Origin of the sequence: Microbacterium sp. OR21 (assembly GCF_047306785.1) — a bacterium.
In the GTDB taxonomy this organism is placed as follows: Bacteria; Actinomycetota; Actinomycetes; order Actinomycetales; family Microbacteriaceae; genus Microbacterium; species Microbacterium esteraromaticum_E.
This window is the reverse complement of sequence record NZ_JAZEXJ010000001.1, coordinates 731,306-784,791: the sequence shown is the minus strand read 5'-3', so window position 1 is coordinate 784,791 and position 53,486 is coordinate 731,306. Positions and strand designations below refer to the sequence as shown.

The following is a 53,486-nucleotide window of genomic DNA, read 5'->3' as shown; positions in this document are numbered from 1 at the left end:
CCGAGGCCTGCCAGGCCGATCAGGATGAGGATCGGAAGAGGAAGCATCTCTGGATCTCTTCTTTCAGCTAAGGCGCGACGGCGCGCTCAGGACAGTCGTTCGGGTGCGACGACGCGGATGACGGCGGAGTCGTCGAGGGCGCCGAGGCCCTGCGCTTCGCCGAGGAGGAACAGCTGCTCGGCGGCAGCTGCGACCGGGGTGGAGAGGTGGGCGCGGCGCGCGGCGTCGCCGACGATGCCCATGTCCTTCACGAAGATGTCGAGACGGCTGAGCACCTCGGCGCCGCCCTCGTCGTAGGCCTGCAGGGCACGCGGCCCGCGGTTGCCGAGCATGAACGAGTTCGCCGCGCCGGCGGTGAGCGCCGCGAGCGTCTTCTCGCGGTCGAGGCCGAGCGCGTCGGCGAGGGCGAGGGCCTCGCCCGCGGCGGCGATGTGCACGCCGCACAGCAGCTGGTTGACGGTCTTCAGCGCCTGTCCGTCGCCGGGCTTGTCGCCCACGATGGTCAGGGCGGAAGCGAGCTGCTCGAGCACCGGACGGGCGATCGCGAGAGCATCCGGCGTGGCGCCGACGACGATGAGCAGGTCGCCCTCGCCCGCGCGCACCGGGCCGCCCGACAGCGGGGCGTCGACGAGCTGCGCGCCGTGCGCGGCGAGGCGCTCGGCGATCTCGCCGATGCCGCCGGTACCCACCGTGCTGGTGAGGATGACGACGGCGCCGTCGGCGAGGTGCTGCGCGAGGCCGCCCTCACCGAACAGCAGGTCGTTCAGCTGGCCACCGGTGCGGACGGCGACGAGCACGGCCTCAGCATCCGCCACGGCCTCTGCGGCCGAGGATGCGGCGGTGACGCCCGACTCGGCGGCGAGCGCGACGCGCTCGGCGGCGATGTCGAAGCCGCGCACCTCGAAGCGCTCGGCGAGTCGGGTGGCCATCGGCAGCCCCATGGCGCCGAGACCGATGACAGCGACGGTGGATGTCATGGTGTTCCTTCCAGAGGGAGTCAGTCGGCCAGGGTCGCGACGACAGTGGCCAGGGAGTCCGCGTCGCCGACGTTGCCGGCGAAGACGATGTAGGGGATGCCGACCGCGGGGCCGGTCTCGGGCTGCCAGAGCGAGACGAGACCTGGCAGCATCGGGCCGAGCACGGTGGCCCTGCGGATCTCGAGCGCCTCGCTGGCGACGTCGCTCGAGGTGATGCCGCCCTTCGCGATCACGAAGCGCGGCGGGGCGATCGCGAGCACGCGGCGCACGAGGTCGACGACGCCGCTGGAGACGCGGCGGGCGATGTCGAGGCTCTCGTCGCCGTCGGCGCCCGTGATGAGCTCGCGGGTGGTGTGCACGATGACGGTTCCGTCGGCGAGCGCGGCGGCGGCCGCCTTCGCCTGCGCGTCGAGGTGCGTCTCGCGCTCGGCCCCGATCAGCGCCCGCACGTCGAGCTCGATGGTCACCGTCTGCGGACGGGCCGCCTTCAGCGCCTCGAGCTGCGCGGTGGTCAGCGGCACGTGGCTGCCGACCACGACGAGCCCGCCGCGGTCGTGCGCGAAGGCGATGTCGGCGGCGCGCACCGGTTCGGCGATCTCCTGGCCGATGTGGGCGCGCACGTATGGCGGGCCCACGCGCAGCAGCACGTCGAGGTCGCGCATCCGGTGCAGGGCGAGCGCGACGACTCGCATGTCGCTCTCGTCCACGACGTCGACCGGCACGACGGTGCCGGCGGGCAGCGACCGCAGGAACTCCTCGACGGCCTCGACGCCGGAGCGGATGGTGCGGATGTTCAGGCTCGCGACATCGGATGCCGGGACGCGGCCGCCAGTCTTCTCCTCGACCCACTCGCGCAGGTCGGAGGCGGCGTAGCCGAAGGTGGCGTCCTGGGCGAAGGGAGTCTCGCCCACCGGGGTCGCCTCGCCGTCGGTGACCCAGTAGTGCACGGAGTCGACGGTGATGCGCCCGGCGTCGGGGAAGGCCGGCACGAGCAGTGTGAGCGCGGGGGTGCGGCCGCCGCGGGCGGCGATCTCGGCCGAGAGCACGTCGGTCTCGAGCGGGAAGTGCCCGCGCAGGGTGGAGTCGCCGCGCGAGACGAAGGTGACCCGGCGGCCGGCGTCGGATGCGGCGGCGAGGGCGACCTCGACGATCTCGCGGTTGCGGGCGGCGGCGGCTTCCTCGTCGAGCGAACGGGTGTTGGTGAGCACGTAGACGGCGGCGGCGCCGGTGGCGAACGCGCCGTCGAGGTCGGTGCGCTCCCAGCGGGTCAGCACGGGGAGTCCGGCGACGGACTGCGTGCCGGTCGGGTCGTCGTCGAGGACGACGAGCACGTCGGCGGGGTCGACCTGCGCGCGCACGGCGGCGGCCGAGAGGTCGACGGCCTCAGGGAGCGGCGAGAGCAGTGCGTCGATGTGCACACGAACTCCTTCGTTCAACGGATCGCGGGGTGAGCTATCTGATATCAGATACCTATCGAGAGTACCTCATGCGTGCCGATCCGCCAAGAGGGGATCGTCAGTGCCCGTGCACGAAGTGCAGCAGGTCGTCGCGCGTCTGGCCCATGTGACTCACCATCGCTTCGCGCGATGCCTCCGCCGAACCGCTGCGCAGGGCCGCGAGCACCGCCTCGTGCTCGACGATCGCGTGGTCCCGAACGGCCGGCACCGCGCTCGTCTCGCTGCGCGTCTCCTGCAGCATCGTCGTCAGCGGACGCATCGACGCGACGAGGAAGCGATTGCCCGCGGCGCGGAAGATCACGTCGTGGAAGGCCAGGTCGGCCGTGACGAACGCGTCGAGATCGGATGCCGCGTGCGCCGCCCGCATCCGCTCCACGAGCGCGGCGAGTTCGCCGAGGTCGGCATCCGTCCGCCGGGTCGCCGCGAGTTCGGCCGCCGCCGTCTCGAACATGATGCGCATCTCGAGCAGCTCGAGCGAGGAGCGCTCACGGGCGCCGGCGCTGCGCGCCTGCCGCACGACCGCCTCGAGCCCGGTCCACTCCTCGGTCGGGGCGATGCGGTGCCTGCTGCCGGGCACCTGCACGATCACGCCCTGCGCCTGCAGCAGCTTCACGCCCTCGCGCATCGTCAGCCGCGAGACGCCGAACTGCGCGGCGAGGTCTCCCTCGGGCGGCAGCTGCTCTCCGGCGACGAGGCGGCCGGCGATGATCGCATCGAGCAGGCCGTCGACCACCGACTGTGTGCGAGAGACCCGCTCGGTCACGTCACAGCTCCACGCCCACGAGCACCGGCTCCGGCTGCAGCAGCAGTCCGAACTCGGCGTGCACCCTGCTCTGGATGAAGCGGGCCAGCTCGCTCAGCTCGGCGGCGGTCGCGCCGCCGCGGTTGGTGAGGGCCAGCGCGTGCTTGGTCGACACCCCCGCGCGCGACTGCGGCAGCGAGAAGCCCTTGCGGATGCCGGAGTTCTCGATGAGCCACGCGGCGCTCACCTTGACCATCCCGACCGGCTTGTCCTCGCGCGGCGCGAGCCCGTAGTACGACTCGAGGGGAATAACCGTGACGGAGTCGAGGTCGGGCTCCACGGGCCAGCGAGGGCACTCCTGCGGAAGCGTGCGGGCTACCGGCTCGGGGACGATCGCGTTCTGGAAGAACGAGCCGGCGCTCCAGGTGTCGGCGTCGTCCGCGTCGAGCAGCATCCCCTTCGCGGCGCGGGTCTCGAGGATCCGCGAGCGCACCCACGCGAGCGGCACGGCCTCGTAGTCGTCCAGACCCAGCGCGCGACGCAGCTGCTCGCCGCGCACGACCCGGCCCGCCCCGCCGGTGACGGCGAGGTCGAGGGTCACCGAGAGGATGACGGCCCTGCGCCCCTGCGCCTCGCCGTAGTGGTGCTTGAGCACCGAGGTGCGAAATCCCAGCCCGAGCTCGGCCGCCGGTACGACGACGGGCGCGTCGTCGTGCTCGTCGATCAGCTCGACCTCGACCAGGGTCTCCTGGATCTCCTGCCCGTAGGCGCCCACGTTCTGCACGGGCGCGGCGCCAACCGTGCCGGGGATGCCGCTCATGGCCTCGATGCCGGCGTAGCCGCGTTCGACGGTGTAGGCGACCAGCGCGTCCCAGTTGTGCCCGGCCTGCACCCGCAGGCGGATCCGTCCCTCGTGCGGCGACGGCAGTTCGTCGATGCCCTCGGTGAGCACCCGGATCACGGTGCCGTCGAACGGCTGGTCGCCCACGAACAGGTTCGACCCGCCGCCCAGCACGAACCAGTCCTCGCCGTCCGCCCAGACCGTCTGCAGCGCCGCGAGCAGCTGCTCGCGGGTCGACGCATCGAGCATGCGTCGCGGTGCGGCGCCGGTGCGCAGCGTGGTCAGCTCGCGCAGGGCGATCGGTGCGGTCTCGGGGATGCCGACGGATGCCATGTCAGAGCGCGATCCGCAGCTGAGCCTTCACGAGAACGGTCGCCTCGGCCGCCTTGACGGTGAGATCGATCCGGGCCGCGCCCTCTTCGACCGCGCCGACCTTGGCGACCACGTGCACGTCCGCGCCGCTCTCCGCGTCGACGACGACCGGCTTGGTGAAGCGTACGCCGTAGTCGATCACGCGGGTGTCGGCGGGCAGAGCCGACAGCACGACCGACGAGGCGAGGCCCATGGTCAGCATCCCGTGCGCGAGCACGCCGGGCAGGCCGACCGCTGCGGCGACGTCGTCGCGGTAGTGGATGGGGTTGAAGTCGCCGGATGCCCCGGCGTAGCGCACGAGGGACTCGCGAGTCAGGTGCAGCGTGCGCTCGGCGATCACGTCGCCGACGGTGAACGGCGCCATCACGCGGCCTCTCCTTCGGCGTCGGAGCCGACCAGCAGCACGCTCACCGCGGTGACGACGTGGTCGCCCGCGGCGTCGGTGATGTTCGCCTCGCTGGTGATCATCGCGTTGCCTCCCAGAGACCGGATGCCCGTGACCGCCAGCTGCGCCGTCAGCTCGTCGCCGGCCACGATCGGGCGGGTGTACTGGAAGCGCTGCTCGGCGTGGATCGTGCGAGCCAGCACGATGCCGGAGTCGGGCTCGGACAGCAGCTGCTGCAGGGTGAGGTCCTGGATGACCATCGGGAAGGTGGGAGGTGCGACGAGGTCGGCGAAGCCGACGGCGCGCGCCGCGTCGACGTCGATGTGCTGCGGGGCGTCGGCGAAGACAGCGCGCGCGAACTCGCGCACCTTCTCTCGTCCGACGAGGTACGGGGCCGTCGGCGGGAACTCCCTGCCGACCAGTTCACTGTTCACGGGCACCCATCGATCCTACCGGGGAGCGCTGAACGCGCCCTGCGGAGCGAGCCGTGCAAACGCCTCAGCGGGCGCGCGAGCGGATCGCCTTCAGCGCCATCTGCACGGCGATCACGACGAGGTACGCGGAGAACAGGATGTTGCCGGTCAGCGGGTCGATCAGGGTCGCCAGCCATGCGCCGAGAGCCGTGGTCGTGCAGGCCGCGACGCCGATCAGCGCCGCGGCCACCAGGTCGACGTTGAGGTGGCGCAGGTTGCCGATGGTGCCCGAGACCGCCGTGGGGATCATCATCAGCAGCGACGTGCCCTTGGCGACGAGGTCGCTCGTGCCGAAGCCGAGCATCAGCACCGGCACGATGATCACTCCGCCACCGACGCCGATCAGCCCGGCGACGACGCCGGTGACCACGCCCACGGCCACCAGAGCGATGCCGTTGATCCAGCCGAGCTCGAACTCCGCCGCGCGAGAGGGGATCACGAGGAACAGGCTGACGATGACGACCGCCAGGAACACCACGAAGCCCCAGCGCAGCGCGGTCTGCGACACCCGCGGCAGCAGTCGAGATCCGATCTGCGCGCCCACCACCGAGCCCGCGGCCAGGATCAGCGCCGGGATCCATGCCACCGCGCCCGACATGGCGTACGAGATCACCCCGACGCTCGCGGTCGGCACGATCGCGGCGAGCGAGGTCCCCGCCGAGATGCGCTGGTCGAAGCTGAGCAGCAGCACCAGCAGCGGCACGATCACGGTGCCACCGCCGACGCCGAAGAGCCCCGACAGCAGCCCGGCGAGGAGTCCGATGGCGATGAAGGACAGGTAGGCGCGAGGCCCTCGGGTGATGGCCTGGTGCTCTGCGTTCACGCAGTTCAGACTATCGCCGGTGGCCTCGCGCCCCTCGCCTCTCCCCGGCGTCAGACCTCCTGGTCGGCCTTGATCGGCACGGCGATCGACTCGGTCAGCGCCTGCTCGTAGCGCCGCTGACGCCGTCGCAGCCAGAGACCGCCGGCGACGAGCGCGGCGAGCACGATGTATGCGGTGGCCGCGAACGGCTGCGCGACCAGCGTCGACAGGTCGCCCTGGCTCAGCTGCAGCGCCTTGCGCAGGTACTCCTCACCCATCGGTCCCAGGATCATGCCCACGACGAGCGGGGCGACCGGGTATCCGTAACGACGCATGAAGTATCCGAGCACGCCGATGATGACGAGGATCAGGATGTCGACCACGGCGAAGTTGAGCGCGTAGGCGCCGAAGGCGGCGAACAGCAGGATGCCCGCATACAGATACGGCCGCGGGATCTGCAGCAGCTTCACCCACATACCCACCAGCGGCAGGTTGAGCACGATGAGGATGACGTTGCCCAGGTACAGGCTGGCCACCAGCGCCCACACCAGCGCGGGCTGGTTCTGGAACAGCTGCGGGCCGGGCTGCAGACCGTAGGCCTGGAACGCGACGAGGATGATCGCCGCGGTGGCGGTCGTCGGAAGGCCGAGAGTCAGCAGCGGCACGAGCACTCCGGCCGCCGCCGCGTTATTCGCCGCCTCCGGTCCCGCGACGCCCTCGATGGCACCCCGGCCGAATTCCTTCTTGTGCTTCGACAGCTTGCGCTCCGTCGCGTACGAGAGGAAGGTCGCGACGTCCGCGCCGCCGGCCGGGATCGTCCCGATCGGGAAGCCGATCGCCGTCCCGCGCAGCCACGGCTTCCACGAGCGCTTCCAGTCGTCTCTCGTCATCCAGCTGCGCCAGCCGCCGGTGACCGGGATCACGTCGATGCCGCCGTGGCGCAGCCGGGCCGCGATGTAGAGGGTCTCGCCGACCGCGAACAGACCGACCGCGACGAGCACGATGTCGATGCCGTCCGACAGAGGCAGCAGTCCCAGCGTGTAGCGCTGCTGCGCAGTGAGGGTGTCGGTGCCCACGAGCCCGAGGAACAGTCCGACGCCCAGCGACGTCATGCCCCGCGGCACCGAGCTGCCGATCAGCGCGCCGACGGTGACGAACGCGATGACGATGAGCGCGACGTAGTCGGCGGGGCCGAGGTTCACCGCGAACTGGGCGAGCACGGGGGCGAGCAGGGTGAGGCCGACGGTCGCGATGGTGCCAGCGATGAAGGAGCCGATCGCGGCCGTCGCCAGCGCGGCGGCACCGCGCCCGAGCTTGGCCATCCGGTTGCCCTCGATCGCGGTCACGATGGAGGCCGATTCGCCCGGAGTGTTGAGCAGGATGCTCGTGGTCGAGCCCCCGTACATCCCGCCGTAGTAGATGCCGGCGAACGTGATCAGCGCCGCCGTCGGGTCGAGCGTGTAGGTCAGCGGCAGCAGCAGCGCCACCGTCATCGCCGGGCCGATGCCCGGCAGCACGCCCACCGCGGTGCCGATCAGCACGCCGAAGAACGCGAACACGAGATACTGCGGCTGCAGAGCCGTCCCGAAGCCCTCGAGAAGAAGCGTCCAGCTGTCCATCAGAACATCCCTCCCAGCCATCCGAGTGCAGGACCCCACGGCAGCGACAGGCCCATCAGCCCGCCGAACACGACCTGCACGACGATGCCGAGCGCGAGTCCGATCACGAACGCGAGCCACCAGCGCTTCGCGCCCAGCGACCAGGCGACGACGCCGAACAGCACGGCGGCCGCCGGCGCCCAGCCGATCACGTCGATGAGCAGCAGGTGAGCGACGACCGCTCCGACGATCTTCGCGAGCGTCAGCCAGTCGGTTCCGGCGTCAGGATCGATGTCCTCGCCCTCCTCGACCTCCGCGCGGTTGCCGCGAAGCACCGAGACGAGCACAGCGGCAGCCGAGCCGAGCAGGACGATCGACACGAAGATCGGGAAGACGGTCGGTCCGACCTTGACTCCCACCGGAACGTGGATGGTGAAGGCGCCGACGAGCGCGAAGACGCCGAGGCCGAGCATGAGGAGGGCGAAGACGAGTTCGCCGACGGGAACCCGCGGGGCGGGCCGAGTCGCCTCGGCCCGCCCGCTCGCCCCGAGGACCGGAGCATCCATGTCAGATCAGTCCGATGTTCTTCAGGGTCCCAGTCACGTCCGTGATGCTCTCGTCGAGGAAGGAGTCGAACTCGTCTCCGGTGAGGAAGGCATCCGCCCATCCCTTCGTCTCCAGCTCCGACGCCCACGCGTCGGAGTCGTGCATCTCGGTGACGATGCGCTCGAGCTCGTCGCGGTCGGCCTCGGAGATGTCACCGGGTGCGACGACACCGCGCCAGTTGGTCAGCACGACGTCGTACCCGGCATCCGTGATCGTCGGCACGTCCGCCAGCGACTCGACCGGCTCAGCGGAGGAGACGGCGAGGGCGCGCATCGAGCCGTCCTCGATGTACTGCAGGAACTCGCCGACGCCCGAGATGCCCGCCGCGACCTTGTTGCCGACGAGCAGCGAGACCGCCTCGCCACCTCCCGAGTTGGGTGTGTAGTTCAGCTTCGACGGGATCTCGGCGCCGTCGACGCCCGCAGCCTCGAGCAGCAGGCCCGCGAGGATGTGGTCCGCGCCGCCCGCGGAACCCCCGGTGACGGTGACGTCCTGCCCCTTGTCGACGATGTCCTCGACGAGGTCCTCGAGGGTGTCGTATTTCGAGTTCTCGGGAACGACGACCACCAGCGGCTCGTCGGTCAGGCGTGCGATCGGAGTGGTGTCCTCGAGGCGAGCGGCAGACGCGTTCGTCTCGATCGCGCCGACCATCACGAGCCCCATGACCATGAGGGTCGCCGGGTCCTTCTCGTTCGCCAACTGCGCCAGTCCGATGGTGCCGCCTGCGCCGCCCACGTTCGTGACCGCGGCGGATCCGACGATGTCACCACCGGTGAGCACCTGCGACATGGCGCGCCCGGTCTGATCCCACCCGCCACCGGGATCGGCGGGCACGATGATCGAGACGTCGGTGAAGGAGGACGCCTCGCCCTTCCCCTCCGAGCCTGTCGATGTGGCGGTGTTCGATGACGAGCATCCGGCGAGTGCGAGGGCCGCCACCGCGGCGACGGCGATCAGTGCAGTGCGTGTCTTCTTCATGCGCTCCTCCTTGAGCGGTGTGGGGATGCTGGTAACCGTATGCACCGGACCGAGGCCGGATCTGCTTCCGAAATCATTGGTCGGGCTTTCGAAACTATTGGTCTCGGATGCCCCGCCGGCGGTGCTTCCGCTGCTCGCGCGGGCGGGGAGAATGGCTGAGTGGCCTCGAGGATGATGCGCGCGTCGCAGATGACGCACAGCGGGATGACGTTGCGCGTGCAGCTGATCCTGCTGCAGGCTCTCATCGTCTCGGTGGTGACGCTGATCGCCGGAGTGACGGCCGGGATCATCCAGGCGCACACGATTCGCGATGCCTACGAGGACCGCATGCTCGCGGTGGCCCAGTCGATCGCGTCGATGCCGGTCGTGCTCGACGCGTTCGACGACGCTGACCCATCGGCGACAGTGCAGCCCCTCGCCGAGACCATCCGCCGGGCATCCGATCTCACGTACGTCGTGGTCGCCGACGTGAACGGCATCCGCTTCTCGCACCCGAATCCGGAGCGGATCGGGCAGAAGGTCTCGACCGACGCCTCGGTGCCGCTCTCGGGCGAGATCTACATGGGAACGCAGACAGGCACGCTCGGTCCGTCGTGGCGGGTGAAGGTGCCGGTGTTCGACGGCTCCGAGGTGATCGGCACGGTCTCGGTCGGCATCCTCGAATCGCAGGGCACAGGTGAATTCGTCGGCACTCTCGCGTGGATCATCGGCGCGATGCTGGCGGCGGTCGTGCTCGGGATCTTCGGCTCAGCGTGGGTGACATCGGTGATCAGACGGCGCATCCACCTGCTCGAGCCGCACCAGATCACCGCCCTCGTGCGCAACCAGGAGACGACGCTGCACGGCCTCAGCGAGGGCGTGATCACGGTCGACGCGTCGGGCACAATCACCCTCGCGAACGACGCGGCAGCTCGTCTGCTGGGGGCGGATGCCGGTGAGCTGACCGGCGCGAGGGCTGCGGACGTGCTCGACGACGAGCTGCTCGCCGTGCTGCGCGACGGCGAGGACGCCGGCCGTCCGGTGATCGTGGGCAGTCACGTGCTGGTGGCCCGCGGCACCGGCGCGCGTCTCGACGGCGAAGCGGTCGATGCCACCCTGCTGCTGCGCGATCACACCGAGCTGCACGATGTCGTGCGCCGCGTCGAGGCCGCGGACGCCATCATCGCCTTCCGTCGCCGTGCCGGCCTTCCCAAGGGGCTCAGCTCGGAGACCCTCGACCGCGTCGTCGCCGCGCTGGACGAGCACCCCGACGCGTCAGCCGCCGAGCTCGGCGAGGCGCTCGGGATGTCGAGGGTGAGCGCCCGACGCTACCTCGAGCACCTGGCCAGCACCGGACGCGCCGTGCGCACGCTGGATTACTCGACCAAGGGCCGGCCGGGTACGCGTTATCGGATCATCGAGGCGGCCCAGGGCGTGCGGGACTGACCGACGGGCACCGCCGGTGCTCTGATGCGAAGAAGCCCGCCACCCTTCCGGGTGGCGGGCTTCCTCATGCAGAGCGAAGGCTTACTCCGACTTCTCCTCGGCGGGAGCCTCGGTGGTCTCCTCAGCCGACTCGACCGGAGCCTCGGTGGTCTCCTCGACGGGAGCCTCCTCGGCCTTCTCGGCCTTGGGGGCCTCGGTCTTGGCTGCGGGCTTCGCGGCCTTCTTCTTCGGGGTGACGGGCTCGAGGACGAGCTCGATCACGGCCATGGGCGCGTTGTCGCCCTTGCGGTTGCCGACCTTCGTGATGCGGGTGTAGCCACCCTGACGGTCGGCGACCAGCGGTGCGATCTCGTTGAACAGCACGTGCGCGGCGTCCTTGTTGGAACGCAGCACGGTGAGCGCACGACGACGCGCGTGCAGGTCGCCGCGCTTGCCGAGCGTGATCAGGCGCTCGGCGAGCGGACGCAGGCGCTTCGCCTTGGTCTCGGTCGTCTTGATCGACTTGTGGGTGAAGAGCGCGGCCGCGAGGTTCGCGAGAAGAAGGCGCTCGTGTGCGGGGCCGCCTCCGAGGCGGGGACCCTTGGTGGGCTTGGGCATAATCGTCTAGCTCCTGGTCAGAAAGATGTCGGGTTTCAGAAGGACTCGTCTTCGCCTGCGCTGTAGAAGTGGGCGCCGTCGAAACCGGGCACCGAATCCTTCAGCGACAGACCGAGCGAGACGAGCTTGTCGCGCACCTCGTCGACCGACTTCTGTCCGAAATTGCGGATGTTCATCAGCTGCGTCTCGGAGAGGGCCACCAGCTCCGAGACGGTGTTGATGCCCTCGCGCTTGAGGCAGTTGTACGAGCGCACCGACAGATCGAGGTCCTCGATCGGCATGGAGAGCTCGCTGGAGAGCGCAGCCTCGACCGGCGCGGGGCCGATCTCGATGCCCTCGGCCTCGACGTTCAGCTCGCGGGCGAGGCCGAACAGCTCGGTGAGGGTCTTCGCTGCGGATGCGACGGCGTCACGCGGGAGGATCGAGGACTTGGTCTCGACATCCAGCACGAGCTTGTCGAAGTCGGTGCGCTCACCGGCACGGGTGGCGTCGACGCGGTAGCTGACCTTCAGCACCGGCGAGTAGATCGAGTCGACCGGGATCTGGCCGGCCTCGGCGTACTCGTTGCGGTTCTGAGCTGCCGAGACGTAGCCGCGGCCGCGCTCGATGGTCAGCTCGAGCTCGAAGCGAGCGGTGTCGTTGAGCGTCGCGATGACCAGGTCGGGGTTGTGCACCTCGACACCCGCCGGAGCGGAGATGTCGGCCGCGGTGACCTCGCCGGCGCCCGTCTTGCGCAGGTACGCGGTGATGGGCTCGTCGCGCTCGCTGGAGACGACCAGCTGCTTGATGTTGAGGATGATCTCGGTGACGTCCTCCTTCACACCGGGGATCGTGCTGAACTCGTGCAGCACGCCGTCGATGCGAATGGTGGTGACCGATGCGCCGGGGATCGACGAGAGCAGGCTGCGACGCAGCGCGTTGCCGATCGTGTATCCGAATCCGGGCTCCAGCGGCTCGATGACGAACCGGCTGCGGTTCTCGGAGATCTTCTCCTCGGTGAGAGTGGGACGCTGTGCGATGAGCACTATGTGTTCCTTTCGATCACATGCCCGCTATATGACATGTGTGGGGTGAGGTCTGAAGTTGTGGGGAATCTGGGGGCGAGTCTGCCCTTCCCGGGCCCGTGCGGGCTCAGGAAGGGCAGACTGCGAGATCAGACGCGGCGGCGCTTCGGCGGACGGCAGCCGTTGTGCGCCTGAGGCGTGACGTCCTGGATGGACCCCACCTCGAGGCCGGCGGCCTGCAGCGAGCGGATCGCGGTCTCGCGGCCCGAGCCCGGACCCTTCACGAAGACGTCGACCTTCTTGACGCCGTGCTCCGCTGCCTGGCGCGCAGCGGACTCCGCTGCCATGCCGGCGGCGTACGGCGTCGACTTGCGGGAGCCCTTGAAGCCCACGCCACCCGACGAGGCCCAGCTGATGACAGCGCCGGACGGGTCGGTGATCGAGACGATGGTGTTGTTGAACGTCGACTTGATGTGGGCCTGGCCCAGCGCGATGTTCTTCTTTTCCTTGCGGCGCGGCTTGCGCGCGGCGGCCTTGGGTGCAGCCATGAAAGTGTTCTCCTATTCCCTGGCCGCTTAGCGGGCCTTCTTCTTGCCGGCGACGGTGCGCTTCGGGCCCTTGCGGGTACGCGCGTTGGTCTTGGTGCGCTGACCGCGGACCGGAAGGCCGCGACGGTGGCGCAGACCCTCGTAGGAGCCGATCTCGACCTTGCGGCGGATGTCGGCGGCGACCTCGCGGCGCAGGTCACCCTCCACCTTGTAGTTGCCCTCGATGTGGTCGCGCAGTGCGACGAGCTGCTCGTCGGTGAGGTCCTTGACGCGGATCGACTCGTCGATCTCGGTCGCCTTGAGGATCTCGACGGAGCGGGTGCGGCCGATGCCGTAGATGTAGGTGAGGGCGATCACCACGCGCTTGTCGCGCGGGATGTCAACGCCGGCAAGACGTGCCATGCGGTTCTCCTGGAGTGTTGTGGAGGTGTGGAGCAGCATCCGGTCCCGGGCCTCCGCCCCGAGGTGTCCCCCGCTCGCGCGGGTTCCGATGCTGCCTTATGTCTTTATTGAGTTGTGAAGCGGGGTGTGACCCTGCTCAGCCCTGGCGCTGCTTGTGACGCGGGTTCGACTTGCAGATGACCATGACGCGACCGTGACGACGGATCACGCGGCAGTGGTCGCAGATGGGCTTGACGCTGGGGTTGACCTTCATGATGTTTCCTGTTCGCTGTCTTCACCGGGCAGGCCGAAGGGCCTGAGGTGTTACTTCTCGACCGATCAGCGGTAGCGGTAGACGATGCGGCCGCGGGTCAGGTCGTAGGGCGAGAGCTCCACGACCACGCGGTCCTCGGGGATGATGCGGATGTAGTTCTGCCGCATCTTTCCGGAGATCGTCGCCAGAACCTTGTGTCCATTGCTGAGCTCAACGCGGAACATCGCGTTGGGCAGAGCCTCGGACACGACGCCCTCGATCTCGATGACACCGTCTTTCTTAGCCATAGCCTCGCTGACGCTTCTGCAGACCGGTCGATCTGCGGTGGATGGGTGATGAGTGTGATGCCGCCCGTTCGGACACGCCGGAACGAGGCGCAAGGCACCAAAGATCTATGGTAGACCCTCGACGCCCGTGCGCCAAATGGAGTGCTCCCCGATCAGGGCAGGACCTTCGGCAGCTCGGTGTTGATGTCTGCGATGTCGAGGCGCTTGCCGTTGATCTCGACCGTGGGCGTGCCCTTGATCTCGTGCGCCTGCGCCTGGGCGGCGCCGTACTTGAGGTAGGTGCCCTCGTCGATGCAGCTCGCCGCCTTGTCGGCGCCGACCTGCTCTGCGAGCTGCTTGAGCTGATCGTCGGTGAGCCCCGTCGACCCCTCCGCAGGCTGATTCGCGAACAGGGTGTTCAGGTACTCGAGCGCCTTGTCGGAGTTGTTCTCGGCGACGCAGTACATGGCCGCGGCCGAGCGCGACGAGTAGTTCGTGCCCTGCGAGAGGTGGTCGAGGATCGCGATTGGGTGGATCTCGAGCGTGAGGTCGTCGGATGCCGCGGCATCCTGAAGCTGCTGGCCGTATGCCTGCTCGAACGAGTTGCACGCGGGGCACATGAAGTCGACGTAGGTCGAGACGACGTCCTCGCCCTCGCCGAACGTGATGGCACCGGTCTCGGAGTTGATGATGTCGCCCTTCGGCGCCGGTCCCGCATCGGTCGCCTGGTTGTTCAGCCAGACGACGACCGCGCCGAGCGCGACCAGCACGACGACGACGGCGATGGAGATTCCGATGGCAAACCAGTTGGGCTTGCTCTGGGCGTGGGCCATGACAGTCCGATCTTCAGCACGAAAAGGTCGCACCCATTCTGCCCCGCGCACGCTATGCCTGCCATGTGAACCCTCGGCTCAGCATCCGGCCGCCCTTCCGGTCGCCGCCCGCCCGCGTGCCCTCCGACGCCGCCCGCGAGACTTACCCTCCAGCACGAGACAGGCGTCTATGAGCGCCGTCTGATGCTGGAGCGGAAGTCTCGCGGGTTTCCACATGGGGAGGTTCGCGACTGGCTTTCCACCGAAAGCGGGAATGCGACGGATGCTCGCATCGCGCACTGCGTTGGATGGGCGAATGCTGCTGTTGATCGAACGTGCCATCGTCACCTCCCCTATTCCGCTGATCACGCGATCGGAGGCGCGGATGCTCGGGATCACGCTGCGCGCCTCGACCCACGTGCGACTGCGGCGGGGCATATACGCCCCGAAGCAGGCGTTCCTGAGGTTGAAGCCGTGGCAGCGCTACGCGGCTCGGGTGCACGCCTTCGCCCGCAGCAGGCCGGATGCCGTACTGTGCCTCGAATCTGCAGCGGTGCTGCACGGGATGCCGGTGTTCGGGCATCCGCGCGACATTCACGTGTTCGACCCCGATCTCAGGACCTCGCAGCGCAGCGGAGACGTGTGCGTGCACACCAGCGCCGATCCGCGTGAGCTCGCCGTGGTCGCCGGCGTGCAGGTGACGTCGCTGCTCGACACTGCCGTCGACCTCGCCCGGGTGCTGCAGCCGGCGCGAGCTCTCGCCGTCGTAGACAGTGCGATCTCGCCCGCGCAGGGTGGATCGCTGTCGGTCAGCGACATCATGGCTCGCAGCAGGAGCCAGAACGGTTCGCGCGGCCGGGCCATGCTCGGCTGGGTATGTGGGCGAGCAGACCCTCGAGCAGAGTCCCCGTCGGAGAGTGTGAGCCGGGCGGTCATCGAGTGGAGCGGATTCGAGGAGCCGGAGTTGCAGCGTGAGTTCCATTACGACGGAAGCGATGACCGGGTCGACTTTCACTTCCCTTCCACCCGAGTGGTCGGAGAAGCTGACGGCTGGGGCAAGTATCACCTTGACGACGCCGACGAAGCGGCCGAGCGGCTCAAGGCCGAGAAGCGCCGCGAGAACAGGCTCCGGCGGCACGGGCATCCGGTCGCACGGTGGGAGCTGGCGGACGCCTGGAGGGTCGATCCGCTCGTTGGCGCGCTGCGCGCAGCAGGGCTGCGTCCACAGCATCCGGTGCAGCCGGAGATGCTCGCCTCGCTCTCAGACCGCCGTCGCGACCGTCTCCCGTCTCACCCGAGTTCAACCCGCGAGACTTCCGTTCGGGCACGAGACGGAGTTCAATGAACGCCGTCTCGTGCTGGAAGAGAAGTCTCGCGGAGAAGGGAGCGATACCGGCGGCCGCGCCGGCATGGCGGCGGCCGGGCCGCGGGAGCGGCGGCCGCGTCAGGCGATCGGGACGGGCGTGACGCCGAAAGGCGCCAGGCCGGCGGCACCGCCGTCGGGCGCGGTCAGCACCCAGATGCCGCCGTCGTGGCGGGCGACGCTGTGCTCCCAGTGTGCGCCGTCGGAGCCATCGGTCGTCGAAACCGTCCAGTCGTCGTCCTCGACGAACGTCGCCTCTCCGCCGGCGGTGACCATCGGCTCGATGGCGAGCACGAGTCCGGGACGCACCTCTGCGCCGGGATCGGGCGTGCGGTAGTTGAAGACGCTCGGCGCCTCGTGCATCTTGCGTCCGATGCCGTGCCCGACGTACTCGCGCAGGATGCCGTAGCTCTCCCCCGTCACGGCCGACGGGCCCTGCGCCTCGATGTAGTCCTGGATGGCCGCGCCGAGATCGCCGAGGTGCGGAGCGGATGCCATGGCGGCGATGCCCGCCCACATCGATCCCTCGGTGACCCGGGAGAGCTCCCCGCGGCGGGCGACCAGGTCGGGACGGGACTCGTCGGGCACCACGAAGGTGACCGCGCTGTCGCCGTTCCAGCCCTTGAACTGGGCCCCGCAGTCGATCGAGACGATGTCGCCGGGCTCGAGCACCCGATCCCCGGGGATCCCGTGCACGACCTGCTCGTTCACCGAGATGCACGTGGTGTGACGGTACCCGCGCACGAGCTGGAAGTTCGACTCTGCGCCGCGGCCGATGATGGTGCGCTCTGCCACGGCATCCAGTTCCGCCGTCGTCACGCCGGCGCGCACCAGGGGGCGCACCGCGTCGAGAGCCGCGGCGGTGATCAGCCCGGGCTCGATCATCGAGCGCAGCTGTGCAGGGGTCTTGTAGATCGACTTGCGGAACATCGAGGGGTCAGACCAGCTGCCCGATGCCACGTGCGGCGAGGGCGGCGGAGATGCGGCCGGTGATCTCGTCGAGCGATCCGACGCCGTCGATGCGGTCGACGATGCCACGCCCTTCGTACAGCGAGACGATCGGAGCCGTCTCGTGCTCGTAGATGTCGAGTCGGTGCGCGATGGCCTCGTCGGTGTCGTCCGAGCGCCCCTGCTCCACAGCGCGAAGGCTGAGCCGCGCGATGCTCTCATCGCGCGGCACGTCGAGCAGGATCACCGCGTCGAGCGCCGCGTCGTTCTCGCCCAGGAAGGAGTCGAGGTGGTGCACCTGCGTGGTGTTGCGGGGGTAGCCGTCGAGCAGGAAGCCGCCCTGCGCGTCGTCCTGCGACAGCCGGTCGCGGACGATCTCGCTGGTCAGCTCGTCGGGCACCAGGTCGCCCGCGTCGAGGATCGCGGTGACCTTCTGGCCGAGCTCGGTGCCCTCTTTGATGTTGGCGCGGAAGATGTCGCCGGTCGAGACGACCGGGATGCCCAGCGCCTCGGCGACGCGGATGCCCTGGGTGCCCTTGCCGGATCCCTGCGGGCCGACGATGAGAAGACGTGCGGAGGTCATCGGAGGAGCCCTTCGTAGTGGCGCTGCTGCAGCTGCGCGTCGATCTGCTTCACCGTCTCGAGACCGACACCCACGATGATGAGGATCGAGGCGCCGCCGAACGGGAAGTTCTGGTTGGCCTGCACCGTCGCCAGGGCGACCAGCGGGATGAGGGCCACGAGACCCAGGTAGAGCGAGCCGGGGAACGTGATGCGCGTGATCACGTAATCGAGGTACTCGGCCGTCGGCCGCCCGGCGCGGATGCCGGGGATGAACCCGCCGTACTTCTTCATGTTGTCGGCGACCTCGACCGGGTTGAACGTGATCGCGACGTAGAAGTAGGTGAAGCCGATAATCAGCAGGAAGTACACGAGCATGTACAGCGGTTGGTCGCCGGTTGCCATGTTCGCGAGGATCCACGCCACCCAGGCGGGCGGCTCGCTGCCGTCGGCGGGGGTGTTGAACTGCGCGATCAGCATCGGCACGTACAGCAGCGAGGAGGCGAAGATGATCGGGATGACGCCCGCCATGTTGACCTTGATCGGGATATACGTGTTGGTGCCGCCGTAGGTGCGCCGGCCGACCATGCGCTTGGCGTACTGCACCGGCACGCGTCGCTGCGACTGCTCGACGTAGACGATGAGCGACATCACGACGATGCCGATGAGCATCACCAGCAGGAAGGTCTCGAAGCCCTTGGCCTCCCAGATCGCCCACATGGAGCCGGGGAAGGTGGCGGCGATCGAGGTGAAGATGAGCAGCGACATGCCGTTGCCGATGCCGCGCTCGGTGACGAGCTCGGCCATCCACATGATCAGGCCGGTGCCTGCGGTCATGGCGATGATGATGAGCGCCTGTGCCCACCACACGTCATTGGTCAGAAGGGTGTTGCAGGCGGCGACGTCGGTCTGGCCGAACAGCTGGCCGCTGCGCGCGACGGTCACCACGGTCGCGGACTGCAGCAGTGCGAGTGCGATCGTGAGGTAGCGCGTGTACTGGGTGAGCTTGCTCTGACCCGCCTGGCCCTCCTGGTGGAGCGACTCGAAGTGCGGGATGACGACGCGCAGCAGCTGGGTGATGATCGTCGCGGTGATGTAGGGCATGACGCCGAGGGCGAAGATCGACAGCTGCAGCAGTGCACCGCCGGAGAAGAGGTTGACCAGTCCGAGCAGACCGTCGGTGCCGGCGTTGGCCGCGAGGCACTGCTCGACGTTCGGGAAGTTCACGAACGGAGCCGGCACATTCGAGCCCAGACGGTACAGAGCGATGATGCCGATGGTGAAAAGGATCTTCTGCCGCAGGTCAGGCGTGCGGAAGATTCGCGCGATGGCGCTAAACAAGGGCGTTCCTCCTGAAGGGGTTGCCGAACATCGAAGGACGGCCGAAAGTCCAGGGTAACGCACAGGAGGGGCCGGAGAATCTCCGACCCCTCCCAGCGTTCACAGCGGGTGGCTCAGTTGACCGAACCACCGGCGGCGACGATCTTCTGCTCGGCGCTGCCCGAGACCTTGTCGACCGACACGGTCAGCTTGACCGAGATGTCGCCGTCGCCGAGGACCTTGACCTTCTCGTTCTTGCGCACGGCACCCTTGGCGACCAGGTCGCTGACGGTGACGTCTCCACCCTGGGGGTAGAGCTCCGCGAGCTTGGCCAGGTTCACGACCTGGTACTCGACGCGGAACGGGTTCTTGAACCCGCGCAGCTTCGGGGTGCGCATGTGCAGCGGCATCTGCCCACCCTCGAAGCCGGCGCGCACGGTGTTGCGCGCCTTGGTGCCCTTGGTTCCACGACCGGCGGTCTTGCCCTTCGAGCCCTCACCGCGACCGACACGGGTCTTGGCGGTGTGAGCGCCCGGGACGGGACGCAGGTGGTGCACCTTCAGGACCGACGGACGCGCGGCCGGAGCCTCGGCGTCCTTCTTGGCCGGAGCCTTCTTGTCGGCGGCCTTGGCCGGCGCTGCCTTCGCCGCGGCGGGCTTCTTGGCGGCAGCCGGCTTCTTGGCGGCGGTCTTCGGGGCCTTCTCGGCCTCGACGGTTTCGTTCTTCTCAGCCATTAGTCGATCTCCTCAACCTTGACGAGGTGCGCGACGGCGCGGACGTAGCCGCGGGTCTGAGCGTCGTCGGGACGAACGACCGAGTCGCCGATCCGCTTGAGACCGAGCGAACGCAGCGTGTCGCGCTGGTTCTGCTTCTCGCTCACCTTGGACTTGATCTGCGTGACCTTGAGGCGCTCAGCCATCAGGCACCTACCTTCTGCGCGGCGGCGGCAGCAGCGGCCTTCGCCTCGTTGCGGATGATGATCTCCGGCACGACGGCGTCGTAGTCGAGACCACGACGAGCGGCGACGGCGCGCGGCTCCTCGAGACCCTGCAGGGCCTCGACCGTGGCGTGCACGATGTTGATCGTGTTCGACGAGCCGAGCGACTTCGACAGCACATCGTGGATGCCGGCGCACTCGAGCACGGCGCGTACCGGACCACCGGCGATGACACCGGTACCGGCAGCGGCCGGACGAAGCAGCACGACACCGGCTGCGGCCTCACCCTGCACGGGGTGCGGGATGGTCGAGCCGACGCGCGGGACGCGGAAGAAGTTGCGCTTGGCCTCTTCGACGCCCTTCGAGATGGCCAGGGGCACCTCGCGGGCCTTGCCGTAGCCGACGCCGACCAGACCGTTGCCGTCACCGACGACCACGAGCGCGGTGAAGCTGAAGCGACGACCACCCTTCACGACCTTCGAGACGCGGTTGATGGTGACGACGCGCTCGAGGAACTGGTTGTCACCGCGGTCGCGCGAGTTGCGGTCGCGGCTCTGGCCGCGGTCGCGGCCGCCACGGCGGTTGTCGCGCTGCTCGCGCTGCGGCTCGGCCTGAGCCTGAGCCTCGGCAGGAGCGGTTTCGGTCACTTCGTTCTCCTTGTTGTCACTCACAGTGCCAGACCCCCTTCGCGGGCGCCGTCGGCGATGGCTGCGACACGACCGGCGTAGCGGTTGCCGCCACGGTCGAACACTGCCTCGGAAACGCCGGCGGCCTTCGCGCGCTCGGCGACGAGCTCGCCGACCTTGCGGGCCTTGGCGGTCTTGTCACCGTCGAAGGAGCGCAGTTCGGTCTCGAGCGTGGAAGCGGATGCCACCGTGTGGCCCTTGGCGTCGTCGACGAGCTGCACGAACACGTGGCGCGCGGAGCGGTTGACGACGAGCCGCGGGCGGACGTCGGTGCCGACGATCTTCTTGCGAAGACGTGCGTGGCGACGCGCGCGGGCGGCGGACTTGGACTTGACAGCCATGGTTACTTACCAGCCTTTCCGGCCTTGCGACGCACGACCTCGCCGGCGTAGCGCACACCCTTGCCCTTGTACGGCTCGGGCTTGCGGATCTTGCGGATGTTGGCAGCGGCCTCGCCGACAGCCTGCTTGTCGATGCCACTCACGGTCACCTTGTTGGTGCCCTCGACCGTCAGGGTGATGCCTGCGGGCGGGTCGACCAGGACCGGGTGCGAGAAGCCGAGGGCGAACTCGATCGAGTTGCCCTTCTGCTGCACGCGGTAACCGGTGCCGACGACCTCGAGGCCCTTGGTGTAGCCCTGGGTGACGCCGATGATGTTGTTGTTGATGAGGGTGCGGGTCAGTCCGTGCAGCGAACGCGACTCGCGCTCGTCGTCGGGGCGGGTGACCAGAACCTGGTTCTCCTCGACCGTGACCTCGATGGGGTTGGCCAGGGTGAGCGACAGCTCGCCCTTGGGGCCCTTGACTGCGACCTCGCGGCCGTCGACCGAGACGGTCACGCCCGAGGGGATGTCGATGGGAAGTCGTCCGATACGCGACATGTCAGATCACCACACGTAGGCGAGAACTTCTCCGCCCACGCCCTTCTGCTCAGCCTGACGGTCGGTGAGAAGACCGGAGGAGGTGGACAGGATGGCAACGCCGAGGCCACCGAGGACCTTGGGCAGCTCGGTCGACTTCGCGTACACGCGGAGACCGGGCTTCGACACGCGCTTGATGCCGGCGATGGAGCGCTCACGGTTGGGACCGTACTTGAGCGAGAGGGTGAGGTTGCTGCCGACGCGGGCGTCGGTCACCTCGAAGCCGGCGATGTAGCCCTCCTGCTGGAGGATCTCGGCGATGTTCGTCTTGAGCTTGCTCGACGGCATGGTCACGGAGTCGTGGTGCGCCGAGTTCGCGTTGCGCAGACGGGTCAGCATGTCTGCGACCGGGTCTGTCATCGTCATATCTGGTTTCCTTCGATCATGAGGTTCCGGCTGCCGTTACACGACAGACGGCCTTCGATGAGAGTCGCGCCCGAGCGGACGCACAATCTTCAATTGTACGGGATGTGGGGAGGGACGCTGTGCAGCATCCCTCCCCACTCTCTCCGCTTACGCCGGGGCGTCGGCGGCCTTGAACGGGAAGCCGAGCGCGCGCAGGAGTGCGCGACCCTCGTCGTCCGTCTTGGCCGTGGTCACCACGGTGATGTCGAAGCCGCGGACGCGGTCGATCTTGTCCTGGTCGATCTCGTGGAACACGCTCTGCTCCTGGAGACCGAAGGTGTAGTTGCCGTTGCCGTCGAACTGGTCGGCCGACAGACCGCGGAAGTCGCGGATGCGCGGCAGAGCCAGGTTGACGAGGCGGTCGACGAACTCCCAGGCGCGGTCACCGCGGAGGGTGACGTGCGCACCGATGGCCTGGCCCTCGCGCAGCTTGAACTGCGCGATGGACTTGCGGGCCTTGGTGACGATGGGCTTCTGACCGGTGATCTTGGTGAGATCGTCGATCGCACCCTCGATCACCTTGGAGTCACGAGCCGCCTCACCGACACCGGTGTTGACGACGACCTTGACCAGGCCGGGGATCTGCATGACGTTCGCGTAGCCGAACTGCTCCTGCAGAGCCTTCTTGATCTCGGTGTTGTACTTCTGCTTCAGGCGAGGCTGGGTCTTGCCAGTCTCAGCAGCAGTTGCCGTAGCCATCAGAGGTCCTTACCTGACTTCTTCGCGTAGCGCACGCGGACCGTGCGCTTCACGCCGTCCTTGACCTGCTCCTCGACGCGGTGGCCGACGCGGGTCGGCTTCTTGGTCGAGGGGTCGACGAGAGCGACGTTGGAGATGTGGATCGGGGCCTCGACGGTCTCGATGCCACCGGTCTTGGTGCCGCGCTGGGTCTGGCCGACACGGGTGTGGCGGGAGACGTAGTTCACGCCCTCCACGACGACGCGGTTCTGCTCGACGAGGACCTCGAGGACCTTGCCCTGCTTGCCGCGGTCGCCGCCCTTGTCCTGCTTGCGGCCGCTGATGACCTGAACCAGGTCACCCTTCTTGATTTTCGCCATGATCAGATGACCTCCGGGGCGAGCGAGACGATCTTCATGAACTTCTTGTCGCGAAGCTCACGACCGACCGGTCCGAAGATGCGGGTGCCGCGGGGCTCCCCGTCGTTCTTCAGGATGACGGCGGCGTTCTCGTCGAACTTGATGTACGAACCGTCGGCACGACGCGTCGACTTGACGGTGCGGACGATGACGGCCTTGACCACATCGCCCTTCTTGACGTTGCCGCCGGGGATCGCGTCCTTGACGGTCGCGACGATGGTGTCGCCCAGGCCGGCGTAACGGCGGCTGGAACCACCGAGGACGCGGATCGTGAGCAGCTCCTTGGCGCCGGTGTTGTCGGCGACCTTGACGCGGGACTCGGTCTGGATCACTTTGCCTTCTCCAGGATCTCCACCAGGCGCCAGCGCTTCGTGGCGCTCAGCGGGCGGGTCTCGTTGATGAGAACGAGATCGCCGATGCCGGCGGTGTTGTTCTCGTCGTGCGCCTTGACCTTCGAGGTGACGCGGATGACCTTGCCGTAAAGCGGGTGCTTCACGCGGTCCTCGACCTCGACGACGATGGTCTTGTCCATCTTGTCGCTGACGACGTAGCCGCGGCGGGCCTTGCGGTAGCCACGCGCGTCCGCGTCGCGGACGTCGTGCTCGCCGTGCTCGACGGCGTCAGCAGCCTTCTTCTCAGCCATTACTCGGCCTCCTCCTTCGGCGCCTCAGCCTCGTCGGCCTTCTTCGCCTTCGCCTTGGACGCCTTCTTGGCCGGAGCCTCGACCGGAGCGGGCGTCGCACGGATGCCCAGCTCGCGCTCGCGGATCACGGTGTAAAGGCGCGCGATGTCGCGCTTGACGGCGCGGATGCGGCCGTGGCTCTCCAACTGGCCGGTGGCCGACTGGAAACGGAGGTTGAACAGCTCCTCCTTGGCCTTGCGCAGCTCCTCGACGAGGCGCTGGTCTTCGAACGTGTCGAGCTCGCTCGGTGCGAGCTCCTTGGTGCCGATCGCCATTACGCGTCGCCCTCCTCGCGCTTGATGATGCGTGCCTTGAGCGGCAGCTTGTGAATGGCCCGGGTGAGCGCCTCGCGTGCGAGCTGCTCGTTCACGCCCGCGACCTCGAAGAGGACACGGCCCGGCTTGACGTTGGCGACCCACCACTCGGGCGAGCCCTTACCCGAACCCATGCGGGTCTCAGCGGGCTTCTTGGTGAGCGGGCGGTCGGGGTAGATGTTGATCCACACCTTTCCACCACGCTTGATGTGACGGGTCATCGCGATACGAGCGGACTCGATCTGACGGTTGGTCACGTAGGCGGGGGTCAGCGCCTGGATGCCGAACTCACCGAACGACACCTTGGTGCCACCGGTCGCCTGGCCCGAGCGCTTCGGGTGGTGCTGCTTGCGGTACTTGACCTTGCGAGGGATAAGCATCAGGCAGACGCTCCTTCTGCGACGGGAGCCTCGTTGCGACGGTCACCGCGGTCGCCACGGGGGCCACGACGGTCGCCACGCTCGCGCGAAGGCTTCTGGTTGGCCTGCTCGCGGGCAAGCTCCTTGTTGGTGAGGTCGCCCTTGTAGATCCAGACCTTCACGCCGATGCGGCCGAAGGTGGTCTTCGCCTCGTAGAAGCCGTAGTCGATGTTCGCGCGCAGCGTGTGCAGCGGCACACGACCCTCGCGGTAGAACTCCGAGCGGCTCATCTCCGCGCCGCCGAGGCGGCCGGAGACCTGGATGCGGATGCCCTTGGCGCCGGCGCGCTGAGCGCCCTGCAGACCCTTGCGCATCGCACGGCGGAACGCCACGCGAGCGGAGAGCTGCTCGGCGATGCCCTGCGCGACGAGCTGAGCGTCGGCCTCGGGGTTCTTGACCTCGAGGATGTTCAGCTGGATCTGCTTGCCGGTGAGCTTCTCGAGGTCGCCGCGGATGCGCTCGGCCTCGGCGCCGCGGCGGCCGATGACGATGCCCGGACGTGCGGTGTGGATGTCCACACGCACGCGGTCACGGGTGCGCTCGATCTCGATGTTCGAGACACCGGCGCGGTCCAGCTGCGTCTGCAGCAGGCGACGGATCTTGATGTCCTCGGCGACGTAGTCGGCGTAACGCTGGCCCGGCTTCGTCGAGTCCGAGAACCAACGCGACACGTGGTCCGTGGTGATGCCGAGGCGGAAGCCGTACGGGTTGACCTTCTGGCCCATTACTTGCTCGCCTTCTTCGTCTTGGCCGCCGGTGCGGTCGCCTCAGCGACCTCCGGGGTGGCCAGCACGACCGTGATGTGGCTCGTGCGCTTCTTGATCTGCGAGGCACGACCCTGAGCACGGGGGCGGAAGCGCTTGAGCGTCGTGCCCTCGTCGACGTACGCGTTCTTCACGTACAGGTCCTGCTCGTCCAGGAATTCGCCGTCACGGTCGGCCTTGACCGACGCGTTGGCGATGGCGGAGTGCACGAGCTTGTAGATCGGCTCGCTGGCACCCTGCGGTGCGAACTTCAGAATGGCCAGTGCTTCCTGCGCCTGCTTGCCCTTGATGAGCGCGACGACACGACGAGCCTTCTGAGGGGTCACGCGGATGTGCTTGACGCGTGCGATGGATTCCACCATGGTTCTCCTCCTCTGTTTCTGTCCAGAGCGTCACCGCGTCAGCGGCGACGGCCCTTCTTGTCGTCCTTCTCGTGGCCGCGGAAGGTGCGGGTGGGCGCGAACTCGCCCAGCTTGTGGCCGACCATGGTCTCGGTCACGAACACGGGGATGTGCTTGCGACCGTCGTGCACGGCGATGGTGTGTCCCAGCATCGCCGGGATGATCATCGATCGACGCGACCAGGTCTTGATGACGTTCTTCGTACCGGACTCGTTCTGTCCGACCACCTTGCGAAGCAGGTGCTCGTCGACGAAGGGGCCCTTCTTGAGACTGCGTGGCATCTTCCTCTACTCCTACTTGCGCTTCTTGCCGGCGTTGCGGCGGCGGACGATGTACTTGTCACTTTCCTTGTTGGCGTGACGGGTACGACCCTCAGCCTGGCCCCACGGGGAGACGGGGTGACGTCCACCGGACGTCTTGCCCTCACCACCACCGTGCGGGTGGTCGACCGGGTTCATGGCGACACCGCGGACGGTCGGGCGGACGCCCTTCCAGCGCTTGCGGCCGGCCTTGCCCCAGTTGATGTTCGACTGCTCGGCGTTGCCCACCTCACCGATGGTCGCGCGGCAGCGCGCATCGACGTTGCGGATCTCGCCCGAGGGCAGACGCAGCTGTGCGTAGGGGCCGTCCTTCGCGACCAGACGCACCGAGGCGCCGGCCGAACGGGCCATCTTCGCTCCGCCGCCGGGACGCAGCTCGATCGCGTGGATCACGGTACCGGTGGGGATGTTCTTCAGCGGCAGGTTGTTGCCCGGCTTGATGTCAGCGCCGGCACCCGACTCGACCACGTCGCCCTGCTTCAGCTTGTTCGGCGCGAGGATGTAGCGCTTCTCGCCGTCGAAGTAGTGCAGCAGCGCGATGCGCGCGGTGCGGTTGGGGTCGTACTCGATGTGAGCGACCTTGGCGTTGATGCCGTCCTTGTCATTGCGACGGAAGTCGATGACGCGGTACTGGCGCTTGTGGCCACCACCGATGTGACGGGTGGTGATGCGGCCCTGGTTGTTGCGACCACCGGTCTTCGAGAGCGGACGCAGCAGCGACTTCTCAGGCGTCGATCGAGTGATCTCGGCGAAGTCGGCCACCGACGAGCCGCGGCGACCCGGGGTCGTGGGCTTGTACTTGCGAATAGCCATAATCTGTCCTTATCCCCCGGTCAGCCGACTGCCGTGAAGATGTCGATGGAACCCGACTTCAGAGACACGATCGCGCGCTTGGTGTCCTTGCGCTTGCCGGTGCCGAAGCGGGTGCGGCGGGCCTTGCCGACGCGGTTGATCGTGTTGACCGAAGCCACCTTGACGCCGAAGATCTTCTCGATGGCGAGCTTGATCTCGGTCTTCGAGGCGCGGGGGTCGACGAAGAACGTGTACTTGCCCTCGTCGATCAGGCCGTAGCTCTTCTCGGACACGACCGGTCCGAGGATGATGTCGCGCGGGTCCTTGTTCAGGGCCGTGGCGAGAACGTTCTGCTCGGTCATGCCGAGACCTCCTCTGCGGTCGCACCGGTCTTGGCGGCGATGAAGCCCTCGAGTGCGGCCTTGGTGAAGACGATGTCGTCGGAGACGACGACGTCGTAGGCGTTCAGCTGGTCGAAGCTGATCAGGTGGACGTTCGCCAGGTTGCGGACGCTCTTCGTGGTCAGCTCGTCGGAGCGCTCGATGACGACGAGCACGTTCTTCGACGGGGCGACGGAGGCCAGCAGGCCGGCCGCAGCCTTGGTCGAGGGGGTGCTGTCGGCGACGAATGCCTCGACGGCGTGCAGACGCTCGCCGCGCAGACGGTCGCTCAGCGCGCCACGGAGGGCGGCGGCGATCATCTTCTTGGGGGTGCGCTGCGAGTAGTCGCGCGGCTGCGGGCCGTGGACCGTGCCACCACCGCGGTGCTGCGGCATGCGGATCGAGCCCTGACGGGCGTTACCCGTGCCCTTCTGCTTGAAGGGCTTGCTTCCCGAGCCGGACACGTCGCCACGAGTCTTCGTGGCGTGGGTGCCCTGACGCGCGGCGGCGAGCTGCGCGACGACGACCTGGTGGATCAGGGGGACGTTGGTCTCGACGTCGAAGATCGAGGCGGGCAGCTCGATGGAGCCTGCCTTCTTGCCGTCGACCGCGAGGACGTCGATTGCCAGAGTGGAGTCAGCCATGAGATCAGGCACCCTTCACTGCGTTGCGGACGTACACGATACGACCACGAGCACCGGGGACGGCGCCCTTGACGAGCATGAGTCCCTTCTCGGCGTCGATGGCGTGAACCGTGAGGTTGAGGACGGTCACGCGCTCGCCACCCATGCGGCCGGCCATGCGCATGCCCTTGAACACGCGGCTCGGGGTCGACGATGCGCCGATCGAACCGGGCTTGCGGTGGTTGCGGTGCGCACCGTGGGAGGCCGAGACACCGGCGAAGTTGTGGCGCTTCATGACACCGGCGGTGCCCTTGCCCTTGCTGGTGCCGACGACGTCGACCAGCTGGCCTGCCTCGAACACGCCGTCGAGCGTGAGCTCCTGGCCGAGCGAGTAGTCAGCGGCGTCCGCGGTGCGGATCTCGGTGACGTGGCGACGCGGGGTCACGCCGGCTGCCTCGAAGTGGGCGGTCAGCGGCTTGTTGACCTTGCGGGGGTCGATCTGGCCGTAGGCGATCTGAACGGCGTTGTAGCCGTCCTTCTCGGGGGTGCGAACCTGGGTGACCACGTTCGGAGCCAGCTCGATGACGGTCACGGGGATGAGCTTCCCGTTCTCGTTCCAGACCTGGGTCATGCCGAGCTTGGTGCCGAGCATGCCCTTGGAAATCTTTGCGTTGATGTCAACCATGGCGGACCTCAGAGCTTGATCTCGATGTTGACATCGGCGGGCAGGTCGAGACGCATCAGCGAGTCGACGGCCTTCGGCGTCGGGTCGACGATGTCGATCAGACGCTTGTGGGTGCGCATCTCGAAGTGCTCGCGGCTGTCCTTGTACTTGTGGGGCGACCGGATGACGCACACGACGTTCTTCTCGGTCGGAAGCGGCACGGGGCCGACGACGGTCGCGCCCGCACGGGTCACGGTGTCGACGATCTTGCGTGCCGACGTGTCGATGACCTCGTGGTCATACGACTTCAGGCGAATGCGGATCTTCTGTCCCGCCATTGTCTGCTCTCTCTCTATAGGCGTCGTACCGTCCGGGATCGGGTGACCCTGGGGCATTGGACGCACGATGGCGCTGTTCGCGCCTTCGGCACTTGCGCACCGCTGTTCTCTTTTCACCATGAAGACGCCAGCATCGTATGCTCGCGTCTTCGAGTGGGGCTGTGTTCTGCTGCCCGCGGCCTAGAACCCTGCTGCACCCTGATCAGGGGCTGCCGTCTATGCACTTTCGTGGCAGTGATTCCGCGCATCACGAGAGCGCAGAAATGTGGAACCTGTCTATTCTGCCACGGCCGATTCCCGTACTGCAAACCCGGGCGTGTCGCGTCCGGCGACTGCCGCCGGATACACGCGTAGACCGTGGACGCGCTATCATCGCGAGCACCGGACACGCACGGATCCGGCGCTGGGAGGGAACGTGGCGGAGTCGCAGAACGCGGTCGTGATCGAGGACGATCCGGACATCCGGGAACTCATCCGCGAGGTGCTCGAGCAGGCCGGCTTCACGGTGATGACGGCGGGCACGGGAGCCGACGGCATCGCGCTGATCCAGGCTCACGACCCCCTCGTGACCACACTCGACGTGAGCCTTCCGGGCATGGACGGATTCGAGACGGCACGGCGTCTGCGTGCGTTCAGCAACACGTACATCGTGATGCTCACCGCCCGTGCCGAGGAGATCGATGCCGTGCAGGGTCTGCAGTCCGGTGCCGACGACTACCTCACCAAGCCGTTCCGTCCGCGCGAGCTGCGCGCGCGGATCGACGCGATGCTGCGCCGGCCGCGGTCGATGGGCGCCTCCGATCCTCAGCCGCAGCCGGCCTCCCCTTCTACAGCCGGTGGCCACGATGTGGATTGGATCGAGCACAAGGGGCTGCGCCTTCACCCGGGAATGCGCCTGGCGACGGCCGACGGCGTGGCACTCGAGCTGACCCGCAGCGAGTTCGACATCCTCCACGATCTCCTCACCTCCGGGCGACGCGTGATCGGCAAGGACGACCTCGCCCTGATGCTGCGCGGAGACCGCCTCAGCGCGAACACGTACGTCAGCGAGCACGACGTGCGGGCCATCGAGGTGCACGTCGCGAACCTGCGCCGCAAGCTCGGAGAGTCGGCCACGCAGCCGCGCTGGATCGAGACGGTGCGCGGCGTCGGCTACCGGCTGGCCGCCTGAGCCGCGCAGCGCCGCCTGGCCGCCTGAGCCGTGTCAGTCGGCGATCATGACCGACGCGTCGAGGCTGGTCGCCGCGCGTCCGGCCGCATCGAACGCCGCCCGGATCAGCGCCCGCGCGTCCTGTCCGTAGCTGTCGGCGAGCGCCACTCCGACGCCGATCACCGGGATGACGGCGGTTCCCCGTTCGGCGAGATCGTCGAGCATCCGCCGCTGGATGCGGCTCGCGATGCGCCGCACGTCCGACGGCGATGCCGCGTCGACGGCCAGCACGAAACCGGTCGGGCCGAGTTCGCCCACCGGTGCGGTCGCCGGCGCGTAACGCCGCAGCGACTGGCGGCACAGGGCGAACACACCCTCCTGTTCGCTCGACCCGAACGCGATGCCGATCTGCGGCAGATCGTCGGCCCGCAGCGCGATCACCCCGAGCGTGCGCCCGTCCTCCCGGTCGACCTCCACGATCCGCTGCACCATGACCGTGAACGACCGGCCGGTCAGCACGCCGTCGCCCGAGAGCGTGAGCTCGTTGTTGCCGTCGCCGAACACCACGGCATTGTTGCGCAGCGAGGTCGTCGTGACGAGGGCGACAATGAGCAGCACGATCGTCAGCGTGCCGGTGATGCTCGAGTTGAACCACGTCAGGAACAGGTCGCTCTCGGGACCCTCGACGACGAACGCGCCGCAGCGGGCCCCGTAGTAGAGACCGACGATGGCGAGCACGATCGTCATCCCCATCGTCTCGGGAGTGCCTCCGCTGCGGCCGCGGCGCGATTCGACGGCGCCCAGGATGGCGTAGACGGCGACGCTTCCGAAGAGCACCGCAGAGCCCGCCCAGTCGCCGGCCGGGCGTCCCTCCAGGAATACCGCGGCGACGGCGAGGAGCGCCGTCGCACCGACCAGCAGGCTCGGCACCATCAGGCGTCGACCGTTGTGGCGCAGGCATCCGAGCCACAGACAGCCGACCGTGCCGACGAGTGCGCCGTTGCCGATCGCGATCGGCATGAGCGGGTCGTCGACGCTCTTCCAGATCAGGTACGCGATCACGGTCAGGATGCCGCACAGGTAGGAGATCACCCAGATCTGTCCGGCCCGGCTCTCGCGCCTCAGCAGCGTCTCGAGCAGATACATCACTCCCGCGGCGAGCGCCGTGACGGCCACGAGCACGTTGACGGTGTACGGATCCAGCAGCATCAGGATTCCTCTCGGGGCGGCAGCACCGGCAGCGACATGGTGAACTCCGACCCCTCGCCGAGCGCGGTGCGCACGGTGAGACGACCGTCGTGGGCCAGCACGATGTCGCGACTGATCGACAGACCCAGGCCGCTGCCGTGGGTTACCGACTGACGCACGAGCGCGGAGCGGAAGAAGCGCTCGAACAGTCGCGGCACCTCGCCGGGCGGGATGCCAGGGCCGTCGTCGGCGACGGTGAGCGTGATGCGATCGTCGTGACGGCGCACCTCGACATCGACTCGTCCGCGCACCCGCCCGTACTTGACGGCGTTCGAGATGAGGTTGTCGATCACCTGCCGGATGCGGTGCGGGTCGGCGTTGACCATGATCGGACCGTCGGCGAGCAGCTCGATCGAGATCCCCCGCTCGGCCGCGGGCAGCAGCGCGGACTCGATGGAGGACGCCGCGAGCGCGGTGAGGTCGATCGGCTCCGGGTGCAGGGTGATCGACACCCCCATCCGCGACATCGCGGATGCCGCGACCAGGTCGGACACGATGGCCAGCAGTCGGGCGGCGTTGCGCTCGACGACGCCGAGGCTGCGCCGGGACGATTCCGAGAGCGTCTCGTCGTCGAGCACGAGCTCGACGTAGCCGGTGATCGATGTGAGCGGCGTCCGCAGCTCGTGTGAGACGGAGGCGATGAGGTCCTCTCGCGCGCGCAGCGCCAGCTCTTCGGACGTGGTGTCCTGCGCCACCAGGATGACCCCGTCGTCGACGGCGCTCTTGCCCGCCACGCGGCGCGAGTTGAACCGCAGCGCGCGCCGTGCGGCGTCACCGGGGGCACCGAACCAGACGAGCGCGCGCTCCAGCTCCTCCCCCCGCCTGGCGCGGCTCAGTGGCAGGTCCGCCTCCGCCAGCGGGGTCAGACCGTCGGAGGCGAAGGGCTGCAGCAGGTCGGTGTCGTCGATCGCGAGCTGCAGACGGGCCATCGCCTCGTTCGAGACCACCTGCTCTCCGTCGGCGGTCAGACGCACGACGCCGAAGTCGACCGCGTCGAGCACCTCGGTGACCAGCTCCTCCTGGCCTCGCGCGCGATCCACCGCACGTCTCAGCTCACGTGACTGCTTGTCGAGCACCACGCGCTGCGCGGTCGATCTCCACGACGCGACGGAGGCGATCGTGGCGAGACCGGCGACGACGACCGGGTAGACGACGAACGCCGACATCTCGAAGGTCTCGCCGCTGTAGATGATGGTGGCCCAGTACACCGCCGTGACGAGCACGGTCGCGCCGATCACCCCCAGGGTGCCGAGCGAGGAGCCGATCCACATCGCGGGGAACAGCCACAGCAGCGGGAAACCGGATCCGGGTGCCGAGAGCGTGAGCAGAGTGATCGCGCCGATGTCGATCAGAGGCAGCAGCAGCACGAGACCGACCGGTCCGCTCTCCCACGGCACGAGGATGGCCATGCCTGTGGCGACGAACACCAGCAGCAGACCGAGCATCAGCGGGTCGACCGCCGCGACGGTGCCCGTGGCGAGCGACAGGAAGGTCGCCAGCACGACGCCGGTGCCGACCAGGATCTGGTTGAGCAGCACCGCACGATCGCGTACGCGGCGCAGCGCGGTGGGAGGATCCGCCGCGAGGAACGTCATGCGTCCGAAGATACCGCCTGCCTCATCGGCGGCCGCGTCCTCGCATTCTGCCTGGGGAAAGATGCGCTGATCCTGAGCCTGGCCCGCGCTCGCGTCGCTAGCATTCGAAGAGCGAGGCGTCCCGAAGCGCCTCGGCACTCGACCGGGACCGGTGCGCCCGGCCGTCCCGACGTGAGGGGAGCTCATCGCCATGCGCGGAGTCGTCCAGACACTCGTCCTCACCGGCGCGGTGCGCGCGTCGGAGGTGACCGGGCTGATCGGCGAACTCGGAGACGGTCCCGAGCTCGGCCGGCGGCTCATCGACGAGCGGGTCATCACCGAGCGCCAGTACGCGGATGCGGTCGCCCTGCAGTCGGGCCATCGCTTCGTCGACCTGTTCACCACACCCCTGGAACCGCAGGTCGCGTCTCTCGTGCCCGCGGCGCTGGCGCGCAAGCATCGGCTGATCCCGGTGGCGCGGGAGGGCGGCAGGCTGATCGTCGGCATGACGGATCCGACCGACATCATCGCCATCGACGACGTCTCCACTCTCGCCGACGCGCGGGTGGACCCGGTGGTGGTCGCGGCAGACGGTCTCGAGTACGCCTTCCAGCGCTACCTGCGATCGGATGCCGAGCTGTCGGACCTGTCGGCGAGTCTCGAGGAGACCGCCGCGAATCAGGCCTCGGTGATCACCGAGGAGCTCAGCGACCAGGACAGCGATGCGCCCATCGTCCGCTTCGTCAACCTGCTGATCACCCAGGCCATCGACGATCGCGCCAGCGACATCCATCTCGAGCCGGGCGAGTCGCACCTGACCGTGCGCTACCGCATCGACGGCGTGCTGCACGAGACGCAGCGCCCCGACAGCAACATCCAGGACGGCATCGTCTCGCGTCTGAAGATCATGGCCTCGATCGACATCGCCGAGCGCCGCCGGCCGCAGGACGGCCGGCTGTCGGTGGTGCATCACGGGCGCAAGGTCGACCTGCGCGTCGCCACCCTGCCCACCGTCTGGGGCGAGAAGGTCGTCATGCGCATCCTCGACAACTCGGGGGTGAACCTGTCGCTCGACGACCTGCGGATGAGTCCGCAGAACCTCGACCGCTTCAGATCGGCGATCGCACGGCCGCACGGCATGGTGCTGGTGACGGGGCCGACCGGCTCGGGCAAGTCGACGACGCTGTACACCGCCCTGCGCGAGGTCTCCAGCCCGCGCGTGAATGTGATCACCGTCGAGGACCCGGTCGAGTACCGCATTCCCGGCATCAATCAGGTGCAGGTCAACGCGAAGGCCGGAATGACCTTCCAGGCGGCGCTGCGCAGCATCCTGCGATCCGACCCCGACGTCGTGCTGGTGGGTGAGATCCGCGACCAGGAGACGGCGATCATCTCGGTCGAGGCCGCGCTGACCGGGCACCTGCTGCTGTCGACCCTGCACACCAACGACGCCCCCAGTGCGGTCACCCGTCTGACCGAGATGGGCACCGAGCCGTTCCTCGTCGCCACAGCCTTGTCTGCCGTGGTCGCGCAGCGCCTCGCGCGGCGCCTGTGCTCGATGTGCCGGGAGCCGTATCACGAGGATCCGTCGACCCTGCGGGCGATCGGCTTCCCCGCCCAGCCGGGCGAGATGCCCGTGCTGCACCGCGCCAAGGGGTGCCCCACCTGCTCGCACACCGGCTACAAGGGCCGCATCGGCCTGCACGAGGTGATGGCCATGTCGGAGGAGATCGAGCACCTGGTCGTCACCAGCGCCAGCGGCACGGAGATCCGACGGCTCGCCGTCGAGCAGGGCATGACCAGCCTGCGCGAGGACGGCTGGAGCAAGGTCCGCGAGGGCCAGACCACGATCGAGGAGATTCTGCGTGTCACTGCATGACGCCTACGAGCCCACCCGTGCCGAGCTGCGAGCGCGGGCGCCGCAGCCCACCGCCGATCTGAGCGCGCGGGCGCCTCAGCCGACCGCCGGCCTGATCGACCGGGTTCTGACCGTCGCCGCCGAGCGCGGCGCGTCCGACATCCATTTCTCGGCTGGATCGGTGCCGCTGCATCGGCTGAACGGCGGGCTGGCGCCGATGGCGGAGTTCCCGGATCCGATCCCGGATGCCGTGCTGCTCGACGAGCTGCTGGCACTGCTCTCCCCCGCGCAGCGCGAGAGCTACCGTTCCACGGGCGAGGCCGACCTGTCGCACTCGGTGGCCGGCGCCGGCCGGTTCCGTGTGAACGTGTTCCGCCAGCTCGGCAGTGTCGCGGCCGCGTTCCGTCTCATCGCGTCGAGGGCGTTCACGCTCGAGGAGCTCGGAGCCCCCGCCGTGGCGCGAGACCTGGCCCTGCGCCCGCGGGGACTGGTGCTCGTCACCGGCCCGACCGGTTCGGGCAAGTCGACCACGCTCACCGCGATGATCGACATCATCAACCGCGAGAAGAGCGACCACATCGTCACGGTCGAGGATCCGATCGAGTTCGTGCACACCAGCCGGCGTTCGCTGATCCACCAGCGTGAGGTCGGCTCCGACACGAACTCGTTCGCCGAGGCCCTGCGCCGCGTGCTGCGTCAGGACCCCGATGTGATCCTCATCGGCGAGCTCCGCGACCCCGAGTCGATCTCGACGGCCCTCACCGCGGCCGAGACCGGCCACCTGGTGCTGTCGACCCTGCACACCCAGGGCGCGTCGAAGAGCATCAACCGCATCGTCGACGCCTTCCCGGCGCATCAGCAGGACCAGGTGCGCAGTCAGCTCGGCGACACGCTGCAGGGCGTGATCAGCCAGACGCTGCTTCCGAAGGCCAACAGCGCCGGGCGCGTGATCGCCACCGAGGTGCTGGTCTCGACGCCGGCGGTCGCGAACCTCATCCGCGAGAACCAGATCGCGCAGCTGTACAACGCGATGCAGTCCGGCGCAGCCCACGGCATGCACACGCTCGACCAGTCATTGAAGGAGCTGGTCGCGACGGGCGAGCTGGCGAAAGCGCTCGCCACCCACTACCTGACCGATCCGCACGCTCTCGACAACGTGCAGGTGCGGCCGAAGGATCTGGATGCCGAGGCGTGGCTCGCCCACGGCGCCGCACAGCCGAGCGCGAACGACTGGGGATTCTGAGATGCCAGTCGAGGACTACACCTACCGCGCCGTGGGCGCGTCGGGCGGCGCCGTCGTCAAGGGGACGATGGAGGCGGCGAGCGCGAACGCGGTCATCGGCAAGCTGCGCGCGCAGGGGCTGCACCCGCTCGAGGTCGTCCCCACCTCGAAGACCGGGCTGAACCAGGAGATCCCGTGGTTCGAGAAGCGCGTCAAGCTCGACGATCTCGCCGTGCTGACCAACCAGCTCGCCGGCCTGATCAATGCCGGGCTGCCGCTGCTGCGCGCCCTGGCGGTGCTGATCGAGCAGACCGATAACAAGAAGCTGGTCTCGGCGCTGACGGCGGTGCACAGTGACATCGAGGGCGGCAAGGCGTTCTCGGCGGCGTTGCGCGCACACTCCGACGTGTTCCCTCCCCTGATGGTGAATCTGGTGCGCGTCGGCGAGACCGGTGGATTCCTCGGAGGCGCGCTGGAATCCCTTGCCGCAAGCTACCGCTCTGACGTCGAGCTGCAGCAGAAGATCAAGTCGGCGATGACCTACCCGATCATCGTGCTGATCATCGCCCTGCTCGGAGTCACGGCGATGCTGACCTTCATCGTGCCGATCTTCGAGAAGATGTTCGCAGGCATGGGTGGCGAGCTGCCCTTGCCGACGCAGATCCTGGTGACGCTGTCGCGGAACATGCTCTGGATCCTGCCGCTGATGGCGGTGCTGATCACAGCCGGCGCCGTCTGGTATCACCGGGTGAAGGATACGGACACCTTCCGGGGCGCCGTCGACCCGGTGAAGCTGAAGCTTCCGATTTTCGGCACTCTGATCACCAAGATCGCCGTCGCCCGCTTCGCGCGGAACCTGTCGATGATGCTCAAGGCCGGAGTCCCGCTTCTTCAAGCGCTGGAGATCGTGGGGAAGGCGGCGAACAATCGCGCCATCGAACTCGCACTCGTTGATGTGGCAACCTCGATCAGCCAGGGGCGGTCGTTCGCGCGGCCGCTCGCGAACGCAGACGTGTTCCCGCCTCTTGTCGCGCAGATGGTCTCCGTCGGCGAAGAGGCCGGCACTCTTCCCGACATGCTCGAGAGCATCGCCGAGTATTACGAGACCGAGGTCAACACCGCGAGTGAGCAGCTCACCTCGATGATCGAGCCGATTCTCATCACCCTGCTCGGCGTCATCATCGGCGGTATGGTCGTGGCGCTGTACATGCCCATGTTCAGCCTGTACGACCAGCTCGGCAAGCAGTGACCTCGCTGCTCAGTTGGACCACTCCGCTCAGCTGCGGTTGACGAAGACGAGCATCTCGACGCTCAGCTTGATGCTCTCGTCTTCGGTGGTAGTGGTCGCCTTCGTGATCGCTACGACGCGTGGGCCTCGACGAAGTGAGTCCACGATCGCTGTGGCGGCCTCCACGCTGGGCGCAGTGACACCCAGCGTCACCTTCACCTGCTGCTGGTCGGTTTCCGAAGCCGCAGGATCCGAGGTCGGCGCAGCGGACGCAGGCGCGTCTGCAGTTTCCTCCGCGGGCGGCGCGCTGCCATCAGAGGCGGCGCCGCCGGAAGCAGCCGCGGATGCCGGTTCGGGCGCTGCCCCGTCGACGCCCTGCTCGGCTGCGCGAACCGCGAACGGCTCTGCTTCCGTAGCGGCGAGGCTGTCGATGGTGCCCCCGTGCTCGGCGGCTCCGGCGATGGCCAGAGCGAGGATGTCATCGACACGAGGCTCAGTGGCGATCTGCTGCCGCAGCTGAGAGACCTCCGCTTCCAACTGGTCGAACTTCGCCTGCTGGGCACGCAGCCCATCGATCACCGCCTGCTGAGTGTCGTTGCTGCGCGCGACATCGTCGGCTTCGCCGTCAGCTGCCTTCGACCCCGAGTACATCGGCAGACCGATGAGCAGCACGCCGGCGACCAGCACGAGCACTGTGACGAGTCCGCCGATGAGGTTGATGAGCTGTCGCGTCATGTCAGTTGGCCTTCTGTTTCTCGGCTGCCGGTGCAAAGTCTCCGGAGTAGATCGTCTGGTCGAGCACCACAGTCACGGCGTACTGGTACACGCCCTCCTCGTTGGACAGATTCTGGACGTCCACGCTGGAGACAGGTTCCAGGGTTCGCAGCCGAGCTGTCGCGGCGGTGAACTCGATCGGGGCGGCGCTGCTGAGCGTCACCGTGCCGGTGAGGCCGATCTGAGTCGTGGGATCGTCGCCGGCAGGTGCCGGGCCCGCCGTCAGGTCGTAGCCGGTGATCTGTGCCCCACCGGGTACACCGGATGCCAGGGTCGCGAGCACCGGCTGCCACGCGAGGTCGCCCGCCATCGCCTGTTCGCGCTGCGTCTGCAGACCGATGCGTGCCGACATCGCCTGACTGACGGGCGCGAGCTCGGCGAGCTCGGTCATCAGTGTCTGCGTCCTCAGCTGCTCTGCTGCCAGTCGCGTGACGGCGATCAGGTTGAGCGCATGCAGGCCGATGACCAATGCCGCGACGACGGCGACAGCACCGAGAACGATGCGAGCCCACCGTCGCCCCAGCGCGGCGTTCGACCTGCGGGTCAGCTCCGTCGGCGGGAGCAGGTTGACGCGCGGCAAGCCGCCGACCGGCATCCCTCGGGGAGTTCTGGCATTCATCGCGCACCTCCCATCGCGATGGCGACCGTCGGAAGCAGACGGGCCGCGAGACCGGGGTCGAGCTCGACTCTGGATCGTGCGATGGCCAGGCCCGTCAGCGGCGTCACGTCGACGCCGACGATGTGGTTCAGCACATTGCACATCTGCTCGTAGAGCGAGCCGGCGCCCGAGACCCAGGCGACGTCGATCGGCAGCGCCCCGGGGCGTCCGAGATAGAACGACAGCGTGCCGCGCAGCTTCCCGGCGAGGTCGACCAGCGCGCTCTGCTGCTCGGGGGTGAGCGGGGCCGGCGTGGTCGCGGGCAGCGACTCGGCTTCTTCGGCGCGGGCGCGCCGACGTGCGCTGCGCAGTGAGCCACCGGACGGATCGACGAGCGGGCTCGGGACGGACGCATTCGTCCCGGCGGATTCATCGGAGCGCGACGGGACGATGTCCACCGGTATGACGCGGATGAACCGCGGCACGCCGTCGACCGCCACGACGAGCTGGGTGATGTGCTCGCCGATGTCGATGATCAGCGCCGTGCTGCCCGCGGGGGCAAGCATGCCCAGGACCCGGCTGAGCCCGAATGCGGTGAGGTCGACGGCGTCGGTGTGCAGCTTCGCCTGCGACATCGTGGCGATGAGCTCTTCGATCGTCTCCGACACCGCGGCGACGAGAAGCCCGTGCACGGCGGTTCCATCGTCGGCCACGGGATAGAAGTCGAGCACCGCCTGCTCGACCGGAACAGGCAGCAGGTCCTGCACCTGGAACGGAAGAGCCTGACGGATCTGCACGGCGTTGCGCAGTGGAGTGCTGTGCTCACGCACGAGGATGCGCCGACTCGCAACCCCCAACGTGACGTTTCTTCCCTTGAACTTCCCCTCCGACCACAGCTGACGCGTGGCCACCGCCACAGCATCACGATCGATGACCTCGGAGTCCTTCGCCGTTCCTGCTGGCAGGCGCACCTCGCCCGCAGCGTGCACTGTCGGGGTTCGCCCGATCTCCACCTCGACCGCCCGCACGCTGTCTTCGGTGATCTCCACCGCTGTGATCGTCTTCGCCATCTGATCTCCTCGCGTCCCTCAGCCGACCCAGAGCAGGCTCAGGTACCACTCGCCGATGCGCGCACCGGCGACGGCGCCGATCACCGCGCCCACGATCATCCATGGGCCGAACGGCACGGCACTGCGGCGCGTGGCGCGGCCCGTCAGCATCAGCGCGATGCCGTAGACACCGCCGACCACGAATGCCGCGAACGCGCCGACGATCAACGCTGCCCAGCCGAACCAGCCGAGCACGAGCCCCACCAGGCCGGCCAGCCGCACGTCACCCCCGCCCATTCCACCCGGCTTTGCGATCCACAGCAGCGCGTAGAACAGGTACAGCAGCAGCATGCCGAGCAGTGCTCGCACGAACGCCCACCAGTCCGCGCCCAGCGCGCACGACAGGGCGAGCAGCGCCGTGATGGCGACCAGAGCGGTGCGGACGATCCCCGCGGGCAGCCGGCGGGTCTCGATGTCGATGATGGTGAGCACGAATCCGGTCGCGACGAACCAGAGCCCCGCCAGCAGCGCGACCCCCAACGCTGCTGGCGGAGCGGTCCAGGGGTCGGCGTCGGCGAGCGACTGCCACGCGTCGGCGAACGATGCCGGCATGGTGATCGCGGGCGCCGCCGGTGCGGGGTGCGCTGACGTGATCGCCCACCCGACCACGACAGCGAAGAGGGCTCCCGCCCCGATCTCGATGAGCGGATAGCGCACCGAGATGCCTGCGTGGCAGCGCGCGCATCGGCCGCGCAGCGCAAGCCACGAGAGCACCGGGACGTTCTGCCACGGCCGCACCGGCGCATCGCACGACGGACACTGGCTCGGTCGCATCAGCGAGATGCCGGCAGGGACGCGATAGGCGACGACGTTCAGGAACGAGCCGATGACGAGGCCGAAGACGCCGCTGGCGATCAGGATGGCGGTGTGCGGGACCGAGAGCTCTGTCACGAGAGATCTCGATTCGACACGACGGTGAGGCCGTGCACGGTCGGCGAGCCGTTGCCGGGGGTGCTCGGGCCGCCGCCTGCGGGCAGCGTCTCGCCGGGGAAGCCGATCGGCTTATACCAGAAGTTGGGTTTTCCGGCCATCGTGCCTGCGTGGATTGAGCCCTGCCAGTCTTCACCCGAGTTCGCGAAGCTCACCGTGCACTGGCTGAAGATCATGCCCGAGATCTTCGAAGTGCCCACCGGCAGCATCTGCACGCCCTGCACGTTGATCGCGGGCACCGCAGCGCAGTTGCGCCCCGCTTGTTCCGGGGAGATGAACCAGACCTTGTGCTCGTTTCCGTCGGCGGAGCTGAACTTCTGACCGACCAGGTTGAACGACGGTGCGACGAAGACGACATCGGTCTTCAGCTTCAGTGCCGACCATTCGATGGGCAACGGCAGTCTGCTGCACGTCGTGACGATCATGGTCGGCACGGTGAAGCCCTCGATGATGCTCTGCATGGGGTGATTCCACGCACTCGAGCACGCACCGGTCCAGTTGACCTTGGCGAACGTGCCGCTCGTGACAAGCGCATCCAGATCGGTCTGCGTGATGCCGCGCCAGGTCGGTGCCGTGGGCAGCGTCGGCGGATTGACCACCGCCTTCGTCACCGAGTTCACGGCCCAGGCGCTCTCCGATGAGTGGGCGCGCGTGAAGGTGCCTCCGTACGTGATGCGGTCGCGGGCCACGGGTGCCCCACCCGCGAGGTTCAGATCTGCGCCGGCGTGGATGCTGGTCACGAACTTGCCCGACAGGCCGGAGCCGGTGACGTTCTTCTTGGCGTAGATGCTGCCGTCGATCGTGTTTCCGCCGGTGATCGTGACGCTGCCGTTCAGCGAGACCAGGTCGCCGCGGATCGTCGTGCCGCTTCCGATCGTGATGTTGCCTTCGGCGTAGACATCGCCCTTGACCTCGCAGCCACCGGCGCCGAACACCGTTCCGGCGGGAAGGTAGACCGATCCGGCGATCGCACCGCCGCTGTTGCAGGTGAAGTCGCCGGAGACCCCGACCTCGGGGATCACCCACACGGTCGCCGGTACGGCGGGATTGACGGACTTGATGGTCAGTGCGGCGAGGTTCAGCGGCGAGCGGGTCACAAGCGCCGGCTCGGCGAGTGACGGCGCCGGTGTGACCTGATAGCTGAAGACCGTCTCGCGCTTGGCCGTCGCACCCGACACAGTGGACGTCACCGTGAGCGTGGCGGCACCCCCACCGCAGGCGAGGGTGAAGTCGTAGCGCGGCCCGCTGGCGTCGTTCACGAGCACGTCGGTCTCGGTCTTGGCCGCGCAGGCCAGGTCGCCGGATTCGAGCCGCGCGGTCTGCGCTGCGATGCCCGCGTCGACTGCGGCTTGCGCCTGAGCGCGATCGCGGGAACCGGCGAGTGATCCTGTCGTGTTGACGATAATGCCGGCGAGCGCTGTGCTGCCCACCGCGAGTACCAGCATCACGATCAGCACGACGATCAGCGTCGAGCCGGACTCATCGTTCACAGCGCGGCCATCTGTGGCCTTGATCCGCTTCACCAGCATGCTGGCCCTCCTGCCATGACGATCTGCGCGACCGCGCCGTTCGAGACGGCTATCTTGGTCTGGCCTTGGCTCTGCTCGAGACCGAGCGAGAGTCGCTTGCCCGACTGGGTGAAGGCGGCGCCGCTCGTGAGCGTTCCGCTGAGCTCCGAGCCGAGCGACTTCCACGTCGTGCTGGCGACAGGTCTTGCGCTCGGGCCGGCGCTGAATCGCAGCTCGTTCGACAAGAGCTGCCAGGCACGGCACTCCCACGTGGATCCGTCGGACTTGAGGAAGCGCGCGTCGAGGCGTGTCCCGGCGGCACTCACTCTGATGTCGGATGAGTTGCGCACCGTCTCGGTGATGAGCGCGGTGGCGGCGTTCAGCTGAGCCGTCGCAGCGTCCCGCTCAGTGGCACGCTGCTGTGCGCTCAGACCGCTGCCGAAGATGAGTGCGATCAGGGTGAGGAACACACCCGACACGAGCACGGCGATGATGAGCTCGACAAGGGTCATTCCGTCGTCCCGACGCTGAGCCGTGGTCATCATGCTGCTCCCACCCGCACCCGGGTGGCTACGGTCACCAGATCGGAGCCGCCACGTGCGACGATCACCCGAAGCGGGACCGAAGCGGGGAATGTCGAGGGGCACGCGTCTACCGTGACTCGCGCAGCGAAACCGCTGGCCGGATCGACGACTGCTGGCCGGGTCTGCAGGGTGCGTAGAGCAGCGCAGCTGGTCACGGTGTAGCCGGGGGTGGACGGATAGTCTGCCTGGATCTTCGAGAGTTCTTCTCTGGCGAAAGCTGTCGCGGAAAGCGTCGTGCGGTTCTCGGCGCTGCGCTGACTGATGCCGGTCATCAGCGGGAGAATGGCGAGGGCGAGCACGGCGAACAGGAACATCGCGATGACGACCTCGACGAGGCTGAAGCCATCGTCGTCTCGGGTCGTGTCGCGCCGGTTCATGGCGTGCTCCTCGGGTATGTGAGCGGTGCTTCTGGAGTATCGGCTGCTAGTCGCAACCCGGTCCTGCGATCGCAGACTCGCCGTTGTCAAGCCGGGTGGCGCGGACGCACACCTGGTCGACCTGCGTGGGAGCCGCGCCGTTCCAAGCCAGTCCGTAGCCGGTGTCGGGAAGAAGCCGCGGAGTCTGATCCTGTGAAAGATCCGCCACCGCGCCGGTGGCGGCCTCTGCGGCGATCGCCTGAAGTGCATTGTGTCGGGCTGTGTCCTGGATCCCTGCGAGGATCGGGATGGCAATGCCGACGAGGATGCCGAGGATCGCCACCACGACGATGAGCTCGACGAGCGAGAAGCCCTCGTCAACGTCCCTGCGCTCGGTCACGCGCTGCCGCCTGTCGATTCGATCGGTCCGGGGACTGGTCGAGGCCGGCCCGTCGGGTCGGACCGGCCTCGGGAGCAGGTGGGCGTTAAGGGGTGGTCGCGCAGGCCGGGCCCGAGCTGGCCTTCTTCGTGGTGTCCTTGACCGAGGTCGCAGTGACGCAGACCGAGTCCACCTTGCCAGCAGTACCCACCACAGCGAACGTGAAGTCGGTGTTGTTCTTGACGGACGGTGCCGTGTTCTGCGCGACCTGTGCGGTGGCCTGCGAGGCGCCGTTCGCTGCGGCGGCCTGCGTCGCGTTGGTCAGCGCCGTGTCCTGGATGCCGTTGAAGATCGGGATGGCCACGGCTGCCAGGATGCCGAGGATGACGACTACGACGATGAGCTCGACGAGCGAGAAGCCGGCCTCGTCGTCGCCCTCTTCGCGGCGGCGCTTGACGGCGGCCTGGTAGTTGCGGATGGTTGCACGCATGTTGGTTCCTCCCATAGGTACGGTGCGTAGACGGAGGCAGGCACGCGCGCAGATCAGGTGACACCACAGGGTGTCTGCGCCCGCGGGGGTGAGCCCGCTTCCAGGTGATGGGAGTGACGCCGGGTTGCGTTTCATCCCTGAGTCCATCGTGGGAGAGGCGGTATATCGGGGTCAAGCGAAAGAGGCTCAGGGTTCGGTCAGGCTCTGCCCAGCCCTTTCCTGAGCCATTTATGCGCGTCTGACCTGGTCAAACTCCCGAGGTGGAAGAACCCCGATCAGTAGGCTGGCCCCGACCCGAGCATCCGCCCGCACCGGCGCGCCACCAGACCGATCGCAAGGAGACGATGTGGCCGAGCATGTGATCCTCTTCGCGGGCCCGATGGGCGCCGGAAAGACCACCGCGATCCGCAGTCTGAGCGAGATCGAGGTCGTGTCGACCGAGGCGTTGAACACCGAACGGCACGTCGTCGACAAGGCGACCACGACCGTCGGCCTCGACTACGGCGAGCTCACCCTCGGCGCGGATGAGAAGGTGCGCCTGTACGGTGCGCCCGGCCAGCGCAGGTTCGCCTTCATGTGGGACGTGCTCGCCCAGCGCGCACGGGGGCTGATGCTGCTGGTCAACAACGACGCACCCGACCCGCTCGAGAGCACTCGGCGCTTCCTCGCGCAGTTCCCCGCGCTGGTCGAGAAGGGTGCCGTGGTCGTCGGGGTATCGCGCACCGACCTCGCCCGCACCCCGCTCGTGCACGAGTACGCGCGGGCGATCGCCGGATGGCATCCCGGTCGCACCATTCCCGTCTTCACCGCCGACCCGCGCAGCGCCTCGCACATGCGTACCCTGCTGATGGCGCTGGTCGCGAACGTCGAGGCCGCAGAGCTCCTCTCCGAGCAGCAGCCGGAGGTGGCGTGATGGATGCCGTAGCCCACCGCGATCCACGGCTCATGGCACACGCCGACGGCGCTCTGCGGCGCCTGCAGGCGAGCAGCGGATCGCTGCGCTACGCCGCCGTGCTCACCGACGACGGGTTCGCGGTGAGCACGCTGCGCGCCGGGGCGGATGCCGACAGCGGCCGCTTCGCGAGCATCGCGAGCACCCTGCAGGCCCTGGGCGAGGCGGCAGGACGGGAGCTTCTGACCGCCGCAGGGTCGACAGCCGTGCTCATCGACACGGACGCCGGGCGCATCGCGCAGCTGCGCGTGCACGGCACCACGCTCGTGCTCGCAGCCCTGTTCGCCCATGACGGCACGGCCGACGGCATCCTGACCCCTCTTCGCGACTGCGCAACGGCCCTCGCCGCGATCGCTCGACGCCGCGACCCCTCCGACGACCCGACAGAGACCAGATCCGACCCGAACCGGAGTGCCCTGTGAACCGACCGCTCAGCCCGGTCCCGCGCGCCCACGCGACCGCCGACGACACCGTGCCGCCGAATCACCCGATCACGCTCGACGATCTGCTCGCCCGCCGGGCGGCGACGCTGCGCGCGACGCCCGAGGCGGCCGGCGAGGCCGGCTGGCAGCCCGAAGACGATGTCGACTGGTCTCGCCTCGCCCTGCGTCTGCGCACGGCGATCGAGCTCGACGAAGAGCTCATGCTCGAGGTCGTCGCTGACGGCGACGAGCCGCTCGTCATCGACGTCGGCGACCGCACGTTCTGGTGGCACCTGCCGTTGAGCGACTTCCCTGCGCGGGTGCGCTCACTGGCCATCACGCCCGTCGACGCGCGCACCTACGACCCGGGCGGGGCCGGGCACGATCTCGAGCCGCTGCTGTGGCAGGTGGCGCATGCCTCGTTCGACGGCGGACGAGCGCGCTGGCTGCGGCCGGGCGATCGCTACAAGCTGCGCCGCTGGCCCAACCTCACCGCCCTGCCGCACGACAGCGAGCAGGTGCGCGCCATGTCGCTGCTCGGTCAAGCGGCGCTCACCGCCGAGGAGTTCTCATCGGTCGCCGGGATCGACGAGGCCGACGCCGTGCGACTGCTGTCGGCGCTGAGTCTGATGGGCCTGCTGCGGGTGCAGTCGGCGGATGCCCGCGCCGCCGCACCCCGCATCATCGTGCAGCCACCCCGAGAGGTGGGGCTGTTCGCCAGGTTACGGGGACTGTTCGGGCGCTGAGATCCGGCGCCTCTGCCGGCTGCGCCGGCATCCCGTCGACGCGTCACGCGCTCCGCTTGCGGACCCGCTCGATGATGCCGGATCCGAACGCCCACGCCGCGTAGCCGAACAGGCCGATCACCGCCACGGCGACGACGATCGCGCGGTGCGGACCGGTGATCGCCATGGCCACCCATCCCAGCCACGGGATCGCGTACCAGACCGTGCCACGCATCTGCACCTCGCGCACGGGGTCGGCGTCCGCCTCGGCGTTGTTGTCGCCCTTCGTGATGAAGCGTCGCTCGCCATCGGCGCCGGCGAGCACCTGTGTGACCCGATGGGTGATCAGGGTGGGCTCTCCGCTGCGCAGCTGGTAGGTCAGCACCATCCCCGGCTCGACATCAGCCGGATCCGTCGGCCGCACGACGACCATCGTCCCCGGCGGCAGGTGCGGCTCCATCGACGAGGTCAGCACGGTCAGCGCGGTCGATCCGGTGAGCGCCGGCACGGCGATGGCGAGGGCACCGGTCGCGAGGATGGCCGCGAGCAGAGCGACGGCGACGGCGTTCAGCACAGCTCGCAGCAGACCTCCGCGCTGGGGCGTGCTCGGCTCGTCGGCGGATGAGTCATCGCTCACCCCGTCGGGTGCCTCAACTGAGATGACGGTGAGTTCAGACATCGGCCGGATCTCCTTCTGATCGACGACGACGCGCCCAGAGGAACGCGAGCAGCCCTGCGACCGTCGCGGTTACGCCGACGACTGCCGTCGTGAGAGGAACTGTGCCGCCGGTGACGGCCAGCGCTCCGGGCGATGACGTGGACGACGGCTGCGGCGTCGCGCCGCCTGGTTCGACCTGCGCCGTGCAGGCTGCGCCTGTCGGCTGCACGGTCGCTGCGGCAGTGTCCGCCAGCACCGCCCGCATCCGGAAGCGCAGGTCACCGAGCGCACCCTGAGTTCCGATGAGGTCGGAGCTCAGGGCGGCGGTGACGTGCACGCGAGCCGACTGACCCGGCGCCAGAACGTGGTCGCCGCTCAGCACCGTGCACGCGCCGTTGGCCATCGCGGTCGACATGGTGACCGGACGCGAGGCGGCGCCCGCGGGGGCTGCAGATAGCTCGAGGTGCGCGGCGAACAGGGAGTCGACGCTCGACGGGTCGATGAGGTCGAGACGCAGAAGCCCGGTGTGCTCGGAATCGTTCCTGATCCAGAACGACGCGCTCTCCCGGTCGCCGGGCACGAGCCGAAGGTCGTCGGGGAATACCGGCAGCAGGTCGGCGGTGGTGTAGTGCGTGCCGTCCGTGGAGAAGACGAGGTCGGGCTCGGCGGCGGTGGCCGCCGTTGGAGTGGCCAGGACGGCGGCTGTAAGGAAGGCGGCCGGAATGGCACGAAGTGTCATGTTCCGAAACATGTCAGTCGATACCTCCGGACGACGCGACGCCGTTCCCCGAGGTGCGGCTGAGCAGGATGTTTCCGTAGGCGACGTCTTCGGAGCCTGCGAAGACGATGCGGAACTCCGTGGTGCCGTTGTTCGAGATGTGGTCGCGGTTGAAAGAGACCGAGTCCGGACTCGCCTTCGCCTCTATGGACACTACGTCCTTCCAGCCGGTGCTCGTCTTCTTCTGCAACTGCATGCCTGTGGTTGTGATCCGCGAATTGAAGTCGAGAGTCACGGTGGTGACGGTGAAAGGCCACCAGCCACTCGTCGCAGTGGACATCGTCAGCGGCTCGCGCTGCAACGTCAACTGGGCAGCAGGCTGATCGCACTCGACGACCTTCGTTGCGGTATTCCCCGACGTCGTGTTCATCCCCAGGCACATGCCGTCGACGGCAGACACGAGCTGATAGAACGAGCCGGCGTTCTGCACGTACCACCGCTGCGCGTCGCTCGATGCGCTGGCGGCGATCTGCTGCACACCGGCGACCGTCTGCGTGAGGCGCGTGCTGGGCGCGTGTCGCGGCCGAACCGTGACGAAGCTCTGGTCTCCACTGCTCACAGGAACGAACTGCCAGCGCTGGTTGGACTCCGCGTGGCAAGCCCAGGAGATCACGTTCGTATTCGCTCCCCCGGATCCGGACGCGTCCAGGCAGACGCCGTTGGCAGCCCTGCTGCGGATCGTGTGCCACGACGACAGAGCCGGGTCGAAGAAGTTGCCCGTGAGCGGGTACATCCCGGCAGTGTGCTGCTCGTGGGTGGCGACGGGCGCCGTCGCGACCCACCCCTGCGCGTTCAGGCTGACGTTGAGCTGCGGGTTGAAAGTGCGACCGCCCGCCGGGTCGGTGATGGTCTTCCAGTCCGGAACGGTCGTCCGAACGCAGACGGTAGCGGTTGCTCCGGCGTTGAGCGTCAGCGTGGGCTTCACGGACGCCCAGGTGCCGGTGGTGACTCCTGAAGTGGGCAGCGCAGTGGCATCCGTGCATCCGCCCGATGCGGGCCGCCAGACCGAGACAGCGAAATTCGCCGCATACTGCTCCGACGATGTGATCGACACGGTTGCCGTGCCGCTGATCGCGCTGCCGTTCGTGACCGTGAACGACCTGGTGCTGACCCCGGCACTGCTCGGCAGGTGTTTCGTCGTCGCGGGTGCCGAGAATCCGGCGTGCGAGACGGCGACGACGTCGGTCGAGACGCTGCCGGCGGCGCTGGTCTGCGCAGTCCAGTACGACCATGCAGAGCCGCTGCCGATGAGTACGAGAAAAGCTGCGAGTCCGGCGACGACTGGGAGGCGATGGCGTGCGAACACGGGAGTCACGCCCCCTTCTGAACGGCGTCGATGGTGAGGGTGAAGCTGTGGGCGGAGCCGCTGCCGTTCGCCGGAAGCGGGTTCGGCAGGCTGACAACGAGGCAGAAAATCTTCGTCTCGCCCGGCGCGAGCGAGCCCAGCGCCGGCTTTGCGTAGCCGTTGAGCGCGGAGGTTCCCGCGAGGGCTGTCGTGCATGCCGCCTCGTTCGCGACCTGCGTCAGAGACCCGCGGGCAGATGCCGCATAGGCTGGCCCCCCAGGCGTGGCGATCCGCGCGGCGAGGTCGGCGGGTGCGGCGCCGGTGTTCGTGACGGAGAACGCCCAGGTGGCGGGTGACGCCGGACTCAGATTCTTCGTCGGCAGCGCGGCCGAAGCCCCGTCGCCGATCCGGATGCCGAACCCCGCTGACTGCACCGTGCCCTGGGCGACGGGTGCGGACGCGTTCAGGAAGGCGAAGGTGACGCCGGCGCCGGATACTCCGAGCGCCACCGCCGCCGCGCTCGCGAGGAGCGAGACGAGAATGGTGCGCCACTTCGACGAGCTGCGCTTAGAAGCCTCACTCGGCTGCCGTGAGCTGAATCGGCCCATGTCTGCCCTCCCCAGTCGTGTGCGTGTGCGATTCGTGGCTGTGTGGCGCTGCGGCAGTCCCCGGCCGCAGCGCCACCACAGAATCACAGCGAGGCGTCGACCTGCTGGATGTTCAGCGCGAAGTCCTTCAGGCTGACCGCTCCGAGCTGAGCGGGGTTGTCCGACGCCGGCGAGTCGCTGTCGCCGAACGGCCACGCGATCTTCGCGGTGACGGTCACTGCGTGAGTCTTCACACCGTTCAGATCCGCGGTGGGCTCGTTGATCGTGACGACCGTGCCAGCGTTGGTCGCGGCACCGCCGTTCACCGTGAACGTGGCACTGTTCGCGAGACGCGTGACCAGCGCCGCGTTCGCTGCCGCGTTCCCGGTGGTCGCGGCAGCGATCGAACCCTTGGCGAGGTTCACGCTGAACGCGAGGTTCTGTCCCTGGGCGGTGATGTTGAACTTGCCCGTGTACTCGAGCGTGTCGCCGGGAACGAGCTTGACGGCCGCGATGTCGGTGACGGTGGTCGGCTGGCCCGTGGTGTGCGTGATCTTCCAGACCGGCGCGGCGGCATCCTGCTCGACCTTCAGCTGACCTGCCGAAATCGTCTGACCGCCGAGGTCGGCGGAGCTGTTCCAGTATGCGAGCGATCCGCCGGTGCCGAGCAGCAGCAGCACGGCGGCGCTGGCGGCGATGGTTCCCTTGGTGGTCTTGTTCATGACGATTACTCCCCTTGTGCGATTGCGCCCCCAACGGCGCACTTCCCGGAGGAGCCGGCCCCGGCGATGCGGGCGACTGCGGCTCTCGGAACCCCGGTGAAGCTGAATCAATCGTCACATGAGGTTGTCCCCCAAATGGGGGACACGAGACAACCCTGAGGTTCTCTTGTCCCCCAAACGGGGGACAAGGGATTCCGCTAAGGCGATCTTGAGCTTCGGGCGAGAATGGTCCGGCATCCGGACGCGAAAAGGGTGCCGCGCCCGAAGGCGCGGCACCCCTCGAAGAAGCCGGACGAACGAGGACGATCACTCGTCGCCGACGGCTCCGTCGGCCTTGTCGCGGATGTCGTCGATCTGATCCGCGGCTCCGGGAGCCACCTTCTTCGCGAAGTCAGCGATCTCGTCGAGAACCCGGTCGCTGATGTCCTCCGCCTGCTCGCTGCGGACCGCCTCGGCGATCCTGTCCTTGTTCTGCTCGAATGCGTCCTTGCCCTTGTTCACCAGGTCATCGATGCCCATGGTTCTCCTCCCCTGTGCGGTGTCGGCGCAGCATCCTGCACCCAGTCACTTTTCTACGCGATCGAGCGCGTCGTGTCGACAGTCGCAGCGCACAGAAAGAGGGGCCGGACCCGAAGGCCCGACCCCTCTTTCGAGAAGCAGATGCTTACGCGATGACCTTGGTCACCGTGCCGGCGCCGACGGTGCGGCCACCCTCACGGATCGCGAAGCCGAGGCCCTCTTCCATGGCGATGGGCTGGATGAGGTCCACCTTCATGTCGGTGGTGTCACCGGGCATGACCATCTCGGTGCCCTCGGGCAGCGTGATGACGCCGGTCACGTCGGTGGTGCGGAAGTAGAACTGCGGACGGTAGTTCGTGTAGAAGGGGTTGTGGCGGCCACCCTCGTCCTTCGACAGGATGTATGCGGTGCCCTCGAACTCCGTGTGCGGGGTGATCGAGCCCGGCTTCACGACGACCTGGCCGCGCTCGACGTCCTCACGCTTGGTGCCGCGGAGCAGCAGACCACAGTTCTCGCCGGCCCATGCCTCGTCGAGCTGCTTGTGGAACATCTCGATACCGGTGACCGTGGTCTTCTGGGTCGGGCGGATGCCGACGATCTCGACCTCGGAGTTGATGGCCAGGGTGCCACGCTCGGCGCGGCCCGTGACGACCGTGCCACGACCGGTGATCGTGAAGACGTCCTCGATCGGCATGAGGAACGGCTTGTCGCGGTCACGCTCGGGGTCGGGGATGCTGTCGTCAGCAGCCTGCATGAGCTCGAGGATCGAGTCGACCCACTTCTCTTCGCCGTTGAGGGCGCCGAGAGCCGAGACCTTGATGACCGGTGCGTCGTCGCCGGGGAAGCCCTGAGCCGAGAGCAGCTCGCGGACCTCGAGCTCGACGAGCTCCAGGATCTCCTCGTCGTCGACCATGTCGGACTTGTTCAGCGCGACCATCAGGTACGGCACGCCGACCTGCTTGGCGAGCAGCACGTGCTCGCGGGTCTGAGCCATCGGGCCGTCGGTGGCGGCGACCACGAGGATCGCGCCGTCCATCTGAGCAGCACCGGTGATCATGTTCTTGACGTAGTCGGCGTGGCCGGGGGCGTCGACGTGCGCGTAGTGGCGCTTCGGGGTCTCGTACTCGATGTGCGAGATGTTGATGGTGATGCCGCGCTGACGCTCCTCGGGAGCCGAGTCGATCGAGGCGAAGTCACGCTGGACGTTGGTGTCCGACGGGTACTTGTCGGCGAGCACCTTCGAGATCGCGGCAGACAGGGTGGTCTTGCCGTGGTCGACGTGACCGATCGTTCCGATGTTGACGTGCGGCTTGGTCCGCTCGAACTTGGCCTTGGCCACTGGGTCCTCCTCAGGACGTTCGTGTAGAGATCGCCGGGCACTGGATTGTGACCGGCTCCCTACGGATTTCGGTTTCTCAGTTTAGTGGAGAGTGAATGTGAAGTTGTGGGGTACCGGATGCCCGGGCAGCGCCCGAGCATCCGGTGAAGGGCTTACTCGCCCTTGGCCTTCTGGACGATCTCGTCGGCGACGGCGCGCGGAACCTCAGAGTAGCTGTCGAACTCCATCGAGTACACAGCGCGGCCCGAGGTCTTCGAGCGCAGGTCGCCGATGTAGCCGAACATCTCGGACAGCGGCACCGAAGCGCGCACCACCTTGACGCCCTGCGCGTCCTCCATCGACTGGATCTGTCCGCGACGCGAGTTCAGGTCGCCGATGACGTCGCCCATGTACTCCTCGGGAGTACGAACCTCGACGGCCATCAGCGGCTCGAGCAGCACGGGGTTGGCGCGACGCGCGGCCTCCTTGAAGCCCATGGAGCCCGCGATCTTGAACGCCATCTCCGAGGAGTCGACGTCGTGCGAGGCGCCGTCCACGAGGGTGGCCTTCACGCCCACCATCGGGTAGCCGGCGAGCACGCCGACGTTCATCGCGTCCTGGAAGCCGGCGTCGACCGAGGGGATGTACTCGCGCGGGATGCGTCCACCGGTGACGGCGTTGACGAACTCGTACGTCTTGTCGCCCTCGACCTCGAGCGGCTCGATGTTGAACTGGATCTTCGCGAACTGACCCGAACCACCGGTCTGCTTCTTGTGCGTGTAGTCGTGCTTCTCGACGGCCTTGCGGATCGTCTCGCGGTACGCCACCTGCGGCTTGCCGACGTTCGCCTCGACCTTGAACTCGCGCTTCATGCGGTCCACGAGGATGTCGAGGTGCAGCTCGCCCATGCCCTTGATGGTCGTCTGACCGGTCTCGGGGTTGAGCTCGGTGCGGAAGGTCGGGTCCTCTTCGGCGAGCTTCTGGATCGCGAGACCCAGCTTCTCCTGGTCGGCCTTGGTCTTCGGCTCGATGGCGACCTCGATCACCGGCTCCGGGAACGTCATCGACTCGAGCACGACGGGGGCGGCCGGGTCGGCGAGGGTGTCACCGGTGGTGGTGTCCTTCAGGCCGATGACGGCGTAGATGTTGCCCGCGGTGAGCTGGTCGACCGGGTTCTCCTTGTTGGCGTGCATCTGGAAGATCTTTCCGATGCGCTCCTTCTTGCCCTTGGTCGAGTTGACCACGGCGGAGCCCGAGTCGAGGTGGCCCGAGTACACGCGGACGTAGGTCAGACGACCGAAGAACGGGTGCACGGCGACCTTGAACGCGAGAGCCGAGAACGGGTCGTTGGCGTCGGGGTGACGCTCGATGACCTTCTCCTCGTCCTTCGGGTCGTGCGCCTCGATGGCGCCGACGTCGAGGGGGTTGGGGAGGAAGTCGATGACCGCGTCGAGCATCGGCTGCACGCCGCGGTTCTTGAACGCCGAACCGCAGAGCACGGGGTAGATCTCGTTCGCGACGACCATCTTGCGGATGGCGCCCTTGATCTCGGCGACCGTGAGCTCCTCGCCGCCGAAGAACTTCTCGAGCAGCGCGTCGTCGCTCTCGGCGACGGTCTCGAGCAGCTGCTGGCGGTACTCCTCGGCCTTCTCCTGAAGGTCGGCCGGGATCTCCTGCACCTCGTAGGACGCGCCCATGGTGACGTCACCCTTCGAGTCGCCGGGCCACACGAGGGCGCGCATCTCGATGAGGTCGACGACGCCGACGAAGTCGCTCTCGGCGCCGATCGGAAGCTGCAGCACGAGCGGCTTGGCACCCAGGCGGTTCACGATCGTGTCGACGGTGTAGTAGAAGTCGGCGCCCAGCTTGTCCATCTTGTTGACGAAGCAGATGCGGGGCACGCCGTACTTGTCGGCCTGACGCCAGACGGTCTCGGACTGGGGCTCGACGCCCTCCTTGCCGTCGAAGACGGCGACCGCGCCGTCGAGCACGCGCAGCGAGCGCTCGACCTCGACGGTGAAGTCCACGTGACCGGGGGTGT

At 68.0% G+C, this 53,486-nt stretch carries 69 protein-coding genes (2 of these 69 running past the window's edge); 9 read left to right on the top strand and 60 right to left on the bottom strand.

The genetic code is table 11. The features are described 5' to 3' along the window. The 11 genes from V2S04_RS03855 to V2S04_RS03805 all read right to left on the bottom strand — a co-directional run. Window positions 1-47: the beginning of a GntP family transporter gene (locus tag V2S04_RS03855; protein ID WP_413637150.1), read on the bottom strand. The gene continues 1,375 nt to the left of window position 1, outside the view; the window shows 47 of its 1,422 coding nt (coding positions 1-47); the start codon lies at window positions 45-47; its stop codon lies beyond the left edge, outside the window. 39 nt (window positions 48-86) lie between these two features. Continuing rightward, entirely contained in the window at window positions 87-977 is an 891-nt protein-coding gene (locus V2S04_RS03850) for an NAD(P)-dependent oxidoreductase (protein WP_413637149.1), read from the bottom strand. Window positions 978-997: 20 nt separating this feature from the next. Further along, on the bottom strand, window positions 998-2,395 hold the full coding sequence (locus V2S04_RS03845; protein ID WP_413637148.1) for a four-carbon acid sugar kinase family protein: 1,398 nt from the start codon (window positions 2,393-2,395) through the stop codon (window positions 998-1,000). A gap of 97 nt (window positions 2,396-2,492) precedes the next feature. After that, a complete protein-coding gene (locus tag V2S04_RS03840; RefSeq protein WP_413637147.1) occupies window positions 2,493-3,197 on the bottom strand; it encodes a FadR/GntR family transcriptional regulator in 705 nt (234 codons plus the stop codon). A gap of 1 nt (window position 3,198) precedes the next feature. Next, complete coding sequence (locus V2S04_RS03835; protein ID WP_413637282.1) at window positions 3,199-4,335, bottom strand: UDP-N-acetylmuramate dehydrogenase; 1,137 nt, start codon at window positions 4,333-4,335, stop codon at window positions 3,199-3,201. Between the two features lie 16 nt (window positions 4,336-4,351). Then, window positions 4,352-4,753, bottom strand: a complete 402-nt coding sequence (locus V2S04_RS03830) for a MaoC/PaaZ C-terminal domain-containing protein (protein ID WP_413637281.1) — start codon at window positions 4,751-4,753, stop codon at window positions 4,352-4,354. After that, a complete protein-coding gene (locus tag V2S04_RS03825; RefSeq protein WP_413637146.1) occupies window positions 4,753-5,214 on the bottom strand; it encodes a MaoC family dehydratase N-terminal domain-containing protein in 462 nt (153 codons plus the stop codon). Before V2S04_RS03825 ends, V2S04_RS03830 begins: the two co-directional genes overlap by 1 nt. A gap of 58 nt (window positions 5,215-5,272) precedes the next feature. Continuing rightward, window positions 5,273-6,070 (bottom strand): sulfite exporter TauE/SafE family protein, encoded by a 798-nt coding sequence (locus V2S04_RS03820; RefSeq protein WP_413637145.1) that lies wholly within the window; start codon window positions 6,068-6,070, stop codon window positions 5,273-5,275. A gap of 50 nt (window positions 6,071-6,120) precedes the next feature. Then, on the bottom strand, window positions 6,121-7,668 hold the full coding sequence (locus V2S04_RS03815) for a tripartite tricarboxylate transporter permease (RefSeq protein WP_363503241.1): 1,548 nt from the start codon (window positions 7,666-7,668) through the stop codon (window positions 6,121-6,123). After that, window positions 7,668-8,213 carry a tripartite tricarboxylate transporter TctB family protein gene (locus tag V2S04_RS03810; RefSeq protein ID WP_413637144.1) on the bottom strand — a complete coding sequence of 182 codons (546 nt, stop codon included), beginning with the start codon at window positions 8,211-8,213 and terminating at the stop codon, window positions 7,668-7,670. Before V2S04_RS03810 ends, V2S04_RS03815 begins: the two co-directional genes overlap by 1 nt. A gap of 1 nt (window position 8,214) precedes the next feature. After that, window positions 8,215-9,231 carry a Bug family tripartite tricarboxylate transporter substrate binding protein gene (locus V2S04_RS03805; protein WP_413637143.1) on the bottom strand — a complete coding sequence of 339 codons (1,017 nt, stop codon included), beginning with the start codon at window positions 9,229-9,231 and terminating at the stop codon, window positions 8,215-8,217. A 159-nt stretch (window positions 9,232-9,390) separates the two neighbouring features. Here V2S04_RS03805 and V2S04_RS03800 point away from each other — a divergent pair, with 159 nt between their 5' ends. Then, the gene (locus tag V2S04_RS03800) at window positions 9,391-10,656 is read left to right on the top strand and encodes a PAS domain-containing protein (RefSeq protein ID WP_413637142.1); all 1,266 of its coding nucleotides are present in this window, start codon (window positions 9,391-9,393) and stop codon (window positions 10,654-10,656) included. 81 nt (window positions 10,657-10,737) lie between these two features. Here V2S04_RS03800 and rplQ read toward each other — a convergent pair whose 3' ends face one another. The 7 genes from rplQ to V2S04_RS03765 all read right to left on the bottom strand — a co-directional run bounded on the left by rplQ (window position 10,738) and on the right by V2S04_RS03765 (window position 14,559). Beyond that, entirely contained in the window at window positions 10,738-11,253 is a 516-nt protein-coding gene (gene rplQ, locus V2S04_RS03795; RefSeq protein ID WP_413637141.1) for a 50S ribosomal protein L17, read from the bottom strand. 35 nt (window positions 11,254-11,288) lie between these two features. After that, entirely contained in the window at window positions 11,289-12,278 is a 990-nt protein-coding gene (locus V2S04_RS03790) for a DNA-directed RNA polymerase subunit alpha (protein WP_099196938.1), read from the bottom strand. Between the two features lie 128 nt (window positions 12,279-12,406). Continuing rightward, window positions 12,407-12,805 carry a 30S ribosomal protein S11 gene (rpsK, locus tag V2S04_RS03785; RefSeq protein WP_071644012.1) on the bottom strand — a complete coding sequence of 133 codons (399 nt, stop codon included), beginning with the start codon at window positions 12,803-12,805 and terminating at the stop codon, window positions 12,407-12,409. A gap of 27 nt (window positions 12,806-12,832) precedes the next feature. Continuing rightward, on the bottom strand, window positions 12,833-13,207 hold the full coding sequence (gene rpsM / locus V2S04_RS03780) for a 30S ribosomal protein S13 (protein WP_099196937.1): 375 nt from the start codon (window positions 13,205-13,207) through the stop codon (window positions 12,833-12,835). Between the two features lie 136 nt (window positions 13,208-13,343). After that, the gene (gene rpmJ, locus V2S04_RS03775) at window positions 13,344-13,460 is read right to left on the bottom strand and encodes a 50S ribosomal protein L36 (RefSeq protein ID WP_071644008.1); all 117 of its coding nucleotides are present in this window, start codon (window positions 13,458-13,460) and stop codon (window positions 13,344-13,346) included. A gap of 65 nt (window positions 13,461-13,525) precedes the next feature. Beyond that, on the bottom strand, window positions 13,526-13,747 hold the full coding sequence (infA, locus tag V2S04_RS03770) for a translation initiation factor IF-1 (protein ID WP_018171468.1): 222 nt from the start codon (window positions 13,745-13,747) through the stop codon (window positions 13,526-13,528). A 152-nt stretch (window positions 13,748-13,899) separates the two neighbouring features. Beyond that, window positions 13,900-14,559: a DsbA family protein gene (locus tag V2S04_RS03765; RefSeq protein WP_413637140.1), complete on the bottom strand. Its 660-nt coding sequence runs from the start codon at window positions 14,557-14,559 to the stop codon at window positions 13,900-13,902. Between the two features lie 295 nt (window positions 14,560-14,854). Here V2S04_RS03765 and V2S04_RS03760 point away from each other — a divergent pair, with 295 nt between their 5' ends. After that, entirely contained in the window at window positions 14,855-15,883 is a 1,029-nt protein-coding gene (locus V2S04_RS03760) for a hypothetical protein (RefSeq protein WP_413637139.1), read from the top strand. Window positions 15,884-15,982: 99 nt separating this feature from the next. Here V2S04_RS03760 and map read toward each other — a convergent pair whose 3' ends face one another. The 23 genes from map to rpsJ all read right to left on the bottom strand — a co-directional run bounded on the left by map (window position 15,983) and on the right by rpsJ (window position 28,471). Then, complete coding sequence (gene map, locus V2S04_RS03755; RefSeq protein ID WP_413637280.1) at window positions 15,983-16,831, bottom strand: type I methionyl aminopeptidase; 849 nt, start codon at window positions 16,829-16,831, stop codon at window positions 15,983-15,985. Between the two features lie 7 nt (window positions 16,832-16,838). Further along, a complete protein-coding gene (locus V2S04_RS03750; RefSeq protein ID WP_413637138.1) occupies window positions 16,839-17,432 on the bottom strand; it encodes an adenylate kinase in 594 nt (197 codons plus the stop codon). Further along, a complete protein-coding gene (secY, locus tag V2S04_RS03745) occupies window positions 17,429-18,751 on the bottom strand; it encodes a preprotein translocase subunit SecY (RefSeq protein WP_413637137.1) in 1,323 nt (440 codons plus the stop codon). The genes V2S04_RS03750 and secY overlap by 4 nt, the downstream gene beginning before the upstream one ends. 113 nt (window positions 18,752-18,864) lie before the next feature. Further along, window positions 18,865-19,464, bottom strand: coding sequence for a 50S ribosomal protein L15 (gene rplO, locus V2S04_RS03740; RefSeq protein WP_099194608.1), 600 nt, complete (start codon window positions 19,462-19,464; stop codon window positions 18,865-18,867). Continuing rightward, window positions 19,464-19,649 (bottom strand): 50S ribosomal protein L30, encoded by a 186-nt coding sequence (gene rpmD / locus V2S04_RS03735; protein ID WP_071640253.1) that lies wholly within the window; start codon window positions 19,647-19,649, stop codon window positions 19,464-19,466. Before rpmD ends, rplO begins: the two co-directional genes overlap by 1 nt. After that, entirely contained in the window at window positions 19,649-20,338 is a 690-nt protein-coding gene (gene rpsE, locus V2S04_RS03730; RefSeq protein ID WP_099194607.1) for a 30S ribosomal protein S5, read from the bottom strand. The genes rpmD and rpsE overlap by 1 nt, the downstream gene beginning before the upstream one ends. Continuing rightward, complete coding sequence (gene rplR, locus V2S04_RS03725; RefSeq protein WP_340086223.1) at window positions 20,335-20,694, bottom strand: 50S ribosomal protein L18; 360 nt, start codon at window positions 20,692-20,694, stop codon at window positions 20,335-20,337. Before rplR ends, rpsE begins: the two co-directional genes overlap by 4 nt. Before the next feature lie 2 nt (window positions 20,695-20,696). Next, window positions 20,697-21,233 (bottom strand): 50S ribosomal protein L6, encoded by a 537-nt coding sequence (gene rplF / locus V2S04_RS03720; protein ID WP_099194605.1) that lies wholly within the window; start codon window positions 21,231-21,233, stop codon window positions 20,697-20,699. 6 nt (window positions 21,234-21,239) lie between these two features. Next, the gene (gene rpsH, locus V2S04_RS03715; RefSeq protein WP_071640261.1) at window positions 21,240-21,638 is read right to left on the bottom strand and encodes a 30S ribosomal protein S8; all 399 of its coding nucleotides are present in this window, start codon (window positions 21,636-21,638) and stop codon (window positions 21,240-21,242) included. Between the two features lie 147 nt (window positions 21,639-21,785). Continuing rightward, the gene (rplE, locus tag V2S04_RS03710; RefSeq protein WP_071640263.1) at window positions 21,786-22,376 is read right to left on the bottom strand and encodes a 50S ribosomal protein L5; all 591 of its coding nucleotides are present in this window, start codon (window positions 22,374-22,376) and stop codon (window positions 21,786-21,788) included. Further along, on the bottom strand, window positions 22,376-22,735 hold the full coding sequence (gene rplX, locus V2S04_RS03705) for a 50S ribosomal protein L24 (protein ID WP_363503271.1): 360 nt from the start codon (window positions 22,733-22,735) through the stop codon (window positions 22,376-22,378). The genes rplE and rplX overlap by 1 nt, the downstream gene beginning before the upstream one ends. A 2-nt stretch (window positions 22,736-22,737) precedes the next feature. Further along, the gene (gene rplN / locus V2S04_RS03700; RefSeq protein ID WP_099194602.1) at window positions 22,738-23,106 is read right to left on the bottom strand and encodes a 50S ribosomal protein L14; all 369 of its coding nucleotides are present in this window, start codon (window positions 23,104-23,106) and stop codon (window positions 22,738-22,740) included. After that, the gene (gene rpsQ / locus V2S04_RS03695; RefSeq protein ID WP_099194601.1) at window positions 23,103-23,417 is read right to left on the bottom strand and encodes a 30S ribosomal protein S17; all 315 of its coding nucleotides are present in this window, start codon (window positions 23,415-23,417) and stop codon (window positions 23,103-23,105) included. The genes rplN and rpsQ overlap by 4 nt, the downstream gene beginning before the upstream one ends. After that, the gene (gene rpmC, locus V2S04_RS03690) at window positions 23,417-23,731 is read right to left on the bottom strand and encodes a 50S ribosomal protein L29 (RefSeq protein WP_071640272.1); all 315 of its coding nucleotides are present in this window, start codon (window positions 23,729-23,731) and stop codon (window positions 23,417-23,419) included. Before rpmC ends, rpsQ begins: the two co-directional genes overlap by 1 nt. After that, window positions 23,731-24,150, bottom strand: a complete 420-nt coding sequence (gene rplP / locus V2S04_RS03685) for a 50S ribosomal protein L16 (protein ID WP_099194600.1) — start codon at window positions 24,148-24,150, stop codon at window positions 23,731-23,733. The genes rpmC and rplP overlap by 1 nt, the downstream gene beginning before the upstream one ends. Further along, window positions 24,150-24,914 carry a 30S ribosomal protein S3 gene (gene rpsC / locus V2S04_RS03680; protein WP_071640276.1) on the bottom strand — a complete coding sequence of 255 codons (765 nt, stop codon included), beginning with the start codon at window positions 24,912-24,914 and terminating at the stop codon, window positions 24,150-24,152. The genes rplP and rpsC overlap by 1 nt, the downstream gene beginning before the upstream one ends. Beyond that, the gene (gene rplV, locus V2S04_RS03675) at window positions 24,914-25,315 is read right to left on the bottom strand and encodes a 50S ribosomal protein L22 (protein WP_099194599.1); all 402 of its coding nucleotides are present in this window, start codon (window positions 25,313-25,315) and stop codon (window positions 24,914-24,916) included. Before rplV ends, rpsC begins: the two co-directional genes overlap by 1 nt. 38 nt (window positions 25,316-25,353) lie before the next feature. Further along, window positions 25,354-25,635, bottom strand: coding sequence for a 30S ribosomal protein S19 (gene rpsS / locus V2S04_RS03670; protein WP_071640280.1), 282 nt, complete (start codon window positions 25,633-25,635; stop codon window positions 25,354-25,356). Window positions 25,636-25,647: 12 nt separating this feature from the next. Beyond that, window positions 25,648-26,487: a 50S ribosomal protein L2 gene (gene rplB / locus V2S04_RS03665; RefSeq protein WP_071640282.1), complete on the bottom strand. Its 840-nt coding sequence runs from the start codon at window positions 26,485-26,487 to the stop codon at window positions 25,648-25,650. Between the two features lie 20 nt (window positions 26,488-26,507). Further along, entirely contained in the window at window positions 26,508-26,828 is a 321-nt protein-coding gene (rplW, locus tag V2S04_RS03660; protein ID WP_413637136.1) for a 50S ribosomal protein L23, read from the bottom strand. Beyond that, window positions 26,825-27,490, bottom strand: coding sequence for a 50S ribosomal protein L4 (rplD, locus tag V2S04_RS03655; protein ID WP_099194597.1), 666 nt, complete (start codon window positions 27,488-27,490; stop codon window positions 26,825-26,827). Before rplD ends, rplW begins: the two co-directional genes overlap by 4 nt. A 4-nt stretch (window positions 27,491-27,494) precedes the next feature. Next, window positions 27,495-28,154, bottom strand: coding sequence for a 50S ribosomal protein L3 (rplC, locus tag V2S04_RS03650; RefSeq protein WP_099194596.1), 660 nt, complete (start codon window positions 28,152-28,154; stop codon window positions 27,495-27,497). Window positions 28,155-28,162: 8 nt separating this feature from the next. Continuing rightward, on the bottom strand, window positions 28,163-28,471 hold the full coding sequence (rpsJ, locus tag V2S04_RS03645; RefSeq protein ID WP_017201594.1) for a 30S ribosomal protein S10: 309 nt from the start codon (window positions 28,469-28,471) through the stop codon (window positions 28,163-28,165). Between the two features lie 415 nt (window positions 28,472-28,886). Between rpsJ and V2S04_RS03640 the strand changes: the two genes are divergently transcribed. Continuing rightward, window positions 28,887-29,642 carry a response regulator transcription factor gene (locus V2S04_RS03640; protein WP_413637135.1) on the top strand — a complete coding sequence of 252 codons (756 nt, stop codon included), beginning with the start codon at window positions 28,887-28,889 and terminating at the stop codon, window positions 29,640-29,642. Between the two features lie 33 nt (window positions 29,643-29,675). Here V2S04_RS03640 and V2S04_RS03635 read toward each other — a convergent pair whose 3' ends face one another. Then, window positions 29,676-30,830, bottom strand: coding sequence for a hypothetical protein (locus tag V2S04_RS03635; protein WP_413637134.1), 1,155 nt, complete (start codon window positions 30,828-30,830; stop codon window positions 29,676-29,678). Continuing rightward, window positions 30,830-32,464: a sensor histidine kinase gene (locus V2S04_RS03630; RefSeq protein ID WP_413637133.1), complete on the bottom strand. Its 1,635-nt coding sequence runs from the start codon at window positions 32,462-32,464 to the stop codon at window positions 30,830-30,832. Before V2S04_RS03630 ends, V2S04_RS03635 begins: the two co-directional genes overlap by 1 nt. Window positions 32,465-32,654: 190 nt before the next feature. Between V2S04_RS03630 and V2S04_RS03625 the strand changes: the two genes are divergently transcribed. Genes V2S04_RS03625 through V2S04_RS03615 form a run of 3 tightly spaced genes read left to right on the top strand, consistent with a single transcriptional unit; the run spans window position 32,655 to window position 36,772 of the window. Beyond that, the gene (locus tag V2S04_RS03625) at window positions 32,655-34,322 is read left to right on the top strand and encodes a GspE/PulE family protein (RefSeq protein ID WP_413637132.1); all 1,668 of its coding nucleotides are present in this window, start codon (window positions 32,655-32,657) and stop codon (window positions 34,320-34,322) included. Continuing rightward, window positions 34,309-35,544 carry a type IV pilus twitching motility protein PilT gene (locus V2S04_RS03620; protein WP_413637131.1) on the top strand — a complete coding sequence of 412 codons (1,236 nt, stop codon included), beginning with the start codon at window positions 34,309-34,311 and terminating at the stop codon, window positions 35,542-35,544. The genes V2S04_RS03625 and V2S04_RS03620 overlap by 14 nt, the downstream gene beginning before the upstream one ends. Window position 35,545: 1 nt before the next feature. Next, window positions 35,546-36,772 carry a type II secretion system F family protein gene (locus V2S04_RS03615; protein WP_413637130.1) on the top strand — a complete coding sequence of 409 codons (1,227 nt, stop codon included), beginning with the start codon at window positions 35,546-35,548 and terminating at the stop codon, window positions 36,770-36,772. Window positions 36,773-36,799: 27 nt separating this feature from the next. Here V2S04_RS03615 and V2S04_RS03610 read toward each other — a convergent pair whose 3' ends face one another. The 9 genes from V2S04_RS03610 to V2S04_RS03570 all read right to left on the bottom strand — a co-directional run bounded on the left by V2S04_RS03610 (window position 36,800) and on the right by V2S04_RS03570 (window position 43,479). Further along, window positions 36,800-37,486 carry a hypothetical protein gene (locus V2S04_RS03610; protein ID WP_413637129.1) on the bottom strand — a complete coding sequence of 229 codons (687 nt, stop codon included), beginning with the start codon at window positions 37,484-37,486 and terminating at the stop codon, window positions 36,800-36,802. A gap of 1 nt (window position 37,487) precedes the next feature. Further along, the gene (locus V2S04_RS03605; protein WP_413637128.1) at window positions 37,488-38,144 is read right to left on the bottom strand and encodes a hypothetical protein; all 657 of its coding nucleotides are present in this window, start codon (window positions 38,142-38,144) and stop codon (window positions 37,488-37,490) included. Next, the gene (pilM, locus tag V2S04_RS03600) at window positions 38,141-39,193 is read right to left on the bottom strand and encodes a type IV pilus biogenesis protein PilM (RefSeq protein WP_413637127.1); all 1,053 of its coding nucleotides are present in this window, start codon (window positions 39,191-39,193) and stop codon (window positions 38,141-38,143) included. Before pilM ends, V2S04_RS03605 begins: the two co-directional genes overlap by 4 nt. A gap of 18 nt (window positions 39,194-39,211) precedes the next feature. Continuing rightward, a complete protein-coding gene (locus V2S04_RS03595; protein WP_413637126.1) occupies window positions 39,212-40,123 on the bottom strand; it encodes a prepilin peptidase in 912 nt (303 codons plus the stop codon). Continuing rightward, window positions 40,120-41,691, bottom strand: a complete 1,572-nt coding sequence (locus tag V2S04_RS03590) for a hypothetical protein (protein WP_413637125.1) — start codon at window positions 41,689-41,691, stop codon at window positions 40,120-40,122. The genes V2S04_RS03595 and V2S04_RS03590 overlap by 4 nt, the downstream gene beginning before the upstream one ends. After that, the gene (locus V2S04_RS03585) at window positions 41,682-42,215 is read right to left on the bottom strand and encodes a type II secretion system protein J (RefSeq protein ID WP_413637124.1); all 534 of its coding nucleotides are present in this window, start codon (window positions 42,213-42,215) and stop codon (window positions 41,682-41,684) included. The genes V2S04_RS03590 and V2S04_RS03585 overlap by 10 nt, the downstream gene beginning before the upstream one ends. Continuing rightward, entirely contained in the window at window positions 42,212-42,631 is a 420-nt protein-coding gene (locus V2S04_RS03580) for a type IV pilus modification PilV family protein (RefSeq protein WP_413637123.1), read from the bottom strand. Before V2S04_RS03580 ends, V2S04_RS03585 begins: the two co-directional genes overlap by 4 nt. Window positions 42,632-42,677: 46 nt before the next feature. Beyond that, a complete protein-coding gene (locus tag V2S04_RS03575) occupies window positions 42,678-43,010 on the bottom strand; it encodes a Tfp pilus assembly protein FimT/FimU (RefSeq protein WP_413637122.1) in 333 nt (110 codons plus the stop codon). Window positions 43,011-43,095: 85 nt separating this feature from the next. Then, on the bottom strand, window positions 43,096-43,479 hold the full coding sequence (locus V2S04_RS03570) for a prepilin-type N-terminal cleavage/methylation domain-containing protein (protein ID WP_413637121.1): 384 nt from the start codon (window positions 43,477-43,479) through the stop codon (window positions 43,096-43,098). A gap of 346 nt (window positions 43,480-43,825) precedes the next feature. Here V2S04_RS03570 and V2S04_RS03565 point away from each other — a divergent pair, with 346 nt between their 5' ends. Genes V2S04_RS03565 through V2S04_RS03555 form a run of 3 tightly spaced genes read left to right on the top strand, consistent with a single transcriptional unit; the run spans window position 43,826 to window position 45,599 of the window. Then, window positions 43,826-44,392: a GTP-binding protein gene (locus V2S04_RS03565; RefSeq protein ID WP_413637120.1), complete on the top strand. Its 567-nt coding sequence runs from the start codon at window positions 43,826-43,828 to the stop codon at window positions 44,390-44,392. Window positions 44,393-44,424: 32 nt separating this feature from the next. Further along, window positions 44,425-44,853: a roadblock/LC7 domain-containing protein gene (locus tag V2S04_RS03560; RefSeq protein ID WP_413637119.1), complete on the top strand. Its 429-nt coding sequence runs from the start codon at window positions 44,425-44,427 to the stop codon at window positions 44,851-44,853. After that, entirely contained in the window at window positions 44,850-45,599 is a 750-nt protein-coding gene (locus tag V2S04_RS03555) for a hypothetical protein (RefSeq protein ID WP_413637118.1), read from the top strand. Before V2S04_RS03560 ends, V2S04_RS03555 begins: the two co-directional genes overlap by 4 nt. A gap of 43 nt (window positions 45,600-45,642) precedes the next feature. Here V2S04_RS03555 and V2S04_RS03550 read toward each other — a convergent pair whose 3' ends face one another. The 8 genes from V2S04_RS03550 to fusA all read right to left on the bottom strand — a co-directional run. Continuing rightward, window positions 45,643-46,257: a signal peptidase I gene (locus tag V2S04_RS03550; RefSeq protein WP_413637117.1), complete on the bottom strand. Its 615-nt coding sequence runs from the start codon at window positions 46,255-46,257 to the stop codon at window positions 45,643-45,645. Next, window positions 46,250-46,975 carry a hypothetical protein gene (locus V2S04_RS03545; protein WP_413637116.1) on the bottom strand — a complete coding sequence of 242 codons (726 nt, stop codon included), beginning with the start codon at window positions 46,973-46,975 and terminating at the stop codon, window positions 46,250-46,252. Before V2S04_RS03545 ends, V2S04_RS03550 begins: the two co-directional genes overlap by 8 nt. Before the next feature lie 13 nt (window positions 46,976-46,988). Further along, window positions 46,989-48,329 carry an RICIN domain-containing protein gene (locus V2S04_RS03540; RefSeq protein ID WP_413637115.1) on the bottom strand — a complete coding sequence of 447 codons (1,341 nt, stop codon included), beginning with the start codon at window positions 48,327-48,329 and terminating at the stop codon, window positions 46,989-46,991. Continuing rightward, entirely contained in the window at window positions 48,326-48,907 is a 582-nt protein-coding gene (locus V2S04_RS03535) for a hypothetical protein (protein ID WP_413637114.1), read from the bottom strand. Before V2S04_RS03535 ends, V2S04_RS03540 begins: the two co-directional genes overlap by 4 nt. 83 nt (window positions 48,908-48,990) lie before the next feature. Beyond that, complete coding sequence (locus V2S04_RS03530) at window positions 48,991-49,608, bottom strand: alternate-type signal peptide domain-containing protein (RefSeq protein WP_413637113.1); 618 nt, start codon at window positions 49,606-49,608, stop codon at window positions 48,991-48,993. Window positions 49,609-49,914: 306 nt separating this feature from the next. Further along, window positions 49,915-50,127: a hypothetical protein gene (locus tag V2S04_RS03525; protein WP_413637112.1), complete on the bottom strand. Its 213-nt coding sequence runs from the start codon at window positions 50,125-50,127 to the stop codon at window positions 49,915-49,917. Window positions 50,128-50,272: 145 nt separating this feature from the next. After that, window positions 50,273-51,466, bottom strand: coding sequence for an elongation factor Tu (gene tuf, locus V2S04_RS03520; protein WP_099194577.1), 1,194 nt, complete (start codon window positions 51,464-51,466; stop codon window positions 50,273-50,275). Window positions 51,467-51,618: 152 nt separating this feature from the next. Beyond that, a protein-coding gene (gene fusA / locus V2S04_RS03515; protein WP_099194576.1) for an elongation factor G crosses the window boundary here: on the bottom strand, window positions 51,619-53,486 show its 3' portion. Its footprint extends 247 nt past the window's final position; 1,868 of the gene's 2,115 nt are visible here — the last part of the coding sequence; the start codon falls outside the window, past its right edge; it ends in the stop codon at window positions 51,619-51,621.

Coding starts and splice junctions, on each gene's coding strand:
- V2S04_RS03850 (WP_413637149.1), bottom strand. CDS start 977: ATGACATCCACCGTCGCTGTCATCGGTCTCGGCGCCATGGGGCTGCCG.
- V2S04_RS03830 (WP_413637281.1), bottom strand. CDS start 4,753: ATGGCGCCGTTCACCGTCGGCGACGTGATCGCCGAGCGCACGCTGCAC.
- V2S04_RS03815 (WP_363503241.1), bottom strand. CDS start 7,668: ATGGACAGCTGGACGCTTCTTCTCGAGGGCTTCGGGACGGCTCTGCAG.
- V2S04_RS03810 (WP_413637144.1), bottom strand. CDS start 8,213: ATGGATGCTCCGGTCCTCGGGGCGAGCGGGCGGGCCGAGGCGACTCGG.
- V2S04_RS03805 (WP_413637143.1), bottom strand. CDS start 9,231: ATGAAGAAGACACGCACTGCACTGATCGCCGTCGCCGCGGTGGCGGCC.
- rplQ (WP_413637141.1), bottom strand. CDS start 11,253: ATGCCCAAGCCCACCAAGGGTCCCCGCCTCGGAGGCGGCCCCGCACAC.
- rpsK (WP_071644012.1), bottom strand. CDS start 12,805: ATGGCTGCACCCAAGGCCGCCGCGCGCAAGCCGCGCCGCAAGGAAAAG.
- rpsM (WP_099196937.1), bottom strand. CDS start 13,207: ATGGCACGTCTTGCCGGCGTTGACATCCCGCGCGACAAGCGCGTGGTG.
- rpmJ (WP_071644008.1), bottom strand. CDS start 13,460: ATGAAGGTCAACCCCAGCGTCAAGCCCATCTGCGACCACTGCCGCGTG.
- infA (WP_018171468.1), bottom strand. CDS start 13,747: ATGGCTAAGAAAGACGGTGTCATCGAGATCGAGGGCGTCGTGTCCGAG.
- V2S04_RS03765 (WP_413637140.1), bottom strand. CDS start 14,559: ATGGCCCACGCCCAGAGCAAGCCCAACTGGTTTGCCATCGGAATCTCC.
- V2S04_RS03760 (WP_413637139.1), top strand. CDS start 14,855: ATGCTGCTGTTGATCGAACGTGCCATCGTCACCTCCCCTATTCCGCTG.
- map (WP_413637280.1), bottom strand. CDS start 16,831: ATGTTCCGCAAGTCGATCTACAAGACCCCTGCACAGCTGCGCTCGATG.
- V2S04_RS03750 (WP_413637138.1), bottom strand. CDS start 17,432: ATGACCTCCGCACGTCTTCTCATCGTCGGCCCGCAGGGATCCGGCAAG.
- rplO (WP_099194608.1), bottom strand. CDS start 19,464: ATGGCTGAGAAGAACGAAACCGTCGAGGCCGAGAAGGCCCCGAAGACC.
- rpmD (WP_071640253.1), bottom strand. CDS start 19,649: ATGGCTGAGCGCCTCAAGGTCACGCAGATCAAGTCCAAGGTGAGCGAG.
- rplR (WP_340086223.1), bottom strand. CDS start 20,694: ATGGCTGTCAAGTCCAAGTCCGCCGCCCGCGCGCGTCGCCACGCACGT.
- rplF (WP_099194605.1), bottom strand. CDS start 21,233: ATGTCGCGTATCGGACGACTTCCCATCGACATCCCCTCGGGCGTGACC.
- rpsH (WP_071640261.1), bottom strand. CDS start 21,638: ATGACGATGACAGACCCGGTCGCAGACATGCTGACCCGTCTGCGCAAC.
- rplE (WP_071640263.1), bottom strand. CDS start 22,376: ATGGCTACGGCAACTGCTGCTGAGACTGGCAAGACCCAGCCTCGCCTG.
- rplX (WP_363503271.1), bottom strand. CDS start 22,735: ATGGCGAAAATCAAGAAGGGTGACCTGGTTCAGGTCATCAGCGGCCGC.
- rpsQ (WP_099194601.1), bottom strand. CDS start 23,417: ATGGCTGAGAAGAAGGCTGCTGACGCCGTCGAGCACGGCGAGCACGAC.
- rpmC (WP_071640272.1), bottom strand. CDS start 23,731: ATGGCGATCGGCACCAAGGAGCTCGCACCGAGCGAGCTCGACACGTTC.
- rplP (WP_099194600.1), bottom strand. CDS start 24,150: ATGCTTATCCCTCGCAAGGTCAAGTACCGCAAGCAGCACCACCCGAAG.
- rpsC (WP_071640276.1), bottom strand. CDS start 24,914: ATGGGCCAGAAGGTCAACCCGTACGGCTTCCGCCTCGGCATCACCACG.
- rplV (WP_099194599.1), bottom strand. CDS start 25,315: ATGGTGGAATCCATCGCACGCGTCAAGCACATCCGCGTGACCCCTCAG.
- rpsS (WP_071640280.1), bottom strand. CDS start 25,635: ATGCCACGCAGTCTCAAGAAGGGCCCCTTCGTCGACGAGCACCTGCTT.
- rplB (WP_071640282.1), bottom strand. CDS start 26,487: ATGGCTATTCGCAAGTACAAGCCCACGACCCCGGGTCGCCGCGGCTCG.
- rplW (WP_413637136.1), bottom strand. CDS start 26,828: ATGACCGAGCAGAACGTTCTCGCCACGGCCCTGAACAAGGACCCGCGC.
- rplD (WP_099194597.1), bottom strand. CDS start 27,490: ATGGCTGACTCCACTCTGGCAATCGACGTCCTCGCGGTCGACGGCAAG.
- rplC (WP_099194596.1), bottom strand. CDS start 28,154: ATGGTTGACATCAACGCAAAGATTTCCAAGGGCATGCTCGGCACCAAG.
- rpsJ (WP_017201594.1), bottom strand. CDS start 28,471: ATGGCGGGACAGAAGATCCGCATTCGCCTGAAGTCGTATGACCACGAG.
- V2S04_RS03635 (WP_413637134.1), bottom strand. CDS start 30,830: ATGCTGCTGGATCCGTACACCGTCAACGTGCTCGTGGCCGTCACGGCG.
- V2S04_RS03630 (WP_413637133.1), bottom strand. CDS start 32,464: ATGACGTTCCTCGCGGCGGATCCTCCCACCGCGCTGCGCCGCGTACGC.
- V2S04_RS03625 (WP_413637132.1), top strand. CDS start 32,655: ATGCGCGGAGTCGTCCAGACACTCGTCCTCACCGGCGCGGTGCGCGCG.
- V2S04_RS03615 (WP_413637130.1), top strand. CDS start 35,546: ATGCCAGTCGAGGACTACACCTACCGCGCCGTGGGCGCGTCGGGCGGC.
- V2S04_RS03610 (WP_413637129.1), bottom strand. CDS start 37,486: ATGACGCGACAGCTCATCAACCTCATCGGCGGACTCGTCACAGTGCTC.
- V2S04_RS03605 (WP_413637128.1), bottom strand. CDS start 38,144: ATGAATGCCAGAACTCCCCGAGGGATGCCGGTCGGCGGCTTGCCGCGC.
- pilM (WP_413637127.1), bottom strand. CDS start 39,193: ATGGCGAAGACGATCACAGCGGTGGAGATCACCGAAGACAGCGTGCGG.
- V2S04_RS03590 (WP_413637125.1), bottom strand. CDS start 41,691: ATGCTGGTGAAGCGGATCAAGGCCACAGATGGCCGCGCTGTGAACGAT.
- V2S04_RS03585 (WP_413637124.1), bottom strand. CDS start 42,215: ATGATGACCACGGCTCAGCGTCGGGACGACGGAATGACCCTTGTCGAG.
- V2S04_RS03580 (WP_413637123.1), bottom strand. CDS start 42,631: ATGAACCGGCGCGACACGACCCGAGACGACGATGGCTTCAGCCTCGTC.
- V2S04_RS03570 (WP_413637121.1), bottom strand. CDS start 43,479: ATGCGTGCAACCATCCGCAACTACCAGGCCGCCGTCAAGCGCCGCCGC.
- V2S04_RS03560 (WP_413637119.1), top strand. CDS start 44,425: ATGGCACACGCCGACGGCGCTCTGCGGCGCCTGCAGGCGAGCAGCGGA.
- V2S04_RS03550 (WP_413637117.1), bottom strand. CDS start 46,257: ATGTCTGAACTCACCGTCATCTCAGTTGAGGCACCCGACGGGGTGAGC.
- V2S04_RS03545 (WP_413637116.1), bottom strand. CDS start 46,975: ATGACACTTCGTGCCATTCCGGCCGCCTTCCTTACAGCCGCCGTCCTG.
- V2S04_RS03535 (WP_413637114.1), bottom strand. CDS start 48,907: ATGGGCCGATTCAGCTCACGGCAGCCGAGTGAGGCTTCTAAGCGCAGC.
- V2S04_RS03530 (WP_413637113.1), bottom strand. CDS start 49,608: ATGAACAAGACCACCAAGGGAACCATCGCCGCCAGCGCCGCCGTGCTG.
- V2S04_RS03525 (WP_413637112.1), bottom strand. CDS start 50,127: ATGGGCATCGATGACCTGGTGAACAAGGGCAAGGACGCATTCGAGCAG.